A 57671-nucleotide genomic window follows, 5' to 3' on the forward strand; every position below is an offset into this window, starting at 1 on the left:
ATCCGCAAACCAGTCAGGTGCTCGGGATCGACTTCTCCCAACAGGCAGTGCGGGTGGCCGTAGGCCTGGTCGACGAGATCATCGGAACAGCCAGCCAGTCGCACCCGCCGGACCTGTCATGGAGGGACCGTGTCGGCATCGCCTACCGGCTGGTGGAGTCGCTGAGGGGCCGCAGCCTGGGTCCGGGAGCGCTCAGCCGGATCGGAGTCGGAATGATGGGGCCAGTGGTCACGTCCGGTTCCGGAGGCCCGGACACCGACGGGCACGCGGCGATCTCGGCACTGGTGCAAGAACGGTTCGGGGCCAAGGTCCTCCTCGACAGCAGCACACGACTGGCGACCCTGGCCGAGTGGGAGTGGGGCGCCGCCGCCGGGGAGAGTGATGTGCTGTACCTGCAACTCTCGCGCACCGTGGGCGGTGGTCTCGTGGTCGGCGGCGCACTGCACCGCGGAGCGTCAGGCCTCGCGGGGGAATTCGGCCACATCGCCGCCGATCCGCAAGGCATTACCTGCTCGTGCGGAGGCACCGGATGCCTGGAGACAGTGGCCTCTGCCAAAGCCGTACTGCAGTCCTACCGTGCGGCGGGCGGTGCGGCGGAAACCCTGCCGCAGTTGATCACCGCGGCGAAGCAGGGCGACCGGACGGCCAGAGACGTAATGGCGCGGGCCGGGACCGGTGTGGGCAGGGTGCTGTCCACGATAGCCAACGCCGTCGGGCTGAACGTGATCGTCGTCGGCGGTGAACTCGCCGCAGCGGGAACGGCCTTGATGGATCCGATCACACGAGAGCTCAATCGCCATGTCACGACGGGACCACGATCGCAGGTCAGTCTCCGCGCAGCGAAGCTCGGCGACATGAGCACAGCCTTGGGAGCCGTCGCCCTGCCCATGCAAGACCAACGTCCGCTCTCACAGATTCCGGTGCGCCGAGCCGAACGTCCGCTCTCACAGATTCCGGTGCGCCGAGCCGGATGAAGCGCTGAAGCGATGACGCGGTGAAACCCCACGCTGACGGCAACTCTTGGAGATCGATCCGCCGGCCGATGTACATCTGACCCTTACACAGAGGCACGAGCCCCTGCACGCGCCTTCCGGCCGGGGCGCCCGAAGCGTCACGAGAGATCATGTGGCGCCCCAGAGGCCACCGACCCGGCAGTGCCGCGATCCTTCTCGTCAGGTCTGCGGGCGACCCCCGAGACTTCCGGTGACGAAAGACCACGCGCCGCACCCGCACACGGGACGCGCGCCACTCCCCCGCGCAGCGGCAGCACATCCGCTCCTTGCCGACACAGGGACACACCGATTGCCCTGAACGGGGGCCGCCTCTGCGACCCCCGTTGCATCTTCACGGGAACGCCACCGGACGACCGTCCAACATGCACTGAAGTTGAACCGCAGTTGACCTGGCAGTTGAACCAGCTGAGACGGTATCTCTTGGATGTCCAGTACACATCCAGCCAACAACTCGACGGCATGTCTCATCAGAGCCACTCGCCTGAATTCGACTACGTCACCGGACGCTTGAGGGCCTCGAGCTCCGTATCGAGCAACCTCAACACGGCGACCCTCGTGCCGAGCCCGGCGCGGCATCGAGCTAGCCGTAACGGCCACCACCGGGGCCGGCCTTCATGAGAGGCACACCATGAGCCCCGACAGCTCTGAGGACGCATCGCCCCCAGAGCCGCTCTCCGCGTCACATCCGCCTCATCTCCGCTGCCACTGCCAAGGCATCCGATAGCGCTGTGTGAAGTCTTCGGGCTGGAAGAGCGTCAGGAGCCGTCGGAGCTTACTTGAAATAGACGACGATCCGTCCCGAGTTGGAGCTGTCGGCCTCAACTCGCTTGTAAAATCTCTTCATGTGACGCTGCCTGAGGTAGGCGAGCACGTGACTCTTGAGCTGCCCCTTGCCCTTGCCGGGAATTATCTCGACGACTTTCTCTCCCGAGCTGTATGCCTTGAATATGAAGGTGCGGACGCTCTGGTCGATGTCTCTGTTGTTCCGGAAGATGGGATGCAGATCGAGTGACAGCATGCAAGCTCCTCTACGCTGGCCTTTGACAGAAAGACTTGTAGCCGGTAATCGATAATGGCACATCAGGAGATGCGTAGCAGCGCCCGCCGGTTATAATCCAGGACCCGTCCCGTGACCGAATCAAGGTCACATGCCGGGAGCTGGACGCAAGCCGCCGACAGACTCGCGGCACCGGCAGGGAGCATCACGGTAGAACTGGGCAACGGTGCCTTTTCGCCGACCGTGCCGTCCCAGGTACGTGCCCACCTGCCAAAGCACTGAACGACCGCACCGGCGCTTCATCATGGACAGGGCCGACTGATTAACCGGTCTCACCAGCCTCGTCAAGGGCCGGATTTATTCCGGCCCTTGACCGGAATTATTCCGGGCCACCCTGCTTTCCTTCAGGATTGATCCGGGTACATGCTCGACGCGCACTTCGTGACCGGAATACTTCGATGCGGCGTCAGGACAGGACCGAGGCTCCCCGTCAACCACTCGGGACAGATTCGCCCTGTTGCCGCCGCGTGGCCCCGTAGTGCGGGAGCCACTCGCCATTCAGGACGGAGGAAACTCGTGGAACCCCTCTCCACCAGTGCCTTGTACTTACACGTGCGGTGAGAACGCCGACCACACCTACAAGCGATCAACTTCAGCTCCGCCGCAAGCGAACAGAGCGCGATCGACCAATCCTCACAGGCCCCCGCGCACGGCACGAGCCGAAGCGGCTTCAGGATTCTCCTGTCCCGCAACTCTCGCGCGCCCGCCGCCTGGTGGGGACAACAAACGAGGACACCCCACGTGCTCGGGGTGCAGGAGGCTCCGCCATGACAACAACCGAGTCGCTCCCGCGGGACACCGCGTCGACAACGGATCACGGTCGCTGGACAATCATCCGGGCCGCAAGTTCCGCCGGAGACGTACGGGACATCATGATCAAACTAGCCGGGGAATACGGCGTCGAAGCACCTGAGTTCGCAAGCAACGAGCCGAACGCCGCCGCCCCGCAGAGCGGCTTGATAACTGTCAGGTTCAGCGGAAGCGCCATCCGCGTGCGGTGGCGCTGTCTGCCGACTTCGTCTCCCACGACGCTGGACGCCCCCTCCTCCTCGTCCTCAGACGTGGTCTCCGTAGAGATCATGGTGGAGTTGGAGGACGCCACATCGGAGTTGGGCCGGCGGTGGTTCGACGAACTGGTCATCCGCCTCGACGAGGAAGTGAACGCGTTCACCGACAGCGAGGCGCACACCATCAGGGATGCCATGCCGCTGCTTCGGCGCTACTCAGGGCCGGAGCCGGCACTGGCAGGCTGGTCGCTGATCTTCCGGGATCACTACGTGGAGAACGGCGTCGGCTTCTTGCAGGCCATGGAAAGGGCCGGCATCCCGCCCAGCCGCGTACTGGCGATGGCAAAAGGCGACAGGACCAAGAACCGTCAGCGGATGCACGCCTATCTCCGCCGCCGGGGCTACATCAGCGGCGTCCTGGACCAGGCCGCCTACGAGGGAGACCTCGGCCCGGGGGCCAGGGCCGGCGCCCAGGAGATGCTGGCCCGCATCGACGGCTTCATCCGCGCCGAGCACGCCGAAGGCCGCAAGGTCCTCGCCATAGACGAAGGCGGGCTGGTGATCTCGAAGTTCGGCGGCGGACAGGCAGGACCGGCGCAGATCGATGCCGGAATCGAACTCACCGTCAGCGGCGTCAACCGCGTCCAGGCCGCCGGAGTAACCGTCCCGGTGCTGAACGTCGCCCGTTGCGCCCTGAAAGCTTGCAGTGCCTACCCCGCGATCGCGGACTCCTGTGTCCGCCGGCTGCGGACGATCCTTCCGGGCGAGACCTTCCTGGGCCGCGATGTGCTGGTGATCGGCTTCGGCACCATGGGGGCCCGGATCGCCCAGGGGCTCCGCAGCCTGAGCTGCCGGGTCTCCGTCACCGACACAGACACGCTCGCCCTGATCCGCGCCGCCGAACAGGGGTTCACCACCTATCGAAGCGTCAAGAAGGCGTTGCACGCGGGCAATTACTTCCTTCTCGTCGGCGGCTCCGGCCAACCCTCCCTGTCCGAGGGTGACCTCGACCTGCTGCAGGACGGGGCTTTCCTCGCGGCCTTCGCGACGAAGGACTTCGCCGTGCTCACCAACGACCTTTACACGACGGTCCGTTCGGCGGTGCGCGGCCTCGGAACCCGATGCACACTCCGGACGGGTGCGAAAGTGATGCTGCTGGGCGACGGCCGCTCACTCAACCTGTTCGAGACCGAGGGAATCCCGAACGGCGGATTCGATGCCTTCCGCGCAGGGACACTTCTCGCGGCCAAATATCTCTGCCGCGACGTGGACCAACTGCCACCGGGGCTGCAAACGGAGCCGGTGGACAACGTGATCAGGGATTCCGGTCTCCTCGACTCCTTCTACGACCGCTATCTCGTACGAGCCTGAGGAGCGCGCCCGATTCAGCCACTGCAACTCGCCCTCAGCAGCGACCGGTTTGCGCGAATGTCCAGCTGCTCTGGTGGCTGCCGCTTCCTGGAGTACCTTTCTCGGCGCTGAGAGCCTGAGCTTGGGAGTAGCGCGCACGAGCGGCTGAAGAGGGGCTTCCGCGTCAACACACGTGACGGGCCCGGTCCTTGGCGGCCGGGCCCGTCGTACGCCGCGTGGTGCGCCCGCGGCCGGTGGCCTCAGGCCCCGGTGTCTCCGGCGGTGCCGGGCTTGTGCTCGGTGACGGCGGTGGCCGTGCCGTGCTCGTCCAGCACAACACGCGCCATGACCTTCTTCTTCTGCGTGGAGTCCGCCAACTGGGCCTCGGTGCACTTGGTCCGCTGGTTCGGCTCCCCGCAGATCGTGCCCCAGCCAATGATCTTGGTGTTCTCGGCGACGTTGAAGGCCTGCAGGCCATTATTACTGTCCACGAAGTACTTGCCCGCCGCCATGTACTTCACCTGACCCATGTACTTGCCCTTCACATTGCCTCCGCCGGTGTCCGGGCCAGTACCGGGCTTGGTCTCGGTGACGGCGGTGGCCGTGCCGTGCTCGTCCAGCACAACACGCGCCATGACCTTCTTCTCCTGCGTGGAGTCCTCCAGCTGGCGCTCGGTGCACTTGGTCCGCTGGTTCGGCTCCCCGCAGATCGTGCCCCAGCCAATGATCTTGGTGTCCTTGGCAACGTTGAAAGCGTGCCTGCCCTTGTCACCGGAGACCATGAACTTGCCCGGCGCCATGTACGTCACCTGGCCCATGTACTTGCCGCTGCCCTTGCCAGGGGCTGGGGTGGCGCTCCCGGACTCCGACGGCTCGGGCCGCGGGGAGGACGAGCCACCGTTGTCGCCGCCCGAGTCGATATCCTCGGGGCCGCAGGCCCCGAGCAGCATGCCGGCCGCGAGCAGGGAAACACCGGCCAGAAGCGTCTTCCGGGTGCGGTGAGTGGACATTGGGACCTCCGTTGGTGACTGCTAGTTGCTTGCGGTAACGCGTGAAGCGATTTCATCCTTCACGCATCGACGTGCGGAGTGAAGCGATGTCGTCAGACGACGACGTCTCTATCGCGGACCCGTGACAATTCATTCAGCCCTGTGGCATGTCACGTGTTCCTGCGGCGAGGAATCTCAGATCGCCATCTTCCTTCTCGATTTCCGTGCGAGTGTGCGCGCCGCGATGGGTGTTGGTCCCGGACATGAGGAGTTCTGCGGGCTGAGCGGCAGGAGACTTCGTCTCGCCCCTGACTCCGAACTCCCCATCGTCATTTTCGTCGGAGCTCAGCTTGCGACTCATCGACGGCGGGCAACTCTTGAGCCATCGGTCCGTACCTCGGATGGCGACCCTTCCCCGCGCTCCCCCGCCACGCAGTCGATGGCCGCTGGCCTGCGCTGTTCCCTTCCTCTAGGCGAGGTCAAACGTGGTCGGCGTGGCCGCTGCTTCCCTGGCCCCGACTGATCGGCGCCGTCCCATGCGGAGACGCACCAGCATCGATACGGGCGTCGGTCAAACATCCACACAATCAAAACCGAGCGCAAGAGAAGCGGGGCTGGATCAATTTGACCCTGCTCGGATTAATTGATCGTGCGGGAAACTCCGGGATTTCGATGTCCGCGGAGTCCGTACGTGACGCCTCAGCCCGGGACACGGTTCCGCTGGGTCGATTTCCGTGAAAACTGCCACACTGCCGACGCACCTGGCAACCCGAGTGCATGGGCTTTCCCGTCAGATTCTGTAATGGCCGGTGATTTAATCCGGAGGAGGCGCTCTGCGAATACGTCGGACGGCTCATTCCGGATGAAGGCGGATTCGTGGAGACAGTCCGAGTCCGGACGGCCTGGCGGCGGGCAGCGGACGATGCGCGTCCGGAAGCTCCGCGGCCTCCGGGCGGAGACAGTCCTGTCAGGTGAACGCCGCGGCCCCGCTGGGCGCTGCGGCGACGAGGGTGCGGCACAGGATGATGGTCGTCCACACGCCGATGTGGACGCGGGTCCCCTCCGCGAGGGGCACCGGCACATAGGGGGTGATCGGCCACGCCGCTCCGTTGATCGCGACGCCGTTGGAGGAGCCCTGGTCCACGACGGCCCAGCCATCGTCATTTGTCAGGACGAGCGCCGCATGGTCGCGTGAGACGCCCGGATCTCTCGGCGGGCCGGACAGGTCGATCTCCGGCGGCGTGTTGTCGAAACGGTGCCACCGCCCGATACGTACCCGTGGGCTCGTCAGCGCGAAGTAGCGCTCGGGGCAGTAGTCCGGGAAGACAGGGTCTTGTCCGAGGACGCCGCTGGCGGCCTTCATGGCTTCGAAGTACTCCCGGTCGGCGGAGACAGTGACGTACCACGTCCAACTGAGCGATGTGGTTCCAGCAGAGGCAACGCCGGGTTCCATGGGCTGTGGGGGGCGCCGGGCGTAGTCCGGCGGATGGCCGCCGAGTACTGGTGTCACCGCGGTGTACTGCGGTCGGCGTCGAGCGAGAGCGCTGAAGGGACTGGGCATCGGTTGGTCCTTGAAGTCGGTGGTGCGTATGCCGCGGCCCCCGGTTGCGTCATCGGAGGCGTCGCGCGGCAGGTTCAGTTCGGCATGTCGCGGTCCAAGGCGCGGTCTCGGCCGGCCGGCGTCTGCTGGAGCCAGGAGTGGTATCGCAACCTGCCGTGGGGCGGCTGGGGCACGGCGGCGAATCCACTGGCGAAATCCGGCATCAGCGACGGGAGTTATCACGTCCAGTGAGCAGGGCCCGCCGACCATCGCAGTCACGAGGGAAAGTTGTGCCTGCTGCGCGCGGACGATCTCTCGCGGACGCGATGTGCTCCTCCGACGTGTGCGGGCCGGGGCACGAAGTTCCCGCCCGCAGGGAGGCGTAGTTGGACGGTGGCGTCGGCGAGAGGTTCCAATGGCTGCGTATGTTGGCGCCGTCGCACAGGGGGCAGTGCATCAGGGAGCCGCAGGCGCAGGGTGTGCTCTGGGTTCGGGTCCTGCGGCAGCGCGTCGAGTCCTGACAGCGCGGTGGGCGACGGGAGTCGCACCGCGCGCTTCCCCCGCCAGAGAAACGATCGCGGGGTCCGCCAGTGGTAGTGAAGCGCGAGTAGCCGTATGACGAACGTGGCAGTAGCCACGGATACGGCAGTCGAGACCGTCAGCTTCCCGAGGGTGTGCAGGATCGCCACTCCGCCGGCCCCGGCCACCGCGGGCAGGGCGTACAGGTCCTGATCCCAGCGCAGGAACGGGGGGATCTCACGAGTGAGGACGCTGGCGAAGGTCCCTCCGCCGATGGCGGTGGCGACACCCAGCGCACTGGAGGGGAACGGCCCGAACCCGTGGTTCAACGCGGCCATCGTGCCCGTGACGCTGAAAAGAGCCAGGGCGGCGGCGTCGAGCGTCTCGCAGACCATCTTGTGGCGCTGGGCGGCGAGGCTGCAGAAGACGATGGCCGCTGCACCGAGCGGAGCGAGGGAATAGCCGAGGTCGGTGAACGCGATGGGAGTGACGCCGAGCACGATGTCGCGGAAGAGTCCGCCGCCCAGCCCCACGACCTCAGCGAGGACCACTGTCCCGAAGATGTCGAAGTCCTTGCGGACCGCCAGAAGCGCCCCGGACATCGCGAAGGCGAAGATGCCGACCAGGTCCAGCGGGTACTGGATGACGACCGAAAATTGCTGCATGCCGTTCTCCACCTTGAGGAACCGCGGTTGACAACGAATCGACTGGGGTGATGGAGGTCTCGCTGAACGTTTCTACCGAAACGGGTCGAGGTGCCTCCGTGGACCGATGACGCTTGGCCGACGGGTAAGCGTCGGATGATTCCACTTCGCTGCGTTGAATATTTATGAGTGCATACAATCCGGAGAGACTGCAAGAGAACTCGACTCGGATTAATCGATCCGGCGCCGGGAGAAAAACTCCGGAGGCGAGTTCAGTGCTCATTGGGGCCCCGGCGATGACCCGTCCACTGGCAGGGCAGGGAGCTGTCCGGCACCGTCCGGACCCGTCCCGCACTCTGACCGATCGCCCGGCGGGGAGATTTTCGATATCTCGGTAACAATATCCGTGCTTCAGCGCTGTGCATCGGCGCTACCACGAGCCGAGTACGGGCAAGACATGGCGCTGCTGGTTCATTCATGATGACCGGTCCCCCTTCTCCGGACAGGAATCCAGCGGACCCACAGAGCCAATGCACAACCCGTGCGCACTCGACAACAGACCAAGCCTGCATTACTGGCCATGGCCGTAGTGGCGTCAATGCTTCCACCGGACTCGATTCAGCGAAGCATGGCCTAATTTAATCCGCAACCATCTGCAACATGCTCGGACTCAATGTGCGGTTGCGATGCCCCCAACTTGGTCCGGCTCGTCCTGCACATGCCTGACCGCACCAACCCGTTCCTGGAGCATTGACTGACGCAGGAATGCGGTGGCCGGTTCCCCACTCGACGCGGCCAGCTCCGCCCTGCGCATCCTGGGCATCGGAGGGCGACGGTGACGGCGCCGGGGAGGCGCAGACTGGCTTGACTCGCCGCGCCGGGAGCGGAGCGGGTCGCCCGAGGCCGGGGGCCTCTGGCGGCTCCCGGGCGACTGCGCACCCGTTCGGGAACGCTGCGCACCGTGCGCGGCGAGGTGACTCAAGTCAGCCTGCCGATAAGGACATTGCATGTCACTCGATCTGTCCCCCGTTCACGTGCCGCGCCCTCCTCGGGCACTTGGCCGGCAGGTGGGCCGCGCGCAACCCCAGGGCGGCCGCTGTGATCACCATGGTGAGCAGCCGACGCGGGGAGGTCACGACGCGATGGCGCGAGGTGGACCGGACCGTCGGGTGCCGTGGTCCAGCGCCATCGTGTTCGTCAGCTCGGTCACCGCGGCCTTCGAGGCGTGGTAGGCGGCGATGCCCCAGTCTCCGCCGAGGCCGGAGGCGGAGCCGGCGTTGACGATGCTGCCGCCGGCCCGGCGCAGGGTGGGGCAGCGCAGCCCGGGAGGCGAAGAAAGACGCCGTCCACGTTGACCGACATGGCCTGCCGCCAGCCCGCGGTCCCGACCTGTCCGGCGGTTCCCGGGGGAACGACGGCGGCGTTGTTGATGAGGATGTCCAACCGGCCCTGGGCACTGGCCACTTCGTCGACCAGCCGGTGATCGCCTCCTCGTCGGACACGTCGGCGACCCGGCCGAGCAGCGTGGTGCCGCTCGGCGCCTCCGCCAGCACCTTGTCCAGCTCTTCCTTCGTCCGTCCGATCAGCACGACCGTCGCGCCCTCGATGCCGAAGCGGTGTGCGGTGGCAGCGCCGATGCCGGAGCCGCCGCCGGTGACCAGTACGACCTTGCCCGCGAACCGATCCGTGGCCATCTCAAGTCCTCCTCAGCACATGGGTGTTGTGCTGGCTTGATGCAGAGGGACCGGAGAAATTTCGCTCTCGTCGCAGATCTTTTAGGCGAGTTCAGGCAGGCAGGCAGCCGTGACCGATCCGCCGACGAAGTGGCGGAAGCGGCGCACCCGTCCGCCCTCGATGAACATGAGCCAGGACGGTCGCGAGGGGCAGTGCTTCTCGACTTCCGGGTTAAGCACGTCGATGTCCCAGATCACGATGTCCCGGCTCGCGACGAGGTTGGCGAGCCGCTGCCGGACCCGAACTCCATTGAGGTGTCCACTGCCTGGCGTACGGGAGCGAGGCCGTGCGTGCGTGTGCCATCGGTCCAAACGGTCTCGACGTCGGCGGACCATGTCTCGCGCAGGAAGTCACCGAAGTGGCCGCGCTCCGCGGCGGATTGCGCGTCGGCGGCCTCCTGACGCCGCGCCTCGGTGAGCGCAGCGGCGTCGTCGTGCGGCGCGGATGAGGCCGCGAGCAGTTCGCAGCAGAGCTTCGCCCTCGCCGTGCTGAGGCGGCTGCGCACCATGCCCACCGGCACACCGCAGACCGTGGCGATCTCCTCGAAGGTACGCGCTTCGCTGAAGTAGCGGAGGATCGTCACCAGCCGCAGCGGCGGGGACAATCGCTCCACCGCCTGCCACGCCCAGTCCCGGGCCGCATGCCGCTCGAGCGCTTCGTCGAGGTCGTTCTCGCGGGCGACGGCAGGTCGGCTACGGGCACAAGCCTCCGCGTACGCGTCCGCAGCCGCATTCGGCAGCAGTTGCGGACGATCGCCTTCAGCCATGGTCCGGCCGCGCCGGCGTCCCGCAGGTCTCCGATGCGGCTCAGCGCCACGAGTATGGCGTCCTGCACGGCGCCCTCGGCCTCGGCGAATCACTGAGCATGATCAGGGCGACACCCAGCATCCCGGGACGGTGGCGAGCGAGCAGTTGCTCCAGCGCGGATATCTCCCCTGCCTGCGCCGACCGCGCCAGCTCCCGGTCCACCCCGCCCGCGATTTCCGCAGCCAACTCACTACTCATGGCGGCAGTTTGCCACCGGATTTATTCCGGTGGTTTCGCCGCCGGGCGGCTGAGTCGCGGGTCACCAAGACCTCATGGGCGGGCTGCTGATACCTCAGCGCCGCGAGTGCGCCTGTTCAGCCTCGCCCCTCCGAGACCCGGCCCAGAAGGGCGATGCTGATGGAAAGTCAAGGGGCCATACTGCTCGGAACTGCTCGGAACTGGGCCACGATTAAGGGGAATGGGGCGGTGGCCTCTCTGTTCAGTGAGGGAGTTCGACCACATGGCGCGTCGCCCGCCCCGTAATCCTCTTGCCCGGAAATCCCGGTGCCGAGAGTGAATTGCGATGGCATGGCCTCTCGGCATTCCGGAGGGCGGACGGGTTCAGCACGGCGCTTGCGGAGGCGCGTTGGGCGCAGGACGGCCCAGAGGGAACGGTCCCAAGGCAACGAGTACCACGAATACACAGAAGGAGAAGAGCCTTCCATGCCCCCGTCCGCGCCGGTGACTGAGGAAGCCGTGTTCACCGCGGAACAGCGCCTCAGGGTTCACACCGCCGACGGGCTCGACCCCATGCCCCTCTCCAGCTTCGGCGCCCTGGTCACGGCCGCGCAGTGAACCGCTTCCGCGCAGGAACGCGGCGGACTGGGAGCCGAGCACACGCCGCCCTGCACCGCCTCCGTCCGAGCGCGGAGACCGGCGCACCCGGAATCACAACCAAGCGAGGAATGACATGACACTGTTCGAACAGCCCCTCGTCGCCGCAGGCTCGGCGGAACCGGCGCACGGGGAGACAGGCCGGATGCTGCAAATGATCACCGGCTACTGGGTCACTCAAGTGGTGCACACCGCAGCCGAGTTGCACATCGTGGATCATCTGCACGCCGACGGGGCCACCGCCGCGGAGGTCGCCGAGGCAGAGTCGCTGGAGCCTGGGGCGACCTTCCGTTTCCTCCGGGCCTGCGCCTCCCTCGGCCTGGCCGAGGCCGTGGACGGAGAACGGTTCACCGGGACACCGCTACTCGACACCCTCCGTACCGACCGCCCCGACTCGCTGCACCACCTGGCCCTTTGGGGCGGGTCGGCGTCCCACTGGGCGCCGTGGGGGCGGTTGTCCGATGCGGTACGCACCGGCACGCCCCAGGCCGAAGCCACCCTCGGTGCGCCGATATTCGACTGGCTCGCCACCCGGCAGGACGAGGCCGACATCTTCACCAACGCGATGGTCTCGATAACCCACGACATGGCTCGGCAACTGGCCGACGTGATCAAGCTCAAGGACGCCGCGACGGCCGTGGACGTCGGCGGCGCCGGGGGGAACTTCATCCACACCCTCATGCTGCGTCATCCGGAGCTCACCGGAATGGTGCTCGACCTGCCGCACACCGCGGCCGAAGCCGAGGCCTCCGCCGCGCGGCTGGGCGTCGCCGACCGGTTCACTTTCGTCGGCGGCGACTTCTTCGACGCGGTGCCGCCCGCGGATGTACACCTGCTGAAGTTCATCCTTCATGACTGGGATGACGAAGCCGGGGTGCGGATTCTGAGCAACTGCCGGAAGGCGCTCAACCCCGGCGGGCGAGTGCTCGTTTCGGAGGTCGTCGTCGATCAGACGAGCTCCTCCGGGCTGCCTCCCCTGATGGATCTGAACATGATGACGCTCTCGACCGGCCGGGAACGCAGCCTCGCCGAATTCCAGATCCTCTTCCAGCGGGCTGGGCTGACCCTCAGTGCGGTCATGCCCACTGCGTCACTGGTTTCCGTGCTGGAAGTCGTTCCGATCTGACGCTTCCCCAGCGCGAATGATGCCCGCTCCGGATCCCGGAGCGGGCATCATTCGCGCTGGGGAAGGTCCCGCGTCCGCTGGGAACGCGGGGCCGAAACCGTTGCACCCGCCTGCTATCTGCTCATTCCCCCGAGCCAGTCTCTCTCCGGGAACAGATATGCGCGGTCATCAGCGGGTCACCTCCAGATGTAGTACCACTTGCCGCCCTTCTTGACGCACTTCCAATCGTGAACGTGTGGGTTGTCCTTAAAAGACTTGGCGTAGTCCCGGCACTTGGCGAGGGTGTTGGACGGATAGTTTTGGCGCGGAACCACATCTGCCGATGCCGGGCCGGCCGCGAATAGGGAACAGCCCAGGCCACCGGCAATCGCGCTCGCGATTACCGCCGCCTTCATGCGGCTGATCTTGCGCATGTTTCCTCCTGCCATGACTCACGTTCGCATCTCACTCGACGTGAGGATCCTGTTTTCGCTGGATGCGGATGCAGCTCGCCTTGGATCATTGAGACGGGACTCGCTGCTCTTTGCCGGAGTAGAGCACAGTCAAAATAGTCCCGCAATGTTTGAATATTCAACATGGCGGCCTTTGGGACGGTTTCCTTTTTCCCAGAATTGATCCACGCTCGACTATTCGTCTTTGACCTTTGACAATAGTCGCCTTCAGAAAATTCCGGCGCGTCCTCCTTTAATCCCTTCCCCCGGATTGCGGCCGCAAGAAGGGTTGTGCATCTTGGGCGGCAAGCCGCTTGCCGACGGGGGCATGTACATGTCCCGGCTCCCGCCGTGCATCTCAGCATGAAGGGCCAACGCCCTTGGCCTGTACGGGCGTTCGCTACTCCCGGTCCGCGCACCCAAGGGGCGCCAGAGAACGAGAAGTGAAGAAGAAGACAGCAAAGAACACAGCACGCAGAGCCCTGCGAGTTCTCGGTCGCATACCCGTCGCCCGCCCGCCGCCGGTTCCCCTCCACCTCATCAGTGGCGGAAAGCGACCCCTGCCAGTGATCCATCGATCGTCAGCTCTGCCACCGCCGCAGTGCACAGGAGCAAGGGTGAAACTCATACCGAGGCAAACCGGCACGCGTCGCCACGGCCGCAGTGGCGGGTGCCGTGCTCGCGGGCGGGCCCATGGTGGTCAGCGCGCAGGCGGACCAGACCATCAAGGAGCAGAATCCCGACGGCCCTCCCGGCATCAAGGCCAAGAGTGCGTTTCTGGTGGACGGCGCCGGCAAGGGCATGTACGGCAAGGGAGCCGACACCCCGCGTGAGATGGCCAGCACGACGAGGGTGCTGACGGCGTCCGTCGTCGCCGGCTCCGGCGTCGACCTCGACCGCGAGGTCACGGTCCAGAACGCCTACCGCGACTACGTCACCAAGTGGGGCGCCAGTACGGCCGATCTGAAGACCGGCGACAAGCTCACGGTGGGCCAGCTTCTGTACGGGATGCTGCTGCCGTCCGGTTGTGACGCCGCGTACGCGCTGGCCGACACATTCGGGAAGGGCGACACGAGGACCGAGCGGGTCAAGTCGTTCATCGGGATGGTGAACGACAAGGCCAAGCAGCTCGGCATGACCCACACCCAGTACGACTCCTCGACGGCATCGAGAAGCAAAACCAAAACTTCTCGACGCCGCGGGACATGGCCAGGCTCGCCAAGTACGCGCTGGGCAAGCCCTACATCAGCAAGGTCGTGAAGACCGAGACCACCAAGCAGAAGGCGACGAACGGCCGGGTCTACACCTGGTACAACACCAACCAGCTGCTCGGTTCCTACAAGGGCGTCATCGGCATCAAGACCGGCTCGGGCACCGCGGCCGGAGACTGCCTGATCTTCGCCGCCCGCCGGGACAGCCACACCCTCGTGGGCACCATCCTCAACAGCGACAAGCGCTACTCCGACGCGACCAAGATGCTCGACTGGGGCTTCAACGACCGCGCCAACAGGCCAGACCATCGGCCTGCTCCACGAACACCGCCCGCGGACAACCACGTTCGCGGCAGAAGAAACAGCGCGCCTGCACCCCGGTCGAGCAGAGACCCCGCCGCAGGCAGGATCCGGAGATGCTCCGCTGGTGAACGGGCCCGGATGACCACCGGCTCGTCGCCGGCCACGATGTTTCGATCACAACGCCTACGCCCTGGTGGATCCACGGGTCTGGAGGCGTACATCACTACGGCCGTTGATCACCGCGGAGATTCGACCGTCCATGGTTTCTGCACGAAAAGTATCCGAATCCTTTTCGTTCTACGTCGACATCCGCACCGGATTAAATCCGGGCTCCCTTCCGAAGCAGCGGAGGACCCTGGTTGACTACGAGCCGGTAGCACGCCTCAGTCGCGTGCGACCCGAACCCGTGATGTCTCCTCCGCGCGCTACGGCGACAACGTATGGAATCCGATTCTTGGGCAGCGAACGAATCCCTCGGGCGACCCGGCAGGGCTTCCGTGGGACGAGCCCCACTCCGGTCTGCCCGGAAAGACCCGCGAGAGGAACGGCGTTGAGCGACACACAGCACGAGGACGTGAAACGGCGGCGCCGGGCGCAGTCGAGGAGACCCTTGGCCGCAACGTCTCTTAAGCCAGGTGAACGTCCCCGGACCGCGGTGAGAGTGCCTGAGCAACTGCCGTTCTTATTCCGGTGGTTGGCGGCAGTCCGGGACTGGAAGCCTGGCCCGTCCCAGTCCTAGGGCCGACGGGCAGCGGCTCTGACCAGGATCCTCCCTGACGAGAGCCGCTGCGTACGCGCCCGTGAAGAGGCAGGTCACGCATGACTTCAGGTGGTCGCCAGGCAGAAGTCAGCGTGCGTGGTTCAGCGCGGCCCCCTTCCCCTCCTTGACGCACAACCTCCGCTCCACCGAACTCGGTGCGATCCACGGGCCTTTACCTCGCACGATGCGGCGATAAGGCCTGGGGATTGCAGTTGGAGCTACGGGTCAGTGACGTGGGAAAGGGCTAGGGGTGACAGGAAAGGTGGCACAGGGTGAAACCGCTGGAGACCGGCGATCCTCAGACGTTCGGGCAGTACGAGCTGATGGGCAGACTCGGCAGCGGGGGCATGGGAGAGGTGTTCCTCGGCAGGTCGCCGCAGGGCCAGTTGGCCGCGATCAAGGTGGCGCGGGGGGAGTTCGCGAACGACGCGGAGTTCCGGAGGCGGTTCGCGCGGGAGGTGCAGGCCGCGCAGAAAGTGGACGGACGGTTCACCGCCGCGGTACTCGACGCCGATCCGGAGGCGCGGCGCCCGTGGCTCGCCACGGCCTACATACCCGCGACCTCGCTTGCCGACGCCGTCTCCAACGAGGGCGTCCTGCCGGAGAGTTCTCTTCGGGCCCTGCTGGCCGGGATTGCCGAGGCGCTGGACGCCATCCACGGTGCCGGGCTCACCCACCGTGACCTGAAGCCCGCGAACGTCCTTCTCGCTGACGACGGTCCCCGCGTCATCGACTTCGGGATATCCCGCTCGGCGGAGCACTCCCAGATCACCATGACGGGGCAGTTCACCGGCACCCCCGGATTCACGGCGCCCGAGCAGTTCCGCGGCGCCGCGGTGGGCCCGCACACGGACGTGTACGCGCTGGGCGCGACCCTCGTGTTCGCCGCTGTCGGCGCAGGGCCCTTCGGACAAGGCGACACCTTCACCCTGATGTACCGCGCGCTGGAGGAAGAGCCCCAGCTCGACGGCGTACCGGAGGGGCTGCGCGGCACGCTCGAGCGGTGTCTCGCCAAGGACCCGGCCCAGCGTCCCACGATCGCCGCACTGCGCGGGGAGTTCGCCGTTCCGAACACGTTCGGCGAAAGCCGCTGGCTGCCTCGGGACATCTCAACGGTGCTGGTGGTTCCCCAACAGGTGGAGCGCGTGCCCGGCGATGGCACGTTCGGAAGCCTCCCCACGAGCTCCAGGGAGGCACTCGCGTTCCCGCCGCCACCTCCCGGCCCCGCGGCGCCGGGTGCACCCTCCAATGCCTACGGCCCCGCCTACGTTCCCACTCAGCTTTCAGGCGCGCCGTCCACCGCCTTCAAGTCCCAGCCCGCCCATTCCGCGCCTCCGCCAAGCGACCCGGTCGGCGCCGTGCGACGCAAGGGCAAGGGCAAGGGCATGAGCCGTCGTTCCCTGCTGGCCCTTGCCGGACTCGGCGTGGTCGCGGTCGGCGGGGGCGGGACGGCAGCCGTCCTCGGCCTGCGCGGAGGGGACGATCCTGATGATGGGACCGTGCCACCCGGCGAGCCGGCGGAGGGCAGCGGCCCCCTGCCGAAGGTGGTCGCAGGCACCGGGCTCGGCGAAAACCCGAAGCTGGACAAGCAGCGCGGGACTCCGCCCGGTGAACTCGTCGTGCGCACCCTCATCTCGGGCAAGGGGCCGAAGATCCGCAAGTCGCAGCGCGTCAAGTGCCACTACATCCTCCAGGAGTGGAAGACGGCGCTGGTGAAGGTCAGTTCCTTCAGGCGTGGTGGGCCGGTCCTCATCGAGGCCGGCGGCGGCCAGTCGATCAGGGACTGGGACCGCCTCCTCGTCGGCAGGCGGGAGGGAAGCCGCTTGGAGATCTCGCTCCCGCCCGACCGGGCCACCAACAAGGCCCAGGCGGTGGGCAGCATCCCGCCCAAGTCGACGGTGCTGTGCGTCGTCGACATCCTGGACATCAGTGCCGAGGACTGACCGCCCGCCCGGGCCGTGAACTGTGAGCGCCGGTCGTCCGGCCCGAACGGCGGTCGCGGTGCGTGCTGTTCAGGGCCAGGCCGGTGCGTTGGCCTGAGCGGAGCCAGGACAGCCGACGTGGGGGCCGCTGCGTTCACCGGAAGTCCGATGCCAACTCAGCGAGAGAGCGGAATACAGGATGTTTGCTGACTTGGCGGAGTTCCATCAGTGGCTGGCCGAACGCCGGCGGGCCCACACATACGAGGTGACCCGCACGGCGCTCGAAGAGCTGGACGGCTGGCGGACTGACGAGCAGACCGGAGACATCGTCCACCGCAGCGGCAAGTTCTTCGCATTCCGCGGAGTCCGGGTGGACACCAACCGCCGGGCGACCGGCTCCTGGTCCCAACCGATCATCGTGCAGCCCGAGATCGGGATGCTCGGCATCGTCGTCTCCGTCGTGGACGGCGAGGTCCACTGCTTGATGCAGGCCAAGATGGAGCCGGGCAACATCAACCTGCTACAGCTCTCGCCCACCGTGCAGGCGACCCGGAGCAACTACACCCGGGTACACGGCGGCAGCCACGTCCCGTACGTCGAGCACCTCTCCTACCCGCGCCCGGGGCGGACGGTCTTCGACGCCCTGCAGTCGGAGCAGGGCTCGTGGTTCCTGGGCAAGCGCAACCGCAACGTCATCGTGCAGACGGACGAGCCGATCCCGGCGGCGGAGGACTTCTGCTGGCTCAGCCTCAGCCAGATCGCGGAACTACTCACCGAACCGCATCTGATCAACATGGACTCGCGGACCGTCCTGTCCGGCATGCCGTTCCTCGATGCGGACGGAGCCGCGCCGCACCTCGGGGTTCGCCGCCGGTACAGCAGCGGCACCCCCCTGCATGCCGACGGTGAAGTCCTCAGCTGGTTCACCGAGATGAAGACCCGCACCCGTCTGGACCGCGCACTGGTGCCGCTCGGACAGGTGCCGGACTGGCGGCACGAGAACGGCGTCATCGCGCGCGAGGACGGCCGGCACTTCTCCGTCATGGGGATGCATGTCCGCGCGAGCAGCCGCGAGGTCGGCGAATGGTGGCAGCCGATGCTGGCGCCGGCCGGACGCGGGCTGATCGCCTTCCTCGGCCGGCGCATCGGCGGCAGTTTCCACGTGCTCGTCCACGCCCGCACCGAGGCCGGGACCTACGACCTGACCGAGATGGCGCCAACGGTGTGCTGCATCCCGGAAACCTACGACGACGAGCCGGCCACGCGCCGGCCCCGCTACCTCGACGTGGTGCGGGAGGCGCCCGGGCACCGGGTGCTCGTCGACGCCCTGCACTCCGAGGAAGGCGGGCGCTTCTACCACGCGGAGAGCCGCTATCTCGTCATCGACGTCGGCGAGGATTTCGGACTGGACGTGCCTCCCGAATACTGCTGGACGACCCCGGAACAACTCACCCGGTTCGTCCGCTTCAGCAATCACGTGAACATTTCCGCCCGCTGCCTCCTCAGCTGCATGCTCGGCGAGCAGACGCCCACGTTCGACTGACAGCGGGAAGTCGCGACAGTCGATGGCGTTACATGCAGTCCGGCCGGACAGGTATTTATTCCTCGCGCATCGCCATAATTTCCGATGGTTTCGCGATGACCGATGCCTGAGGGAATCGAAGCGACCAGGACGCCCCACGCACGCTTACTCACAGGACCCTTAATTCCATGCCGAGCGGAATTACTCCGGACCGCTCCTCTTGTAATTCCACGTCCTTTTCTGGATGTTTGACGCAGCGAACACGCCTCGTGCTGAATGACACTTTCAGCCGCCCGGAGCCGTGGCTCCTCACGAAACCGCTGCCGTTTCGGTCATCAGCCCGCCGGGAGTGCGGAGCGCATCCTCTCGTCGTCCTGGGCCACCTGACCGATGGCCGCGCGCGCACGTTCTGGGCCCGGCGGAACGAGGACACCTTGGGATCTCGAAGGGAACCACACGTGACAGTCGATGGGCGGGGTACGGACCAGGGCGGCGCCGAGCCGATCGCGGTGGTCGGTATCGGGTGCCGGTTCCCCGGCGACGCCGACACCCCGGACACCTTCTGGGAGCTGCTCCAGAGCGGCCGCAACACCACCGCCGAGGTGCCGGCGGAGCGCTGGGAGCCCTATGAAGATCTGGGCGCGCAGTAGCAGCTCGAACAGTGCGCGCCACTGGTCCGGTGCAGGCCGCCGCGGCCACGCCCGTACCTCCGGCTCCAGCGAGTCGAGCAGTGCGTCCGGATCGTCGCTGAGATGCGGCAATGTCATCAGACTGATCGCGGGAATGCCGGTCGTCTCCGCCGAGTAACGCCGTCCCGGATCACGGTTGTAGAGGAATTCGCCCAGGGGCAGGCCGCTGCGGATCATGGCGTTGTACACGCGCGTGGGCTCGGTCAGCTCGTCCCAGAACTCCGGCCCGGAGAGCGGATATTCACCGAAGGCGGAGCCGTTCCGCAAGCTGGCGCACAGCTCGTTCAGGCTCAGCACGTCCGGGTGCATCCGCAGGATCCGGGACAGCGCCGTGGAGCCGCTGCGGCCGGTGCCGACGACGAAGGTCAAGTTCTTCGTGAGGGTTCGCACAGTCACGCCTTCCTCGTCCTCCGGTCACCGGCCTGCTCGCGTCGGCTTCAACGCCCGACCCTATGTGCGGAGTTCGCCGGAGAAGCCGTAAGTCCGCGGCAACGTCCATTAATCCGCGAGGTGGCGAATTACTCCTGATTCCGTCCGCACCTCGTCCGTCCCAGCCCTTGCCTAACCTTTCACGATCCTGGGCCTGGTCGCGGTCCAGGTCGTGCTGGTCCGCGTATGGCGGCTGGTGACGATGGTGCGACGCGGAACCGTGTTCTCCCACGCCGCCTTCCGGTACGTGCACGTCGTGATCGGCGCGATCGTGGCGGCTGCCCTTTGTGTGGTTCGCGTCACGGCCATCAACGCGCCGGGCCAGCGGGCCGACCCGGGCGTCACCGTCATCGTGGCCGGGATCGGCGTGGCCATCCTGGGGGTCGCGCTCATCGTGCTCGTGCTGCGGACGCTGCCCGCCCAGGCCGTCGCACGCGACGTCGAAGCGTCGCAGATGCAGGCCGAGTTGGACGAGGTGATCTGATGCCGATCACCGTCGACATCGACGTGATGATGGCCAAGCGGAAGATGTCCGTGGGCGAACTCGCGGACCGCGTCGGGATCACCCCCGCCAACCTGGCGGTACTCAAGAACGGCCGCGCCAAGGCGGTGCGCTTCGCAACGCTCGCCGCGCTCTGCGACGTGCTCAAGTGCCAGCCGGGCGACCTGCTGCGCTGGGAGACCGAGGAGCCGTGGGCGGATGACGTGCCCCAGGGCGGGCGCGAAAGGCCTGGCACCACCGGCCCGTAACGAGGACACCTGCTGCCGGCCCCTGCTGCCGGCACAGGAATCCCCGGGATCGGCAAGCTCGGCGCACAACCGTTGACACGTGGGCTGACTTAATTTCTACTGTTTAGCAATCTTCCGGAGGCGCTGATGAGCCGCACGTTGGAGTTGCTGGAGTCCCGCGTCAGCGAGCGGACTCATTGGCATTTCCTGGTTCTCAGGGACGCTGATCACATCGCCGTGGGCGAGTGCTCAGACTCCGGACAGCCCGCGAAGCTGGTGGCCGAGCTGGCCCTGCTCTCTCAAGACTGGCGCGAGCAGGGCCTGTTGACCGAGCACGCGAGCGTCCTCGATGCGCTCGCGCGGCGGGTCGGCGAGCAGGAGCGTCCGGAGGCATTCGTCACGGCGACGCTCATGGGCGGTCTGGAGCAGTTGCTGACCGACCACGCGGCGCAGGCGGCGGGCGTGCCCGTCTGGAAGTGGCTCGGTGGTTCGGCCCCCGACCCGGTGCGCCTCTACGCGAACATCAACCGGGTGCCGGGCGGGCGCGAACCGGCCGACGTGGCGGCAGCGGCGACGCGAGCGGTGACTGCCGGCTTCTCGGCGGTGAAGTGCGCACCGTTCGACGTCGCACTCGAAGATCAGCCGCTGCCCGCCGCCGGGTTGAGCCGGCTCCGGGCGGTCCGCGACGCGGTCGGCGACGACGTCGAACTGAAGGTGGACTGCCACGAGCGGCTCTCCGTTGACGAGATCCACGAGCTTCTGCCTGCGCTCGAAGACCTCGGCATCGGATGGCTCGAGGACGCGGTCGCCATCGAACAGACCGATGACCTCCGGGCGTTGAGGGCTGCCACGACGATCCCGCTGGCGGGCGGCGAGTTCGTCTTCGATCCTGCGGAGGCCCGCATCGCGGTGGCCGAGGGCCTGGTCGACGTGCTGATGCCCGACGTGAAACACGCGGGCGGCATCAAGCGGGTGCTGTCCATGGCACGGAGCGCCCCGGAGCTCGCCATCTCGCCGCACAACCCCTCAGGTCCCGTCGCAACGGCAGCAAGTGCCCAGCTCTTCGCGGTCTGCCCCAACGCCACCGTGCTGGAGAACCAGTTCGGCGAAGCGTCTTGGCGTTCCGAACTCGTCGGGGGCCGCGAACGCATCGCCGACGGCCGGCTGCACCTCGATGACCGTCCGGGCCTCGGCCTGGCCCTCAACTCGAGGCATCCCAGTATCCGAGTCCTGTGGTCCACAACTCTCCAGAGGTAGCGACATGTTCAAGTCCCAGCAATTGTTCCAGCGCGCACTCCCCCGGCGCGGCGCGCTCACCGCAACGGCCCTGCTGACCTGCACCGCGATCGCCTCTTCCGGCTGTCAGTCGGCCGTCGACCAAGAGGGATCGGGGCGCAAGAAGGGAGGCACTTTGACGATCGCTCAAAGTGCCGACATCGCCCCGAACACCTTCCTGTCGCAGAACAACCCGAACTTCACGGTCATCAGGACCGTGTTCAACACCCTGACCGAGTACGACCGCGACACCCTCAAGCCCAAGCCGCAGCTGGCGACCAGTTGGCAGACGTCCGCCGACAACAAGTCCGTCACGGTGCACCTGCGCAAAGGGGTGACCTTCCACTCGGGGCGCGCCTTCACCGCCGATGACGTCGTCTTCACCATCAAGGCGATCAAGCGGGACGATGTTCCGTCGCAGTTCAAGCATGTAGCTCAGGCGATAACCAAGGTGGAGACCGATGGTGATCAGAAGGTCACCCTTCGCATGGACAAACCCGTCTCGAACCTCTTCGACCTGTTCGAGGTCATGCCGATCGTGGACAAGGTCACCTTCGACGACCTCCTGGCCGGGAAGAAGTTCGTCGGGACGGGCCCCTTCAAGGTGGCCGAGTACAACCCGGGCTCCGGGCTGGAGCTGAAGAAGTACGACCGCTACTGGAAGAGCGGACGACCGTTCCTGGACGGGGTCAAGATCAACGTCCAGAGCCAGTCGTCCTCGATGAAGTCCTCCCTCACCTCCGGCCAGAGCCAACTCGCCCTGGACCTCGCGCCGCTCGACACGGCCTCTCTCAAGGGCGACCCCAACTTCAAAGTCATCGCCTCCGATGCCGCTGACGCCGCGTACTACGTCGGCTCCAACGTCAAGATCCCGCCGCTGAACAAGCCGGAGTTCCGCCGGGCCGTCGCCTGGGCCGTCGATCGCGAACGCATCCGCAAGCAGGTGCTCTCCGGCATCGGGCAGACCAGCTCGCTGCCCTGGTCGCCCTCCTCGCCGGCGTTCGACAAGGAGAAGGCCGGCACCTACAAGCGCGACACCAGCAAAGCCGAGAAACTCATCGCCAAGGCAGGCGCCAAGGGCGAGTCGGTGAACATCGTCTTCAACTCCGGACTGCCGACGAACCAGTCCATCGCCGAGATCGTGCAGTTCGACCTCAAGAAGGTCGGCCTGAAGGCGAAGCTCGTACCGCTGCAGGCAGCCGACTTCTACGGAAAGCTCTCCGGTGGCGGCCTGCCCGGCCTATTCGTCAACGTCCACGGTTTCGGCCAGCTGGACCCGGCGACGCTGGTCAAGGGTGCGTTCCCGTTCAACGCCGACAAGAACGCCTCCAACTTCGACTCGGACAAGTACCGCGATCTCGCCGAGAAACTGTGGACGACGCCCGACGGACCCAAGGCCGACGCGGCCTACGACGAGATGAACGACTTCCTGCTGGACCAGCAGTTCGTCAACGACCTGGTGGTCAGCTCACACACGTTCGCGATCTCCACCAAACTCAAGAACCTGAAGTACAACAAGTACGACTACATCGACCTCGACAATGCGTACCTGACGAAGTGAGTACCCCGCGATGCTGAGATACGCCCTGAGGCGACTACCCTCCGCGGTCCTCGTGCTGGCGGTGGCGTCGATGCTGGTCTTCGCGGTCCCCCGCCTCGCGAAGGGCGACGCGGCGATCGTGCTGGCCGGACCCGACGCCAACCCGGCCACGGTCGCCGCGGTACGCCACGACCTCGGCCTGGATCAGTCCGTCGTCATCCAGTACGTGGACTGGATTCGCGGGCTGCTCAGCGGCGATCTGGGAACCTCGTACGTCCGCCGTCAACCGGCGGCCGAGGCCGTGGGTGCCGCACTTGGGCAGACAGTCACGCTGACACTCGGCGCACTCACCGTGGCGATTATCCTCGGTGGCATCGCCGGGATCCTCCTCGGCGTCAGCCGCAACCGGGTGCTGACCAAGGTGGTCGGTGCGCTCGTCTCGCTGGCTTTCGCGCTTCCGCCGTACGTCAGCGGCGTGCTCCTCGTCCTGCTCGTCGCCGTGACGGTCAGAGTGCTGCCCCCGGGCGGCTACATGCCCCTCGCCCAGGATCCCGAGATCGCCGTCCAGTACCTGCTGATGCCAGCGGTGTGCCTCGGCTTGACCGCCACCGCGGTCCTCGCGCGTTTCCTCGCCGCTTCGATCCGGCAGGTTCAGGACGAGGAGTTCATCCGGACCGGCCTGGCGAAGGGTCTGCGGACCCGCCGCCTGGTCTGGGCACACATGATTCCCAACGCACTTCCCCCGGTCTTGACTGTGCTCGGCATCCAGATCGGCCAGCTCCTCGGCGGCGCCATCGTGGTCGAGGCGATCTTCGGCTGGCACGGAATCGGGGACCTGCTTGTGAACTCGGTACTCAACCGCGACTACGTCCTCGTTCAGGACCTGCTGCTCTTCACCGTCGCGGTGTTCGTCGTCGTACAGACCCTGACCGACCTTGCCCATGCCGGTGTAGATCCGCGCGTCCGGCTGGAGGCGTGATGACCGCTACCGCTGTAACCACAACTCCGGCCGCCGCTGTCCCGGTTGGTGCCGAACGCTCCCGCTGGAGCAGGGCGCTGCGCTATTCCGAGACGATCGCCGGAATCACCATCGTCGCGGTGCTCTTCGCTCTCGGCATCCTCGCGCCATGGATAGCGCCGTACGGCGTCGACGCCCAGGGCGGCAGCAACTTCGCCGGGATCAGCCAGGCGCACCTGCTCGGCACCGACGAGTTCGGACGGGACGTCTTCAGCCGGGTCCTGTTCGGCATCCGGCAGGACGTCATCGTCGCCGGTGCGGCCGTGCCCCTCGGCGCCATACTCGGCACCGTCCTCGGCCTCCTGTGCGGGCTCCACCGCGTCGTGGACTCCATCGTCCAGCGGATCTTCGACGTCATGCTTGCCTTCACCGCCCTCGTCCTGGGCGTCGCCGTCTCCGCGACCGCCGTCGGCCCTGGCATGACGGCGATCGTCGTCACCGTGGTCCTCGTCAACGTCCCGATGTTCGGACGGCTGACCCGGTCCGCGGTGCAGGCCCAGCGCGGCCGCGACTACGTGGTGGCCGCCGAGGTCGTCGGCGCGGGACGGGCGCGCGTGCTGCTGCGGCACATCCTTCCCAACGCGCTCGATGCACTGATCGTGCAGGCGGCGCTCAGTCTGTCCATGGCGGTCTTCATAGAGGGCGCGATGAGCTTCGTCGGCATCGGCGTGCGCCCACCAGAGCCCTCACTGGGTGCGCTGCTGCGGACCAGCGCCAACTTCCTCAACCAGAACCAGTGGTACGCGCTGGGCCCCATCATCGTGGTCACCGCACTGGTGTTGGGCTTCAACCTCATCGCCGACGGCCTCAACCGGGGGCTGCTGCGCCGATGAACGCCAACACGAACACGAACAGGCCGTTGCCGGCCGACAGAGGCGGTGGTCCGAGATGGCCGCGCTGAACGGCACCACCAGCATCGTCACCGGCGCGGCCCACGGGATCGGCCATGCGATCGCGTCCCAACTCCAGGAGCTCGGCAGCGAGATCGTCGCCGTCGATATCGACGACGCGATCACCGCCGACGCGTCCTGGCAGGCGGTCGTCGGGGACATCACGGACGCCGCCGTTCAGCAGAGGTGCCTGGACGTGGCCGCGTCCCTGCCCGGTGCACTCAGGGTGCTGGTCAACTGCGCGTTCACCGAAGAGCGTGCCGCCCTGCTCGACAGCACCGACGAAGGCTGGGAACACACCCTGGCCGTCTGTCTGCACGCGCCTGTCGCGCTCAGCCGCCGATTCGCTGCCGCCCTCGGCTCACGTCCCGGCTCCATCGTCAACGTCACCTCCGTCCACGCGTTCGGTGGCGAGCCCACGTTCGGCGCGTATGCCGCGGCCAAGGCGGGACTTGTGGCCTTCACCCGCAACGCGGCGGTCGAGTGGGGACCGCTGGGAATACGCGTCAACGCCGTGGCACCGGGCTTCGTCACAGTCGAACGCAACGCCCCCATCTGGCGCGATCCCACACAGCTGGCAGACATGGAGGCGCGATATCCGCTGCGCCGTGCCGGCCGGCCGGCAGAGGTAGCGCACTGCGTCGCGTTCCTCGCCGGGCCCGACGCCTCGTTCGTCACCGGAACGGTCCTGCCCGTGGACGGTGGACTGCTCGCTCGACTTCCGAAGGACGATCGCTCATGACTGAACCGGTCCTGCAAGTAAGAGACCTCGTCACCCACTTCACCACCGAGCGTGGTGTCGTACGGGCAGTGGGCGGCGTGACGTTCGACGTCCGGGCCGGCGAAACTCTCGCACTCGTCGGCGAGTCCGGCTCGGGCAAGTCCGTGACCGCGATGTCCCTGACGCGCATCGTGCGGCCACCCGGTCGCATCGTCTCCGGCGAAGTCATCTACCAGGGACGCAACTTGCTCGATCTCTCAGACAGCGCCATGCGCCAGGTCCGCGGCGCCGGCATCAGCATGATCTTCCAGGATCCGATGTCGTCCCTCAATCCGGTGATGCGCGTACGCGACCAGCTCGTCGAAGCGATGCTCGCCCACGGCAAGTTCACCGGCGCCCAGGCCCGTTCGCGTGCCCTGGAACTCATGGAACGAGTTGGAATCCCCGATCCCGACGCCAAGCTGGCCGACTACCCCCATGCCTTCTCCGGCGGGATGCGCCAGCGGGTGATGATCGCGATGGCGCTGGCCAACAAGCCGGACGTTATCATCGCCGACGAACCGACCACCGCGCTCGACGTGACCATCCAGGCGCAGATCCTCGAACTGCTGGCCCAGCTCAACCGCGACCTGGGCACCGCGATCGTGCTCATCACCCACAACCTCGGTGTGGTGGCCCGCTCCTGCCAGCGGGTCGCGGTGATGTACGGCGGCCGCATCATCGAACAGGCCCAGGCCGACGAGCTGTTCGCCCAGCCCCGGCACCCCTACACGCGGGCTCTCCTCGCCGCGACACCGCACCTCACCACGTCCCGCCAACTGCCTCTGGTGCCCATCGAGGGACGCCCGCCGGACCTCGTCACCCCGATACTGGGCTGCGCGTACGCGCCGCGCTGCGGTTCAGCGGTGGAGCGGTGCCACGGTGAGCAGCCACCTCTCTTCAGCAAGACGGACAGCCGCCGGGAATGGGCCTGTTGGGTCTCCGGCGAGGACGGCGAACTCCCACGCCTGCACCAGGCGATGCGGGCTGCGGATCATGTCGCAGAGCGCGACGCCGCCGAACCCCTCCTGGACGTAGGCGACTTGGGCAAGACGTTCCCGGTGAAGACGCGTACCGGAGCACTGCGCCGCAGGACCGTCCACGTCAGCGCGGTCGACGGAGTCGACTTCTCGATCGCGCCCGGCGAAACTCTCGGGCTGGTGGGCGAGTCGGGTTGCGGGAAGTCGACACTCGCCAAGACCCTGCTGGGGATACACCCGGCCACCTCGGGAACCATGCGCTTCGACGGCCGGGACGTCGGCGTGCTGCGCGGCCGCGACCTGAAGTGGTATCGCAGCCAGACCCAACTGGTCTTCCAGGATCCGATGTCGTCCCTGAATCCTCGCCTCACCGTCGCGGACGCCATCGGCGAGCCTCTCCTTGTGCATCGGCTCGCCCAGGGTGCCGACGCGAGGAAGCGCGTGGCAGAACTCCTGGACCTCGTGGGCCTGGACCCGGGAGTGGCCTCGCGCTACCCGCACGAGTTCTCCGGCGGCCAGCGGCAGCGCATCGTCATCGCACGCGCTCTCGCTGTGAACCCGCGGCTGCTCGTCTGTGACGAGGCGGTCTCCGCGCTGGACGTATCCCTCCAGGCGCAGATCGTGAACCTGCTCCAGGACCTCCAACGGCGCCTGGGGCTTGCCTACTTGTTCATCGGCCACGACCTCGCGACCGTGCGGCACATCTCGCACCGGATCATGGTGATGTACCTCGGCCAGATCGTCGAATCGGGTCCGTCGGAGGAGATCACGGCGAATCCGCAGCATCCCTACACCGCAAGCCTGCTGTCCGCGGTACCCGAACCAGACCCGGTCCGCGAGCGGTCCCGCGAGCGGATCGTGCTCTCCGGCGACGTCCCGAGTCCGGTCAGCCCGCCTCCTGCCTGCCGGTTCCACACCCGCTGCCCGATCGGGCCCAACGCCAGGCCGGAGCGGACCATCTGCGCGACCGAGCGCCCGCACCTCGCCGAGGTGAGGCCCGGCCAGTACGCCGCGTGCCACTTCCCCGGTGAACTGAGCAGCGAGGGCCTCGACTTGACGCAGACCCCTGTTCTCAGCTCAGGAGAAACGTCATGACGGCACCAACCGCCGGTCAGTTCAGGGGTGTTCCGCCGCACGGCCGGAGCGCTGGAGTTCCCCCTCACGGGCGCGGCCGAAGACACAAGGTTGCGGGAGCGAGTCCGCGCTTGGAAGGGTGCGGTCCCGTGAACCTTGATCTTCTGCGGGGCGACGATGTACTCCGCTGACGCCCACGACCGAAGGTCGTCCGCGCGCCTCGACGGCGGCCCGCTTCCCAAGGTGGCGCGGTCCTTCGGCGCCGGCCCCGAGAGCCTCCGGCGCCGCAACATGGCACTCGTCGCCAGGACCCTTCTGCACCGCGGGGCGCAGGCACGCTCGGAAATCGCCCAGGCCACGTCACTCAGCGCGACGAGCGTCACCAAGATCACCGCACAGATGGCCGGCGCCCGCATGCTGGTGGAACTCTCCGCGGTGGCGGGCGGCGACATAGGGCGTCCCCGCGTCCCCATGGTCCTGGACACCTCCTACCACCGGTTCGCCGGCATCCACATCGGGCTGCGGCGTACGACGGGCGGGCTGCTCGACCTCGCCGGCAACGTCGTCGCAGCACACGCCGTAACCCACCGCGGACGCACACAGACAGCGATCCTCGATGAGGCCCGGGACCTCCGCGACCATTTGACGGCACTGGCCGGTGGGCCCGAACGCATCCTGGGAACCGGTGTGGCCACCGGAGGCCGCGTCGACCCGGACGCAGGCGTCGTCGTGGACCACCCGCTGCTCGGCTGGAGGGACGTCCGGCTCGCCGACGAGCTCGGCAGCGATAATCAACCGGTCTTCGTCGACAGCAGCGTCCGGGCCATGGCGCTGGCCGAAACCTACCTGGGGGTCGCCCGCGACACCAGTTCGTCGCTGTTCCTGTTCATCGGCAACATCGTCGGCGCCGGCCTGATGGACAACGGGCGCCTCCGGCTCGGTCACGACGCCGCGGCGGGGACCATCGACCACCTCCCCCTGGGACGCACCGTTGAGGGCACCCGGTGCCGATGTGGACGCAGCGACTGCCTCGCGGCGCTGGCAAGCGACGTCGCCGTGCTGGAACGCGCGCGGCAGGCCGGCATCGTGCCGCCACACGCATCCTTCGAGTCGCTCGTCGCGAAGTCCCGGTCCGGGAGCGCGGACGCCGCGGCGCTGCTCAGAGAGCGGGCGGAGGACGTCGGCATCGCCGCCGGAATCCTCTTGGACCTCCTGGACCCCGTACTGCTCATCCTCGGCGGCGGTCTCCTCCAGACCCCCGAATATCTCGACGCACTCCGCGTCGCGGCGGCCGACCGGCTGAGCCGCCCCGAGGCGGCGGAACGGATCGTGCCGACCGGCCTGGGCGAAGGGTCCCTCATCCGGGGATCGGGCAGCCTGCCGCTGCACGCCTTCTTCTCCGATCCCGTATCGATGCTGCGTACGTCGGCCGGCGGCTGACGGGTCGACAAGCACGGACGACGAACCGGCTCGCACCCGTGGCGCGGAATCGCCGGACTGGCCCAGGCAGGATCTCAGCCCCGCAGCTGAACCACCCGCTGTCCAACATCACAGGGAGACTTCAGTATCAGGCTGAGGGTGAGCCGGTGATCAGCGAGTTGGGTGGCGATTCGGAATCAGTGTCGGCACGCAGGTCGCGCAGCAGCACTGAAGCCGTAACCGCCATCGCGAACGCCACCACGGCGCCGATGGCGGCGCTGAGATGGAAACCTTGGGTGAAGGCGTCGCGGGCGATCTCCAATAGCCGGCTTTCGAGCCCCTCTGGTTGCGCGGCTGCGGCGTTGACCGCGCCGCCGAGGGACTCGCGGACGGCGGCCGTGGCTTCGGAAGATGCGGCTGCTGGCAGGGACTTGTCCACCTGCGTGCGGTAGACGGCCGTGCCGATGCTGCCGAGTAGCGCGACGCCGACGGCCACAACGGCCGGCTTGTGGAGATCAGTTGCCGGCCGCACGGTCGCGCCGTCGAGGGTGCGACCGTGCTGCCCGGGGTGCGCGAGCCCGAGTGCCTGGCAATGTCCAGCCGCAACGTCCAACTGTGCGGGACACGTTGTCCCGCCCGCCGCGTGCCACGCGCAGTCCCGTGCGGTCCTCGCCGCTGTCAGCAGCGGCGTATTCAGCCCCGGGACCGTTCGCCAAGTCGCCATATCCGAACTACTCGCGGAGGAGGGTGCAGAAGTCGACCATGTGGGCGGGGGGCGTGGACCTACGCGGACGGAACGGCTGGCGCAAGCGGTCCTGGTGACCGTAACGAGGGCGCCGAGCAGCGGACGGCGCCCGACCAGGCCATGCCGAGGTCGGGGGCGACCTCGGAGGACGATGGTGAAGACGGCTCCCGCCCCTGCTCCGGCCTGAGAGGCCGCATGTGCTCGGTCATCGGACTGTCTCCCTTCGCATCCGCCACGCACAGCTCGTACAGAATCGACGGCCGATCGCGATACCCCGGGCAGGTGAAGTAGTCGGGCGCCGCAACGCGAGCGAACGATTGCTCACGAACGTTGAAACTGACCCACATTCGGAGCAGCGGCAAGTCAGGTGTGACCGGAAAAAATCACCCTCGATCCGGATTAACTCCGGATCGAGGGTGTTGCCTTCGCGTTTGCCTCACCGTTCCCGTCGCGGTGTCCGGCGGTGACCTCTCGACGCGAGGCGGCTCATCTTCCGCATGCGCTCCTGGACACCAGGTCGGCCCGGTGATCGGTCATGACCCCAGACCCGGTCCGCCAGGCCGTGGTCCATGCGATGCGGTCCGTACTGGGGCACTCGCTGCTCTCGACCAGAGCCTGAGACATGGCATGACGAGGAGCGAGAGCCCCTGTACGCGACCGGGCCGCCGCTCTCGGGGAGGAGGAAGAGCGACGGCCCGTCAGTGGCCGGGTCAGCCGATCGCGGAGATCTTGCCCGCCTTGGTGTCGAACGTGACGTGGACGGTCTTGGGCTTCTTGTAGTTCAGGATGACGTTCAGGTAGGCCTTGTCCCCCTTGGAGCCCTTCCAGTCCATGCCGCCGATAGCGCCGTGGGCCTCTGTCCTCGGAAGACCCTTTGCCCGCATGATCGGGTCGGCATTGTGCCTCTGCGCCCACGCCTTGGCCGCCTTTTCGCAGCGGGCGGTCAGGTGGGCCTCGCGCACGCGCTCGGCCTTGTGCCAATTCCCGTTCTTCAAGGCGTAGATGTACGAGTTGTAGACGTACGCCACCTTCTTCTGCACCTTCTCGGGGGAAACCTTCGTGACCGTGCGACCCTCGACGCGCTTGGACGAGTCCGAGGCGGTGGTGCGCCCGGTCGCGGTCTCTTGCGTGGCGTTGGTGGCCAGCGCCGTACTGGCGACTCCCAGGGACAGGACACCTGCGGTGACACCCGCGATCACGGAGGTCTTGCGTGCAACTCGCTTGGCCATTGTCTCGTTCACCTTGCTTTCTGTCGTTCTCGTTCGCTGTGCGGACCGGGGTCCGCGTGCGCTTGTCGTCTATTGAGGCCGAAGCCCGCCGTCGCCAACCCCGTGGCACCTTGGCCTCCTGCTGAATGAGATACAGCGGCGGGTTCCGCGAGTTGCAGAGGAGGCAGGGATTAGTTGCCGCCCTCCCGGATAAATCCCTTCGCCACGTGCACAGTGGACGTGGCGGTTACCGGGGTGCGTCGGAGGCGATGCGGAAGCCGGTGTTCCCTGCGGAGGAGTCGGGGGTGTTCGCGGAAGAGGTCGCCCTGGCTCACGGACGCGACGACGCCGTCGAACTCGGGGGCGAGATGTTGATCACGTAGGTGTCCATTTTGTCGATAAGGTCGTTGCGGCTGGTGAATTCGCCGTGTCGCAGGACTCGTCGTGTCAGGGCGGAGAAGAACAGCTCGACCTGGTTGAGCCGGGATGCATGCGGTGGCGTCCAGCGCACGTGCCGGCGTGGGTGATCGGCCGGCCATGCCTTGGTCTTCCGTGCGATGTGAGGCGCCGTTGTCCAGCACGACGTGAATGGGCCGGCCGGGGGCGATGATGCGGTCGAGCGTCCGGTATTTTTCCGCAACATGCGGGCCATTCCCCGGACTAATAATCGAGTCGGCCAGCTCCACCTCCGCACATAAGACCGCTCTGGTTTACTTTGAAGAATATTTGTGCTCGGGGGGCACCGTCTGTGGTCCGGCTCAACACGTCTCTCGACACCCGACTCGGGAAGCGACACTCTCCGAAGTGATCTGCCGCACCCACATTTCGCCGGAGAACGGCCACGAGAGGATGCAATGTTGAGTGACTCGCAGCAGGAGAACGCAAAACGGCGCTTGCGTGCCCGGATCATCGATGCCCTGACCTCGACATCACGTCAACCAGGTGAGCGCTCCCGTACGGCAGTCAAGATCGCGGGTGCCATCGCTGTCCTCGCCCTCGTTGCGGGCGGCGCGCTGGGAGTTGGCGCCTGGCGCAGTTACCACAGCGGCAACGACTCCAAGGACGCGGCAGATTCGTCAAAGACGCATTCGCACTCCCCATCGGCGAGCGCCAGTAAGTCGCCCGCTGAGTCGTCGGACCCGTCCCACGGCCAAGAGCACTCGCAGTCACCCGAGGACGGGGGAGCAGGCGGGAAGACGGCCGATGGGTCGGTGACCTCACTTCTGCCTGATAAATCGGGGGACGAGAACTCGCCGAAGTCTGTCGGAGGGAAGCGGCAGGGGCTGTCACATGTTCTCATGCAGAACGCGGCCACCAGAAAGTGCGCGGGGACCACGTCCGGTAGCCAAAAGAAGTCCGACACCGTTGAGCAGTCGAGTTGCCACCGGTCCGGCGGCGGAGGTCAGGCGTGGAATATGAGCGTGGCCCAGGCCAATAAGGCCCCGAACGGGCACGACCTCATCACCATTCAAAACGCCGGTTCAGACAGGTGCATGGATCTGCCGCACCACGGGGCGGCATCCGAGAAAGCCGCGGTGCAGGGCAGCAAGTGCAACACGAGCACCCATGACAATCAGCTCTGGTGGGTGGACCCGCAGAAGGACGGAAAACAGTTGATTCGCAACTACGCGAGCCATTCGTCCTGCCTCCAGACGCCTGACGTCAAGAAGGCCAAAGAAGCGGGACTGCCGCTCCACGTGGGAAGCTGCGCCGTAGGCCACAAGAACCGCTGGGTTTTCGCCCGCTGAAAGCAATCGTCATCCGCCGTGTGCCATGAGCGGCAGCAAGCCACCACCCCGCCAACAGCGCAGGCCACCGCCCGATGAAGAACACCGACCGCCGTTGCGGCGGTCTCGTCGTCCTGGCATTCGGCGTAGACAACGCGGGAGTAGTCATCGATGACGGTATGGACGAAGCAAGTCCCCACGGCCGGCCGGTAGTTGCCGCCGTAGCGTCCGGTGCCCTCTGTGTCCCTCCCGGATGCCCTCGAGGCACTGGCCGACACGATCCGCCGCGCCATCGTGGGCGTACTGGCGGACTGAACCGGGCCGGGGGCTTTGCAGGCACCGCCGGGGTCCAACGGGCCGGGGCCGCAGGCCGGCTGAACCGGTTCAGCTGCCTGTTGCGCCGGGCCGTCGGCAATGCCCTTACCCCCTACCGTCCGCTCCTGTTCGGCGATCCGCTCATGTCGCCTCCTGCCCCCCGGGCACGCCGCGGAGCACGTCCCTCTCGATGAGCAGTGCCACCGGCGCCGAGGAGCTGAGGAACAGCACCTCCTCGTCGTCCCCCAACCGCTCCAACAGCCCCTGCATCGGCATCACTTCGTGCGGAGGCAGCTTGTCCGCGTCCAGTTCTGGGGAGGTGGAGAAGATCGCGACGGCGGGTACGCCCTCGGGGGTCTCGTCCACGGCAGGCTCCCCCTCGTCGTCCACGCACACGGCGACATCGGCGTCCGCGAGGGCGCGGACGAGGTCCTCTTCAGGACCGTAGCCCGTGGCGGCCAACTGGGCGGCCTTGTCAGCGGGGCCGACCGGCTCGGACCATCCCAGCCTCTCGGGCGAGGGGCGGTATTCGTCGTTCCGCTCCCATTCGACGATCTCCCCGTTCTCGTCGGTGCGCCAGCGTCCGAGCGTGGCCCAAGAGGGCGGCTCCTGGCCGTCCTCGCCGCTCCACTGCTGGTCGACGACGTTGAGCCAGTGGCCGGGCGCCAGCTTCGCCGCCTCGACTATGCCCTCGGGCGGCGGCGGGAAGCCCGGTTCACCGGGGCGTACGAGCCTGGGCGGCTGCTCCTGGGCACCCTCTTCCGTGGTGCGGTCCTCCGCCTGCGAGTCTGGCTCGTCGGGTGACGTGGAATCCTGGTTCTCCGGGGGAGTCGACATCTGTGCTCTCCATTTTCCGCGATGCGCTGTGCTGTGTGCGTTGCCGGTTCTGTTGTCCGGTCTCCACGCTCCGAGTCCGGCCTGTGGTTGGACGGCTCGGAGCTTCCTCACCCGTCGGTCACGGCACGCTCGATCCTCCGCCTCCGGTGCTGCTGCCCGATTGGCCGGACTGGCCGGACTGCGAGGTGCCCTGCGGCCGGTGAACGTAGCCGGGTATCTGGGGCGGCGGTGGTGGAGTCACTACCGGCGATTGCCAATACAACGGGCGCCAGGATGGGTTCGGGTCGCCGGGTCCGGGATACAGCAGGATCTGCCCCGGTGCCTGCAGGTCGGTGGGGTGCGGACGGACCTCGATCAGTCCGGTGAAGACCCAACTGACCCGGGCCGTGTGGTCGGAGTACCGCTGTGGCAGCTGCGAGCCCGGGACTCCGAGGCTGGAAACCAGGAACACCAGCGGTATCTCCACACCGATGCGCTGCTCTGCCGCGGCGTTCATCAGTAGTTCGAAGATTTCGGCATCGTTCGTCGAGACGGCACCGCCCGGCAGATGCATGACCCGCTCGCCCATGCCTCCCGTCTCGAAGGAGATGCCATAGGCGGAACGCCGATTGCCGTTCTGGCCCGTGGCGATCCACGGCGCGGTGTCTTCGCGAAGCCCGCCAGGCCCCGCCCAGAACACCTTCGTCATGTCGATGCCGTTGGGCAGCGGCGTACCGGCCCAATTGAATCCGGCCCCGGTCGGCGTCCGCCACTGCCGACGATACGCATCGCGCCTCACCACCAGGTCGAGCGCCCCGATGACGGCATCATCCGAAGCGTCGCGGCCTGCCGCAGCGGCCATGGCCCTCAGTTGGGTCAGCATGTTCCGCTGCACGGCTGGAGAGACCTGCCGATCGGTGTGGAATGCAGCGCGGAACCTGGCCTCCAGATCGCCCGGCGGCAGGGTGCGCTCGATCTGCTCCGCCCGGACCAGAGCCCAGTACGCCTTCGACGTTTCCGCCGGAGAGAGCTGCTCGTCGGCCCGCCGGCCGGTCAACTTCCGGACAAGGTCCTCGCCATCGCAGTCCAGGTACCCGAAGGCGCTCTTTTGCGCCTTGTCGGGGAACTCCTTGGTCAGGGAGGCCCTCGGGTCGGCGTTCAGAAGCCGCAATGCCTCCTCGAATGCGGCCTCATAGTGGCTCTCCGTCAACTCCGTCACGTTCGGGCCGGCGAGTGCGCGGGCGACGTGTTTCAACACCTCTATCCGGAAGGGGGTGAATCTGGGCAGCGGGGAGTTGTTGAACATCTTCGCGAGCGCGCCGATGCCTCGCAGCTTCTTCTTGTAGGCGTCCTGATCATCCTGCTTGTCCGGGTCGCCCTCGACGAACGGGCCGAACACCTCGCGCAGCGCCAGTACCAGCCGCCTCATCTGCTTCAATACCGCATCTGGGATCTCCCCCGACCCGCTGTGCAGGCCCGCCTCCCGCGCCAGCTTCTTCAGCTTTTCGGGCCGCCCCGACGGCAGGTGGATGACAGCGCGCCCCAGTTGCCCGGCCGCGGTGGAATTCTCCGTGAAAAAACCGTCGTTGGTCGCGGTGACATGGGTGTGGCCAACAACCCCGCGGTCGCTCATGTCGGACGTCGACTGCGCGAGCGAATTCCCCTCCAGGGGGTCGTCGACAAACGGGACCGGCAGACGTTCGGGCCTCAGTGGCCGGTTCGGGTCGCCCGCTGTGGAGGCGTAGCAGACAGCGAGATAGATCCAGAAGTCCTTCGGCAGCTCCCCCACCTCACGCGAAGTGGCGATGATGAAAGCGGCCGTCGCGGCGTCCACCCATACCGCCCGGCCCTCGGGGGTGACGAACATGGCTCCACCAGGCACCCCGTGGGCGCAGATGACGAAGAACGGGAAGGGAAACCTCATCGACGTCTGGGCGAGATGGAATTCCCCCTGATACCCGGTGGGTCTGAGGGTGTACACCACCGTGGTGCAGCGCTGCAGCTTCTGGGCGCGCATGTCCCGTCGGCGCGGCTCGTCGTCGCTTGCCGTGAACATCGTGCCGGTCCGCTCGTTGTAGTGCACGAGCGGCCTGCCGCGGACCTCGGTGAACACGAAGCCGTCCAGCGCCTTGTGGGGGCGCCGTGCGCGCGGCTTCCGGTTCGGGTTCGGGTCGATCGCCAACCAGCCGCCGACCGGCGCGGACTCACCGGTGTCGTTCAGCCCGAGGAGGTGCTCGCGACGGGTCCCGTTGCGTAGCAGGCCCCAGTCACTGGTGGGAATCCACACCTGCCTGCCGGCGTCGCCCCGCTGCCGAGCGGCATCATCGCGCCCCAGTTGAGGGTGGATGTCCAGAGCGTCGGCGACCGCATACGCAAGGTCGATGTTCTCCACCGCCGCATTCGGGATCACCAGCAGCACCGGCGTGTCCTTCGGCAGATCCCGCAATTTCGGGTCGGCAGCCAGCACATCGGCCAGGGTCTGGGGATCCATGATCCGCGCACCGGTGCCCGGGTCCTGAGGAAGATGCGCCAGATCGGGGTGCTCCTCCAGCGGCTCCGACAGCTGATGCCCGTTCAGCATCTGACGGCCGTTGCCGTCCATCTGCCCCTGACCGCCGATCAACAGCCCATGGCGGTGGGCATGCCCCGCCGCGACCGTATACGCGGTGGCCGGCCATGACACCGTCACGCCGGCGGGGATGTCGGACACCTTCTTGGGCCGTCCGTTCTCCATCACATAGCGGGCCATCTGCCACGGCATGACGCGCTGCACACCTTCGACCAGCCAGCTACGCCCCTGCGCACGGTCCTTGGACGCTCCAGTCACTGACGTCTCGTCCGACAGCAGCGGATGCGTCGCCGCGTTGTCTACAGGCCGGTGACCGAGTGCGGCCAGGGCGATGCTGGTCGGCCCCGCGGCAGGCGGGACGAGCGTCGCCGCAGAAGATGCTGCCGGGGGCGCCCACGACACGGACTCGAGCACCGCGAAGGCATGCGTGCTCCCCGGCGGCAGCATCCCGGCACCGGCCGAAGACGAACCAGCCTGTCCCGCCCACTGCACAGCCTGCCCGGAAGACGCGGAGAAGCGGGGAAGCACAGCCGCGCCATGCCGCCCATACGCCGATACCGCACTCCCCTCGAAAGCTGCACCCGGGAAATGCCGCACATCCGGAGCCCGGTCCGGCCCCGCGAGAGACACCCGCGCCTCCATCGCGCGCGCATACACCGACACAGCACTCGGGGGAGCCGAACCCGTCTCGTCCTCGCTGTCGGCGTCGTACCCGTCCTCGAAGCCGGTGAGCGCGGACGCCCCGCCCGTCGGCACGGGACCATGCGACCGTACTTCCGATGCGGGGCCCGGCCGCTCAAGGCCGCGCGTGTCCGCCGCTCCCGAGGAAGCCGCCTGTGCGGAGCCCGAGGGGGCGGTCTTCCCGTATTTCTTTGGGCGCTTCCAGGTGGTCTTCTCCCAGTGACCCGGGGTTGTTGCACCGGGCGCCGGCATGACCCGGATCCTGTGTCCCTTCTCCGGGTTCGTGGACCTCGCATCCAGTCTGGCCCGGCCCGTCCAGAGGTGGGTGTCGATACCGATGTCCTGGGAGAACTGCTCCAGGCCCGGCATCGCCTGGCCACCGCTCCCGGTGACCAGGAAGGCCACCGCCGCTCCTCGCGGCTTCACCCATGGCCAGTCGGAGTTGACCCTCAGCAGCGCCAGAAGCTCCTCTTCGGTCGCGTACACCGTGCCCCCGCGAAGCGGCAGAACGAAGTGGCCGGTCTGCTCGTCCCGTTCGACGTACACCACGTACGCGTCGCTACCCCACCGGGGCCGTTCCCGCGGCCCGAGAGATCCGTCCTTCCCGACGGGCGTAATCCGCTTCGTATTCACCCCATGTGACAGATCCTGACGGACCCAGTTGACGCCACGCGGATCCTTCAGGGTGCCGATGAGGAACCGCTCGTCGAAGGCGCCACGGTTCAGGAGGTTGAAGGCCCCCAGGGCGACGTCGTCCCATATGTCCCAGTGGGCGGCGGCCGCCATCGTCATCAGGCGCATCAAGTCACGCATCAAGCTCTTACGTGTCTTCTCGTCCCACTGAGCCGGTTCGGACCTGTGCAGCACCCGGCGCGCCAGCTTCCCGGCCTCCTCGGCGGACAGCTTGGAGCGCCTATTGCCGGAAGCGACCATGGCCCACAGCGCACGGGCAGCCTGCCCCCGGTCCAACTCAGCGTCGTCCCCCAGCTTGAGGATGTGGCGCACCACGCGCGTGCTGGTGTTCTTGAGCTCGCCGACGGCCATTCCCAGAAGGTCGACGCCGCGGCGGGCGTCCGCGCCCAGCCACGACTCGGGATCCGCCGTAAAGGCAGCGCTCTTGTCGCGCTTCACCCGTTGAAGGGCGTCCTCCAGCACATCCTCGACCGCGTCCGGGTCCAGCTCACGGTCCGAATCGACACCGATCAGCAGGCGTAGCAACTCCATACGGAACGGAGTGAGCCGGGCCAACTCCGGATCGTTGGCCCGCATGCGCTCCACGGCACCCATGCCGGCGAGCAGTCTGTTGTACCTGGCGCGGTCCTTCTCGACATCCTGGCCGAAGACCCGGCGCATCGCACGGCCCAGCCGCTCGGTCGCCCTCAGCACGGTCAGCGGGACCTCACCGTCCCCCTTCTTGTGCAACCCCGCGATCTCCGCCAGCCCGGCCAGTTCCTTCCGCCGCGGCTCCGGATAGGCAGTCTCCTGACCACCGCGCCCATCGGGGGCATGCACCACCGCTCCGGTGGTGAGGGCGTCGTTGGTGCTGGCGACGGCAGGCATCCCCCTCAGATTGGCCCTGTGCTGGTGGAGCGCCGTGGTGTCCAACGGGTCATCCACAAACGGCACAACCGGCTCATGCGGCGCCTGACCCAGCGGTGTGTTCGGGATCGCGGAGCCCGAGGCGCCTTGGCAGACCAGGGTGATGGACTTGGAGCCAGGCGCCGCCTTGCCACGGCCCTCGGGCCAACTCTCCACGTACCGGGCAGCCTGCTTGGCATCAACCTGCTGCACTTGGATACGCCCCTCGATACGGACTGCGAGATCCGCCACTCCGGAAGCGCCGTGTGCGGTGAACAGGCCCACCGGCTGCGAAGAGGGTCCGCGATACAGCACCTGTACGCCATCAGTGGTGAAGGTGATGTGGTCGATCTCCTTGTGCTCCGGGTACCGGCGCAAGTTCTTCTCAGCCCTCCGGTCCTCGTCGAGGGCAGCGGTCGACTCGCGGCCGAAAGGTGACCCGTCGGATCGGACCAGCAGCTTGTCCACCACCTGGCTCGCCCAGAACCACGTGTCTCCGTCCGTGTCCAGCATCCGGAAGTCCTTGGGTGGTTCGCCGGGCAGAAGCCGGGCCCAGTCCCCATACGGCTTGCGCGGGTCGCGGTCGACCGTACCCAGGAAGTGCCTGCCTTTGTCCTCCACCAACGAACCGTCAACGGTCTGCGCCCAGACGTCACGATCCAGACTGTCGGCCAGACGCTGCCCCGGCGAGTAGAACCCCGACGCACCACCTCGCCCCGCCAGCACCACCGGGACCCTCTTGCCCGCCCGGTCATCCAGCTTCTTCAACACCGGGTCGTTCGCGATCTGTTGCCGCAGAACCGAAGCGTCCACCGGCTTGCCCTTAACGAGCGGGGCACCGTACTCGTCGAAGTCAACGGCCAGGATGTACGCATGCTCCCCCCACCGCGCAGAACGACGCTCATGCGTCTTCCGCGGCTTATGGCCAGGCCGGATCTTGTAGTGACGCTCTCGGCCGACCACCACAGGGCCCACGGTCCGGCCCGTCAGATTCCGCCCGACCGACAATGTCTTCGAGCCGGGAACACCGCCCCTCAACTGAGCCTGCAACAACGGCAGTTCTTTCAAGGTCCGCGGCATGGGAAGACCCTCACCAGGAACTTTCAGTTCGTCCTTCTTGCCGTCGGTGTCGTAGCCGTCGTACTCGCTATCGCTGAAACCGATGCCGCTGGCGGAATCGGAATCGGTGACGTCAGAATCACTGGTGTCCGATTCACTGGCATCGGAATCGCTGACGCCAGAATCGCTCCCACCGGAATCGCTGACGTCCGAATCGCTCCCACCGGAATCACTGACGTCCGGATCACTCCCATCAGAACTCGTCCCGGAGTCGGACTCATCACTCGACTCCGCGGACGCATCCGCGCTCGTCAGATGCGGCATGGAAGGAGGCACGGCCGACCTGCTCAACAGGGAAATCGACGACTCACCGACAGGGGCAGCACCGTCGTCCGGCTCGGAGACGTCATCTGACTCGTCCTCGGAGGAGAAGTCCATCTGAGCACCGGACGAGTCGTAATCGGGCTCGGACAGTTCCCCGTCCTCAGGGGCGGGCGGCTCGGACGTCGGACCCACAGACGGGGAAGAAGCCGGTGTGCCGGCCGAGGGAGGCGTCCACGGGGTCTTCTCCCAGTGGCCGGCCGTTCCGAGCACGATGGTGTACGGCGAATCGGAATCGGAGTCGTCGTCGTCACGACGGGAGAACTCGGCTGTGCCCGTCCAGAGGTAGCTGGTGCGACCATTGTGGTGGTGGAGGTCCTGCAGGATCGGCATCGTCTTGCCGCCCTCGCCGGTGACCACGAAGGCAACCGGCCCCTTGTAGGGCGTGGGCATCTGCCACCAGTCGGGGTTGACCTTCAGCAACGCCAAGAGCTCGCCTTCGGTCGCATACACCTCGTCCTCGCCGTCCAGGTGCAGGACGAAGTAGCCCGGCCGCGCGGCCCGTTTGAGATACACGACGTACGCGTTCTCGAAACGATCGCCCTCCCACGGGGCGTCCAGAACCGACCCGTCGCCCTGGACGACTGTCTTCGTATCCACGCCGTTGGGGAGATCCTGATCGGTGAAGTTGAAGCCGTTCAGTTCGCTGCGGGTGCGGATGCGCCGCGACTCACCGAAGGTGCCGCGTTTCCAGAGGTCGAAGGCACCGAGCTCGTCGGCGTTCCGAATGTTCCAGCCGTGGGCGGCGGCCTGCCATATCCGCCGCTCCAGAGCCTTCACATCGCCCTGCTCCACGTCGTCCTGATGCAGCACGTGGCGCGCCAGCACCTCGACCTCATCCGCCGGCAGTTCGGACAGCTCGGCCATCCTGATGCGAGTACGAACCCCCGCCCACAGCACACGGGCCCGATCCGCACGCTCCACCCGAGCACGGTTCTTCATGCCGAGGATGCCGCGCACCAAACCGTCGCCCGCCCTGCTGAGCTCAGCGACAGCCTCCCGCAGCAGGCCGAGACCGCGACGGCCCTCTGCGGTAGGCCACGAGTCGACGGCAGTCGAAATACCCGCGCTCCGACCGCCCTTCACCCACTCACGAGCGGCCCCCACCACCTTCTCGACCACGTCCAGATTCAGCTCGCTGTCCGGATCACCACCGGCCAGCAGGCGCACGAACTCCAAACGGAACGAACCGAGCCCTGCCAGATCCAAGTCGTCGGCCCGCAAGAGCTCCAAGGCACCCATACCAGCGAACAGTTCGTGATATCTGGCACTATCCTGCTCGATATTGTCATCGACGATGTGCAGCGCACGAGCCAGTCGCTGGGTCTGCTTCAGCACAGTCAGCGGCACCTCGCCGCCTCCCGCGTGCAACCCCGCAATCCCCGCCAACTCCGCCAGCTTTTCCCGCCCCGGCTCCGCATCGGTGGTGACCAAACCACCCCAACCGCCATCAGCAGAGTGCACAACCGTGCCGTCGGTCAGGGTGACAAGGGGGCTGCCGATGGCAGGCAAGCCCCATTTGGCCAGGCGCTGGACGAACGACACGGTGTCCAACGGGTCATCCACCCACGGCACCGGCCGATGCGGCACAAGATTCAGCTGACGGTGCGGGTCCGAAGCGCTGGCGCCATAGCAGGCCATGGCGTGCACCTTGAACTCCCGCGGCAGCTCGTTCCGCGCCCACTTCGCCCGCAAAGCAGCCACCTCAGGCAGGCTGGCCACAAACCGGGCAGCCTCCTTGTCGCTGACCCACTCTTCCCTCTCAGCTCCATCGATATCGACGACCAGCAGCACCTTTCCGGGGGCGGAGTGTGCGCTGAATACGTACTCCTCCAGTGGCGAGGAAATCGGCTCGCTGAACAGCTTCTTCAGACCCTCAGTGGTAAGGGCCACGTGTTTGATCACCTTGCGGCCCAGGTAACCCCGCAGCCCCCCCTCGCTGACCCGGGTTTCGATCTTGACCGACTCGCGGCCGAAAGGCTTACCGTCAGGTCCGACCACCAGCCGGGTCCGCACTTGGTGCGCCCGGATCCGCCTGCCATTCAGCAGCCTGATCCAAGGATCCCGGACAGACGGCTGATCGGACTCGGGTATCGGCTCAACCCCAACCCAATCCCCATACGGACTCTTTGGGGCCTCGCCGACAATGCTGCTGACGAAGTGTTCACCGTTGTCTTCCACCAGCGCCCCGTGCCGGGTGTGCGCCCAGACCTTACGATTCAGACCATCGGCGAGGAACTGCGCGGGCGAGCGGAGCCCCGAGCCACCACCCCGCCCCACCAGCACCACCGGCACCCTCTTGCCCGCCAGGGCATCCAGCCTGCTCAACGCCTCGTCGTCAGCAATCCTCTGCCGGAGACTGGAGACATCCGCGGGCCGGCCCTTGACGAGCGGGTCACCGTTCTTATCGAAGTCAACGGGCAGGAAATACGCCACCTCACCCCACGGCGCAGAACGCTCCTTCGCCTTCTGCCGCACGCCACCGCGGTACGTGCGAACCCGTCCCGGCACCAACCGCGCCCCTACGAGCCGGCCCGAGGGATCCCGGCCGACCCACGCCCTCTTACGGTCAGGGCCCAACTCCGCCACGAGCAGCGACTCTTTGAACCGCCTCTTCGACACCACCACACCGTTGCCGGACACCTCGGGGGCCTCATCCCCCTCACGCTCGTCAACGCTGTACTCGCTCTCGGCCTCGGACTCGTCGCCCGCCCCGGCCTCATCGGACGAAGCCCCCAAGCCCGACACAGCCGAACCCGAAACCGCAGCCGACCTCCTCAGCCAGGACGAGTCCGGCTCGCCCTTGACCAGGCCGTCCGGGTCGATGAGGGCGTCGCCTTCGGTTCCGGAGCCCACGCGGCTCTCGACGACACCGCCGTCCGCCGTATCGCCCGAGGAATACCCCGGACGCGGGTCGGCACCGAGGGAGGCATCAGTCTCGCCGGCCCGGCCCCCGCCGGCCCCGCGCCTGGCCGCCGCAGAACGCGAAGGCCCCGGCGTGGATGACGTGGACGCAGAGGGACCCAGCGTCGTCCCGGGAGGCGTCCAACCGCCCCCACCCCCGTGGCCCGGCGCTCCGCCTGTACTGCCCGACTGACCGGAATGGCCCGGCTCCGGGGTTACCTTCCACCCCGCCGTCTTGTCGCGCGCCGGCCTGAGCACGATGGTGTACCGCGAGTCGGAGGCGTCGTCCGAGTCCGAGCGGTCGTCCCAGTCCGAGTCCGAGTCGTCGGCGGCGTTATGGGAGAGCTCGCCTCTGCCCGTCCAGAGGTAGATGTGGCGACCGTTGTGGTTGTAGAGCGACTGCAGGATCGGCATCGTCTTGCCGCCCTCGCCGGTGACCACGAAGACCACCGGCTCCTCGCCCGACTGGGGCGCTTCCCGCCAGTCGGGGTTGACCTTCAGCAACGCCAGAAGCTCGCCTTCGGTCGCGTACACCTCCGCCTCGCCGTCCAGTTGCAGGACGAAGCAGCCGGGCCGCGCAGCCCGTTTGAGATACACGACGTACGCGTTCTCGAAGCCGGCGACCTCCCACGGGGCGTCGTCCTCCGACAGGACCTGGAAAACCGACCCCTTGTCCTGGAAGACGGTCTTCGTATCCACGCCGTTGGGAAGGTCCTGGTTGGTCAAGTTGAGGCCGCTCAGTCTGCCGCCGGTGCGGATGCGGCGCGACTCGCGGAAGGTGCCGCGTTGCAGCAGGTCGAAGGCACCGAGCACGTCGGCATCCCAGATGTCCCAATGTGCGGCGGCGGCCTGACGCATCAGCCGCTTCAGCCCCTCCACATCGCCCCGCTCCGCAGCGGGCCGATGCTGCACGCGAGGTGCCAGCGCCTCGGCCTCGTCCGCGGACAGTTCGGAGAACCTCGCGTCGGCACGGACCATCGCCCACAGCACACGGGCACGATCCGCCCGGCGCACCCGGGCGCCACCCTCCATACCGAGGATGTCGCGCACCAGGCGGTCGCCCGCCTGGGTGAGCTCGTCGACGACCCACCGCAGCTGACGGCCGGCGGGGTCGTCCGCGCCCAGCCGCTGGCCGGGGGGCGCCGTAAGACCGACGCGTCGACCGTCCTTCACCAGCTCACGAGCGGCCCCGAACACCTCCTTCAGCCGGTTCGTGTCCAGATCGCTGTCCGGAGCAGCACCAGCCAGCCAGCGCAAAAGCTCCATGTGGAACGGAGTAAGCCGCGCGAGATCCGGGTCGTCGGCCCGCATGCGTTCCACGGCACCCAGACCGGCAATCACGTCGTGGTACCCGCCGAGATTCTCCACGTCCTCTTCACTCATGCGACGCGCCGCACGAACCAGCCGCAGAGTCCGCTTCAGCACGGTCGGCAGCACCTCACCCTTGCCGTCGTGCAACCCCGCGATCTGCGCCAACCCCGCCAGTTCCTCCCGCCCAGGCTCCGAATAGGCGGTGACCGAACCACCTCCGCTGCCATCAGGCAAGTGCACGATGTCGGCCCCTGTGGTGGTGACAAGGATGCTGCCGATGGCAGGCATCCCGCTCCCGTTGGCCGTGTGCTCCACGAACGACGGGGTGTTCAGCTCGTCATACACCGGCGGCACCCGCTTATGCGGCGTAAGAGCCGGCGGACGGTTCGGGTCCGCACTGCCCGTGGCGCCATAGCAGGCCAGGGCGTGCACCTTGAAGTCATGCGGCAGCTCGTTCCGCGCCCACTTCGCCCGCAGAGCAGCCACCTCCGGCAGGCTGGCCTCATACCGGGCAGCCTCCTTGGCACTGACCCACACGACCCTGTCGGTGCCGTCGATACGGACGACAAGCTGCACCTTTCCGGGCTCGCCGTGTGTGACGAGCAGGTACTCCGCGGGCGCCGACGAGAGTGTCTCGCTGTACAGCTCCTTCTCGCCACCGGTGGTGAAGGTGATGTGTTTGATCACCTTGCGGGCCAGGTGCCCCCGCAACAGCTCCTCGTCGGTTCGGGTTTCGTCCGGGCGCGACACACGGCCGAAGGGCTTACCGCCGTGTGCGACCACCAGCCGGGTCACCACCTGGTCCGCCCGGAACTGCGTCTTGCCGTCCAGCGCCGTGATCACGTTGTTCCCGGCGTGCTGCCGATCCGGCTCGGGTATCGGCTCGATCCCGGCCCAGTCCCCGTACGGGGTGTCCGGGTCGTCGTCGATGGTGCTCACGAAGTGTTCGCCGTTGTCTTCCACCAGCGCCCCGTGCTTGGTGTGCGCCCAGACCTTTCGATCCAGCTCATCGGCGAGGAACTGCGCAGGCGAGCGGAACCCCGAGGCACCACCACGCCCCACCAGCACCACCGGCGCCTTCTTCCCCGGCCCCGCCAGGGCATCCAGCTCCGTCAACACCGGGTCGTTTGAGATCCGTTGTTGCAAGCTCGAGATATCCACCGATTCGCCGTTGACGAGCGGGGCACCGTTCTCATCGAAGTCAACGGGCAGGAAATACGCCACCTCGCCCCACGGCGCAGGACGATCCTCCCCCTGCTGCCACACGCCAGCGCGATACGTGCGAAGCCATCCCGGCACCACTCGGCCGCCTCGCCGGCCTGAGAGGTCCCGCCCGACCGATGCTTCCTCGTCGTCCCAGCCCAATTCGGCCGAGAGCAGCGTCTCTTCGAACCGCTCCTTCGACACGGCCACACCGTTGCCGGACACCTCGGGGGCCTCGTCCCCCTCACGCTCGTCAACGCTGTACACGCTCTCGGCCTCGGACTCGTCGCCCGCCCCGGCCTCATCGGACGAAGCCCCCAGGCCCGACAGAGCCGAACCCGAAACCGCAGCCGACCTGAAGAGAACTTGCCGGTCTTCGGTGAACTCCTCATCCGACTCGGTGTCGGCCCCGTAGCCATCCTCATCCTCGAAGCCGGCGAGCGCGGACGCCTCACCCCTCGGCACAGGACCACGCGACCGTGCGTCCGATGCGGAGCCCGGCCGCTCAAGGCCGCGCGTGTCCCCCGGTGCCGCGGAAGCCGCTGCCTGCGCGGACGTCGAGGGGGCGGTCTGCTCCCAGTGCCCCGGGGACATCGGCAACTCGCCGACCGAGGCAGCGCCATCATCCGACTCAGAGACCTCATCCGACTCATCCCCGGAGGAGAAGTCCACCGGACTACCGGATGAATCGGACCCGGGCTCGAACTGTGCCTCCTCATTAGGGGCGTCATCCGGCTCGTCAGGCGAAGCTTCCACGTGAGGCATGGACGAACCCGAGTCCGCAGTCAGCCTCCCCGCCCACGAAGAGACCGGTCCCCACTCGGCTTGGTCGTCCGGACCGACAGGGGCGTCGTCATCGGTCTCGGGGCTGTAGAGGGGCGCGGTGTCGTCATCGACCGGCCCCCGCTCCAGGCCCCGCGAGTCCGCCTCAGAACGCGACTCCGTGGATGCCGAGTCCGTGGGCGAGGAGGGGCCGAGCGCCGTGGGCACACTCCAGGTGGTCGTCTCCCAGGCACCCGCCGTTCCACTTCCATCGGGCTTTGGCCTCAGTCCGATCCTGTACGCGGGGTCCTGGGCCTGGGCGTCCGCGTAGAGCTCGACTTCGCCCGTCCAGAGGTGAGTGTCGCGACCGGTGTGATCGGAGAATTGCTGCAGGCCCGGTATCGTCCGGCCGCCCTCCCCTGTGACCAGGAAGAGCACCGGCGCCCTCTTTTGAAGGACGCCCCCCTTCCGCAAGTGGGGGTTGGCCTTCAGCAACTCCAGAAGCTCGCCTCCGGTCACGGGCACCCGCTCGTCATCAGGGAGGTGCAGCACGAAGTGGTCGGACGCCTCTCCCCGTTCGAGAACCACGACGTACGGGTCGAGCCTCCATGGCGGTGTACCTGGTGAGGTCGACCCGTCGTCCGCCACGAGGAAGGGCAGTAGCGTATCCACGCCGTGAGGAAGCTGCTCGGCGCCCCAGTTGATGCCCCGAGGTTTCCTTTGGCCACCGATGCTGAGCGACTCGTCGAGGGCGCGGCGTTGCACAAGGTCGAAGGCGCCGAGCGCCGCGACGCTCCGTACGTCCCAGTGAGCGGCGATGGCCTGCCGCATCAGCCGGTTCAGCCCTGCCACATCGCCTTGATCCATGTCGTCCTGATGCAGCACTCGGTCCGCCAGCACCTCTTGCTCGTCCTGGTCCAGCCCGCGGAGCGTCAGATCAGTGCCGACGATCGCCCACAGCGCACGGGCACGCTGCGTACGGCGCACCCGAGCGCCGGCTGATATGCCGAGGATGTCCCGCACCAGGTGGTCGCCCCCCTGGTCGAGCTGTTCGACGGCGTCCTTCAGCAGGTCGGCCATGCCGCCCGTAACCAACGGCGCGGGAGCGGTGGTAGAGGTGGTGAGACCGGCGTCCGGGTCGGCGTCTACCTGCGCGCGAGCGATCCCCAGGACCCTCCGGTACGCGTCCTCACTTGGTTCGCTGTCCGGACCGACACCGGCATGGTGCTGAGCCAGCCGGCGCCACAGTTCCATACGCATCGGGGTGTGCCGGGCCAGGGGATCGTTGACCAGCAAAAGGTCCAACGCACCGATGCCGGCGAGCAGATCGTCGTAGTCGGAGCGACCCCCGACATCTTCGCCGAAGACCAGGACCACCGCACGATCCAACCGCTGCATCCGTCGCAGCACCTTCGGCGGAACCGGGGCATCCGGGTCATCCCCCTCATGCAGGCCCGCCCGCTTGGCCAGCTCCGCCAGTTCCCCCCGCCCCGGCTCCGGGTTGGCGGTGACCAGGCCGCCACGGCCATCGGGCGCGCACCTCACGTTGTTGGTGATGTAGGCGGTAAGGATGCTGCCGGTAGCGGCCGTCCCGATCGCCTTGGCGGTATACCGCACGAACGACGCGGGGCCGCCCAGCGGGTCATCAACCGGCAGCGTCTGCTCCTGCGGCACCGGGCCCAGCGGATGGCGGAAGTCCACGGCGCTCGCACCATGGCAGACCAGGAAGCGCCCCGGGAGGTGCACCTGGTAGCCCGGCGGCAGCTCTCCCCGCGCGATCCTCGCACGCAGAGCGGCCACCTCAGGCAGGTTGCCCACAAACCGGGCAGCTTCCTTCCCCTCAAGCGACAGCTCCTCGATGCGTCCGCTGATACGGACGGCAAGCTGCACCGCTCCGGGTTCGGCGTGTGCGGAGAAGGTGAACCCCGCCGGCTGCAAGGGATGCGTCTCGCTGTGCAGCCGCTGCTTCTCCGCGGCTGTCGTCACGACGGTGTGATGGGTCACCTCATGGTCCCAGTAACCGCGCAACGTCTCCTCGTCATACCGGTCTTCGTGCATGTGGCTGGTCGACTCACGGCCGAACGGCACGTAGTCCTCTCCGACCAGCAACCGGGTCTCCACCTGCCTCGCCCTGAACGAGGTGCCACTCCGCGCCCGGTACCAGGTGTCGCCGGAAGGCAGTTGATCGAAGTCGGGTATCGGCTCGACCCAGGCCCAGTCACCGTGCGGGCGCTTCGGGTCGGTGTCGACGGTGATCAGGAAGTGTTCGCCGTCATCTTCCATCAGCCCCCCGACCCGGGTGTGACCCACGGCCGGACGCCCCAGCTCATTCGCGAGTTCCTGTGCCGGCGAGAGGAACCCCACTGCTCCCCTCGGCATCGCCAGCACCACCGGCACGGGCCCGTCCTCACCCGCCTGAGCCTTCAGGACATCCAGACGTGCCAGCACCGGGTCGCCCTTGATCTGCCGGGCCAGACCGCGGATGTCCACCGGCTCGCCATCGACGACCATGTCGCCATACTCATCGAGATCAACGGCCAGGACGTAAGCAAACTCACCGCCCGGCCCGCGACGTTCCTCCGCCATCCGCCACGTTCCGTTGCGAACCTCATAACGGCGATGCACGCCCGGCACCACCCGGTCCACGGGCTGGTCCACCGGCCGGTCCCTGAGATCCCGCCCGACCGGCACCGTCTCCTGCCCGCCGGCCCCGCCCAGCTCAGCCATGAGCTCTGGCCACTCAGGCAGCACCCTCGGCCACGGATCGCTGTCGGACTCGGAGTCGTCGACGTCGTAGTTGCTCAGCACACCCTGGCTCAGCACCGACTCATCAGAGTCGTACGCGGCATCCGGTTCAAGGGACGAAGTGCCCCAGCCGCTCGGCGCGGCTGACGTGGAGAAATCCGGATCGGCAGCCGACCTGCTCTCCCGGGGAAGTGGCGGCTCACCATTCCGTACTGCGTCATCCGGCTCGCGCTCGGAGGAGAAGCCCCACAGGTCTTCGGGTGACTCACCGGGCTCCTCCCACTCGCTCTCGGCCGCGTACCTGTCCTGCTCGAAGGAGGTACGCGCGGAGGACGGCGTCTGCCGGCTGGCGCGGCTCCGGCGGGCAGGTGCCCGGGTACCGTGGCCGGAGCTGAGCCCGCTTCGGCGCTGGGACTTCAGGCTGTCGCCGTGACCGTCGTCCCGCACCTCCGACTCGGCCCCGAACCCGCCGTCACTGGAGCCGCTGACCTCGCGCTCGCTGAACACGGAGGCACCGGGGTCGGGGCTCCCGATCGACTCGGACTCGACATCGCCCAGGGAATTTCCCGGACGCGGCTCGGCGCCGAGGGGTACCTCGGTCCCGCCGTCCCGGCCCCGGCCGGCGCCGCCGCGCCTGGCCGCCGCAGAGCGGGAAGGCCCCTGCGTGGAGGGTGCGGATGCAGAGGGGCCGGATGTCGTGGTCCGCTCCCAGGTGGTCCGCTTCCAACTGCCCGGGTTTCCAGCGCTCTGGGACCTGAGCACGATGGTGTGCGGCGAGTCCTTCCTCCGGTAGAGCCGAGCTGTGCCCGTCCAGAGATGCGTGTCGCGACCGGTGTCCTGGGAGAACTGCTTCAGCCCCGGCATCATCCCGCCGCTACGCTCTGTGGTCAGAAAGACCACAGGCGCTCCTTCGAGACCATCGCTCTCGTCCCCCCAGTGGGGGTAGGCCTTCAGCAAGGCCAGAAGCTCGCCCTCGGTCACGCGCGCATCGACGCCGCCCGGGAGACGCAGGATGAAGTTGTCCGGCCGCGTGTCCTCGCGGAGGTACACGACGAACGGTTTCCGGCGGCCCCACGGGGGGTCTTCCCGCTTGAGGGGCGACGGCCCGTTGTTCTCGGAGGTGACGACGAAGACGTGCGCCGTATCCACGCCGTGTGGAAGATCCTGGCCGCTGAAGTTGATGCCCTGGCGGTCGTCGTCGCCGCCGATCTGGAGATCGACGTCGAAGACACCGCGTTGCACAAGGTCGAAGGCGCCCAACGCGTCGGCGTCCCGTATGTCCCAACCGGCGGCAAGGGCCTCCCGCATCACGTCCTTCAGCGCCTCCATGTCGCTCTGGCCCGTGTCGGGCGCGTGCAGCACTCGGCGCAGCGCCTGCCGCTCCCCCTCGGACAATTCGGAGAGCCTCTGCTCGACACCGACTATCGCCCACAGCGCACTGGCACGGTGATCACGGGTCACCCTGCCGTCCAGGTCGAGGATGTCCTGGACCAGGTCGTCGCCCTCCTGCTTGAGCAGGTCGATGGCGTCCTGCACCAGCTGAGCCGTACCGTTCGACCCCAGCCGCGGCTCGGGAGCCGTGGAAGTGGTGGTGAGGCCGGCATCCGCGTCGACGGCCACCTGCGCACGGGCGATCCTCAAGACCTTCCGATACGCGTCCTTGCTCGGCTCCCGGCCCGGATCGCCACCACCCAGCCGCCGGGCCAGCAGCTCCCACAGCTCCATACGGAACGGGCTGAGCCGATGCTGGTCCCAGACGTTCGACCACACACGCGACAACGCACCGATGCCGGCGAGCAGTTCGCCGTACGCGGGATCCAATTCGACATCCTCGCCGAAGACCCGCCGCAGCGCACGAACCACCCGCAGCGCCTGCTTCAGCACCGGCCCAGGCCCCGTACTGCCCTCGACCAGCCCCGCAACCCGCGCCAGCTGCGCCAATTTCCCCGGCCCCGGCTCCGGATTGACCGTGACCTCACCGCCGCGGCCATCAGCCGAGTAATTGATAAAGGAGCCTGTGTAGGTGGTTAGGAGGCTGCCGGTGGCGGGCAGCCGGCTCACGTTGGCGACGTGCTGCAGGAACGACACGGTATCCAGCGGGTCATGCACCGGCGGCACCGGCTCGTGCGGTGCCGGATCCAACCGCCGGCTGGGATCCGCGGCCCCGGCGGCACTGCAGACCGGGAGGCGCACCTTGACAGCCCCCGGCGGCAGCTCACCCCGCGCGACCTTCTCCCGCAAAGCAACCACCCCGGGCCGGCTGCCCACCAGCAGGGCGACCTCCTTGGCGTCAAACGACAGTACCTTGACCCGTCCGCCGGTAACGACAGGCAAGTCCACCTCGCCGTAATCGCCGTGTGCGGAGAAGGCATACACCGCCGGCTGCGCGGGCCGCGTCTCGCGCCCGCGCCCCACATACTTCCAGCCACCGGTGGTCATGGTGATGTGGTGGAACACCGTGTGGTCCCGGTAGCAGCGCAGCCCCTCCTCGGCCACCCGGTGTTCGTGCATCTCCACGACCGACTCATCGCCGAAGGACTCTCCGTCAGGTGCGACCAGGGGCCGGATGTCCACCTGATCCCACCGGACCTTCGTGCCGTCCCTCGCCGTCAACAAGCGGCCTCCGGCAGGCCGTTTGTGGGGCATCGGGAGAAACCGGGTCCAATCCCCGTACGGGCGGTCCGGCTCACGGTCGACGGTGCCCAGGAAGAACTGATTGCCGTCTTCCACCAGCCGCCCGTCCCGGCTGTGCGCCCAGACCTCACGATTCAGCCCATCGGCGAAGCGCTGCCCCAGCGGGTAGAACCCGGAGGCCCCGGACTTCACCGCCAGCACCACCGGCACCCTCCGGCGCTCCCCCGTCCAAGGATCCGTGCCCGCCCGATCGTCCAACGCCTCGAGCACCCAATCGCTGTCGATCTGCTCTATCAGATCCTCAACATCCACCAGGCTGCCGTCAACGTGCAGACCACCGTCGTCATCGACATCAACGGGCAGCACATACGCCAACTCACCCCACCCCGCAGCGCGCTCCTCCGCCACCCGCCGCACGCCATGACGCTCCTCAAATTGCCGATGCAGCCCCGGCACCACCCGGCCAATCGACCCGTACGTGAGATTCCGACCGACCGGCACCACATCCGAACCGCCGACCCCGTCATCCACCTCAGCCGTCAACAGCGGCTTCAGCGACACAGGAACCACGTAGCCCATACCGGACATCTCCGAGTCGTCTTCCGCCTCGGAGGGAGTGCCGTAACCGCTGTAGTCGCTCTCACTGAACTCGGAATCGTCGGCGTCGTCATCCTCCGGGAACTCGTCCTCGCTCACGTCCGGCATGGAGACATCCGCTGCGGCAGCCGACCTGCGCCTCCCCAGAGCTGACGGCGCACTGGCCTGGAGGGCCTCCTCGTCGGCGTTGCCGGACTGGCCGGTGAGCGAAGCAGACGCCCCCGCTTCGTCCTCGAAGGAGAAGGATTGCGGGTCTTCGGGAAACTCCTCATCCGACTCGGTGCCGGTCCCGTAGCCATCCTCATCTTCGGAGGAGGAGTCCACCGGACTACCGGATGAATCGGATCCGTGCGGCTCGGACTGTTCCCCCTCATCAGGGACGTCAGCCGACTCGTCTTCGGAGGGGAAGTCCACCAAGAAAAGAGAACCGGATGAATCGGACCCGGGCTCGGACTGTTCCCCCTCATCAGGGGCGTCATCTGAATCGTCATCGGAGGAGGAAGACTCGGACGTCGAACTCACTGACGAGGAAGCATCCGATGTGTCAGGTGTCTCGGGGGTCTTCTCCCAGTGACCGGAACTCACTGACGAGGAAGCATCCGATGTGTCGGACGACCTTGGGATCACGATGATGTACGGCAAGCGGTCGCCCGAGTCGGAATCGGAGTCGGAGTCGGAATCGGAGTCGGAGTCGGAGTCGGAGTCGGAGGGAGGTTTGGGCGAGAAGACCTCTACTCTGCCGGTCCAGAGGTAGTTGGTGCGACGGTTGTGGTGGTGGAGGTCCTGCAGGATCGGCATCGTCTTGCCGCCCTCCCCGGTGACCACGAAGACCAACCCCTCCTGGTCAGGCTCGGGCTCTTCCCACCAGTCGGGGTTGACCTTCAGCAACGCCAGAAGCTCCCCTTCGGTCGCGTACACCTCCTCCTCGCCGTCCAGGTGCAGGACGAAGTAGCCCGGCCGCGCGGCCCGATTGAGAAACACGACGTAACGCTTCTCGTCGACGTGAGTCCACGGGGGGTTCTTGATGCCCCAAGCGACCACCCCCGATTGCACGACGTTGGGAAGATCCTCGTCGGTCCAGTTGAGGCCGCTCGCTCTGCCCTCGGCACGGATGCGGCGCGAGTCGCGGAAAGCACCGCGTTGCAGGAGATCGAAGGCACCGAGCGCCTCGGCGTTCCGAATGTTCCAACCGTGGGCGGCGGCCTGCCGCATCAGCCGCTTCAGCCCCTCCGTATCGGCCTGCTCCCCATCGGACTGGTGCAGTACGCGGCGCGCCAGCGCTTCGGCCTCGTCCGCGGACAGTTCGGAGAACCTCGCGTCGGCACGGACCAGCGCCCACAGCACACGGGCACGATCCGCACGGTGCAACCGGCCCTCCTCCTTGCCGAGGATGTCGCGCACCAGACCGTCGCCCGCCCGGGTGAGCTCGTCAACGGCCCGCCGCAGCCCGCGGCCGGCGGGGTCCTCTGCGCCCAGCCGCTGACCGGGGGCCGTCGCATGACCGACGCGTCGACCGTCCTCCACCAGCTCACCAGCGGCCTCGAACAACTCCCTGACCCGGTTCCAGGCCAGATCGCCGCCCGGAGCAGCACCAGCCAGCCAGCGCAAAAGCTCCATATGGAACGGAGTAAGCCGCGCAAGATCCCGGTCGTCGGCCCGCATGCGCTCCACGGCGCCCAGACCGGCAATCACTGCGCGGTACCCGCCGAGAACCTTCACGGCATCCTCGCTGAAGAGCCGCGCCGCACGAACCAGCCGCAAGGTCCGCTTCAGCACAGTCGACAGCAACTCACCCTTGCCGTCGTGCAACCCCGCGACCTGCGCCAGCTCCGCCAGCTTCTGGGGCCCCGGTTCCGATTCGGCGGTGACCTGACCACCCCCGCTGCCATCAGGCAAGTGCATAACCGTACCGTCAGCGCTGGCGGCAAGGATGCTGCCGGTGGCGGGGAAGCCCCTCTTGGCCAGACGCTGCACGAACGACGAGGTGTCCAACTCGTCAAACACCCACGGCACCCGCTGGTGCGGCACGAGAGCCGGCAGATGGTGGTCCAGGTCCGTGGCACTCCTGGCGCCATAGCAGGTCACGGTGTGCACCTTGAAGTCACGCGGCAGCTCATTGCGCGCCCACTTCGCCCGCAGGGCAACGGCCTCGGGCAGGCTGGCCTCATAACGGGCAGCCTCCTTGGCACTAACCCACACCTCCCTGTCGGTCCCCTCGATACGGACGACAAGCAGCACCTTTCCGGGCTGGGCGTGCCTGACGAGTAGGTACTCCCCGGGCGCGGGCGCCGAGGAGAGCGTCTTTCTGTACACCCTGGCAGCGGCTCCTGCGATCATCCTGCCGCCCAGGTACCCCAGAAACAGCGCCCCGTTGTCCCCGGATTCCACCGCGAACGAGACCCGGCCGAAGGGCTTACCGACGGGTCCGACCACCAGCCGGGTCACCACCTGGTCCGCCCGGAACCGCGTCTTGCCGTCCAGCGCCGTGATCAAGGTATTCCCGGCGTACTGCCGGTCGGACACGGGTATCGGCTCGATCCCGGCCCAGCCCGCATACGAGCTGTCCAGGTCTTTTGCCAGGGCGCTCACGACGTACTCACCGCCGTCTTTCACCAGCGCCCCGCGCAGGGTGTGCGCCCAGACCATACGATCCAGCCCATCGGCGAGGAACCGCGCAGGCGAGCGGAACCCATACGCACCATTCCGCCCCACCAGCACCACCGGTGCCTTCCCCGGCGCCGCCAAGGCATCCAGCTCCGTCAACAACGGGTCGTCGGCGATCCGGTGCCGCAAGCTCGAAATATCCGCCGGACTGCCGTCGACGAGCGGGGCACCGTCCTCATCGAAGTCAACAGCCAGGACATACGCCACCTCACCCCACGGCACGGAAAAATCCGCATCCGAGACCCACCAGCCACGGGGATGCCGCGTGCGAAGCCACGGCAGCAACCGGCCCCCTCGCCGACCCGAAAGGTCCCGCCCGACCGACACTTCCACACGACCCGGGCCCAACTCGGCCGAGAGCAGCGTCTCCTCGAACCGCTCCTTCGACACCGCCACGCCATTACCGGACGCGGCGGGGGCACCATCGACCTGGTCCTCTCCATCGCTGTACTCGCTCTCACCGGACTCGGACTCCTCACCGATCCCGGGGGCGCCGCCCAGTTCAGCGCCGGCGGCAACCTCGCCACGCTGGTCGACCTGCTCGAGCTCGCCGGCCCGGCTGGTCTCGACTTCCGACGCATCGCCGGAGGCCGCCCCCGCAGGACGCGTGTCGAGGCCGAAGAAGGTCTCGACGGGCTTGGCGGGCTCCGGTGCGGCGGCGGGCTGTGTCGTGTGCGCGGTGGTGGGGCGTGGGCCACCGTTCCGGGTGGAGCCGCTCTGGGTGGGCCGGGCCGGGGTGGGACTGTTCCAGGTGTAACTGTTCGGGTCCGCGCTGTTCTGCGTGGGCGGGGTGGGCTGGCTCAGGGCAGAGCTGCCTTGAGGGGAAGTAGTGCCGGTGCCGGCCCAGCGGCCGTGGTACCGACCGCTCTCCGGCAGATACAGGAGGAACTCCTCCGGTCCGCCGTCTGGTCCGGCCTGCCACTGCCCACCTTCGGGGAGCAGCACGTTCACTCGCAGGCCGAGCACTGCGGCAGCGGCTGCGAGGGTGAGCCAGTCGGTACCGTCCGAATCTCCGCCGTTCCGTATCTCCTCGATGAGGGCGGCACGTTGGTCGTCGGTCTCCGCCTGGATGCGTGCATCGCCGCCGGGGATGGTGAGCTGGTGGAGCCGGTGCCAGTACAACCACCGGGACTCCTGCCGCTCCCGGTCATCGTCGAGCCGGTCGGCGACCAGACCTCGCAGCTCCTGCACGCCGGCCGGCCAGCTGTGCCCTGCCAGCGTCGCGGTCTGGGCTGCCGCAACGGCGATGAAGGCCTGCAGTACGGAGTCGCTGCCGGCCGGCACGGGGCGCGGCTCCAGCCCCCGGCCTCGCAACTGGTCGTCCTGCTGTTCGCTGATGCGGAGCGAGTCGGCCGGTTCGTCGTCGAGGTCGTCGACATCGTCGGCGACCCGGTGCACGCCGCCGGCTGAGGGCTCCCGTACATCGAACGACTCACGCTGCGGGGCGTGTTCACCCTCGCCGGAGGTCTCCCCCGCTCCCCAGTCCTCCGATACGCCGTTGGAGCCGCTGTCGCCGTCCTCCCAGTCCTCCTCCCAGTCGCCCTCGTACCCCGCGTCGTGCTCGTCCTCGAAGGACGACTGCGCGTCTTCGTACTCGTCCTCGGGGAGCGGCTGTTCGTCGTCCGCCGGGGCGTGCAGCCTGCGCGGGATCAGCGCCTTGAACGTGTCGCCGTCCAGCAGCAGATGGACGGCCGGGCGGCCCAGCTCGGGCTGCGGGTCCTGGACGTCCAGTCCGTCGGGGTAGTAGACCAGCTCGCCCTGGCCGGGGATCATGACGCGTACGTCGACCCCGTGCCGGCGGGCGAAGAGCTGCGGCATGAAGTCGGAGGCGGCGTTGTTGTACCCCGCATCCGGCACACCCGCGACCTGCTCATTCCCGCGGCGGGTGAGTTGCAGGGCCAGCAGTGCCGCCCGCTGTCCGGGGGTCAGCCGCACGTTCGGGTGCAGCCTGCCGTCCTGCTTGAACTCGGACCGGTGCCGGTCCTCGAGCGTCACCTGTGCCGTGGCCAGTTCCTTCTCGGTGAAGACATCGCCCACCTCGGGGCCGACCCAGTTGTCCGCCAGCTTCGGGCGCCGGCGCAGCTCGTCGACCAGCGCCTTGCGCACCCCACGGGCGCGCCACTGCGCCTCACCGTGCCCGTAGGGACTCCCGGCGTCGTAACGGCCCAGTTCGTGCAGGGCCTTCAGCCCCGCGTCCAGGG

The 57671-nt window shown here is 67.3% G+C and carries 29 protein-coding genes and 4 pseudogenes (1 of these 33 running past the window's edge); 18 read left to right on the forward strand and 15 right to left on the reverse strand.

The window, feature by feature from the left end:
• Nucleotides 1-974, forward strand: a 974-nt coding sequence (locus I004_RS36390) for an ROK family protein (RefSeq protein ID WP_486580457.1), incomplete at its 5' end; no start/stop codon positions are given.
• Nucleotides 975-1785: 811 nt separating this feature from the next.
• Here the strand turns inward: I004_RS36390 and I004_RS0127340 are convergent.
• A complete protein-coding gene (locus I004_RS0127340; RefSeq protein ID WP_028438105.1) occupies nucleotides 1786-2031 on the reverse strand; it encodes a Smr/MutS family protein in 246 nt (81 codons plus the stop codon).
• 806 nt (nucleotides 2032-2837) lie between these two features.
• Between I004_RS0127340 and I004_RS36395 the strand changes: the two genes are divergently transcribed.
• Nucleotides 2838-4448: a hypothetical protein gene (locus tag I004_RS36395; protein WP_051345500.1), complete on the forward strand. Its 1611-nt coding sequence runs from the start codon at nucleotides 2838-2840 to the stop codon at nucleotides 4446-4448.
• A 239-nt stretch (nucleotides 4449-4687) separates the two neighbouring features.
• On the opposite strand, the gene I004_RS0127350 is transcribed toward I004_RS36395, so the two are convergent.
• The 9 genes and pseudogenes from I004_RS0127350 to I004_RS39980 all read right to left on the reverse strand — a co-directional run bounded on the left by I004_RS0127350 (nucleotide 4688) and on the right by I004_RS39980 (nucleotide 10857).
• Nucleotides 4688-5437, reverse strand: coding sequence for a hypothetical protein (locus I004_RS0127350; protein ID WP_028438106.1), 750 nt, complete (start codon nucleotides 5435-5437; stop codon nucleotides 4688-4690).
• Between the two features lie 946 nt (nucleotides 5438-6383).
• Nucleotides 6384-6977, reverse strand: a complete 594-nt coding sequence (locus I004_RS38585; RefSeq protein ID WP_486580460.1) for an FHA domain-containing protein — start codon at nucleotides 6975-6977, stop codon at nucleotides 6384-6386.
• Nucleotides 6978-7231: 254 nt separating this feature from the next.
• Entirely contained in the window at nucleotides 7232-8140 is a 909-nt protein-coding gene (locus I004_RS36405) for a trimeric intracellular cation channel family protein (RefSeq protein ID WP_078511860.1), read from the reverse strand.
• 1111 nt (nucleotides 8141-9251) lie between these two features.
• The gene (locus I004_RS39965) at nucleotides 9252-9494 is read right to left on the reverse strand and encodes an SDR family NAD(P)-dependent oxidoreductase (protein ID WP_199779474.1); all 243 of its coding nucleotides are present in this window, start codon (nucleotides 9492-9494) and stop codon (nucleotides 9252-9254) included.
• Between the two features lie 17 nt (nucleotides 9495-9511).
• Nucleotides 9512-9813, reverse strand: a pseudogene (locus I004_RS40540) (SDR family NAD(P)-dependent oxidoreductase); the annotation flags it as partial.
• An 81-nt stretch (nucleotides 9814-9894) separates the two neighbouring features.
• Nucleotides 9895-10032 (reverse strand): hypothetical protein, encoded by a 138-nt coding sequence (locus I004_RS39675; protein WP_158677118.1) that lies wholly within the window; start codon nucleotides 10030-10032, stop codon nucleotides 9895-9897.
• Between the two features lie 14 nt (nucleotides 10033-10046).
• Complete coding sequence (locus I004_RS37750) at nucleotides 10047-10619, reverse strand: sigma-70 family RNA polymerase sigma factor (protein ID WP_051345502.1); 573 nt, start codon at nucleotides 10617-10619, stop codon at nucleotides 10047-10049.
• A pseudogene (locus I004_RS40545) lies at nucleotides 10619-10687 on the reverse strand (hypothetical protein); the annotation flags it as partial. The pseudogene I004_RS40545 and the gene I004_RS37750, both read right to left, overlap by 1 nt.
• Entirely contained in the window at nucleotides 10660-10857 is a 198-nt protein-coding gene (locus I004_RS39980) for a hypothetical protein (RefSeq protein ID WP_051345503.1), read from the reverse strand. The pseudogene I004_RS40545 and the gene I004_RS39980, both read right to left, overlap by 28 nt.
• A 465-nt stretch (nucleotides 10858-11322) precedes the next feature.
• Here I004_RS39980 and I004_RS40550 point away from each other — a divergent pair, with 465 nt between their 5' ends.
• A complete protein-coding gene (locus I004_RS40550; RefSeq protein WP_486580463.1) occupies nucleotides 11323-11454 on the forward strand; it encodes a hypothetical protein in 132 nt (43 codons plus the stop codon).
• 115 nt (nucleotides 11455-11569) lie between these two features.
• Nucleotides 11570-12619, forward strand: coding sequence for a methyltransferase (locus I004_RS0127380; RefSeq protein ID WP_037978077.1), 1050 nt, complete (start codon nucleotides 11570-11572; stop codon nucleotides 12617-12619).
• Nucleotides 12620-12795: 176 nt separating this feature from the next.
• On the opposite strand, the gene I004_RS0127385 is transcribed toward I004_RS0127380, so the two are convergent.
• On the reverse strand, nucleotides 12796-13032 hold the full coding sequence (locus tag I004_RS0127385) for a hypothetical protein (protein ID WP_028438108.1): 237 nt from the start codon (nucleotides 13030-13032) through the stop codon (nucleotides 12796-12798).
• Nucleotides 13033-13743: 711 nt separating this feature from the next.
• Between I004_RS0127385 and I004_RS36415 the strand changes: the two are divergent.
• From I004_RS36415 to I004_RS36450, 13 genes and pseudogenes are all read left to right on the forward strand, one after another.
• Nucleotides 13744-14555, forward strand: a pseudogene (locus tag I004_RS36415) (D-alanyl-D-alanine carboxypeptidase family protein); the annotation flags it as partial.
• A 1041-nt stretch (nucleotides 14556-15596) separates the two neighbouring features.
• Nucleotides 15597-17267 carry a protein kinase domain-containing protein gene (locus I004_RS36420; protein WP_051345504.1) on the forward strand — a complete coding sequence of 557 codons (1671 nt, stop codon included), beginning with the start codon at nucleotides 15597-15599 and terminating at the stop codon, nucleotides 17265-17267.
• 190 nt (nucleotides 17268-17457) lie between these two features.
• On the forward strand, nucleotides 17458-18789 hold the full coding sequence (locus I004_RS0127400) for an NDP-hexose 2,3-dehydratase family protein (protein WP_486580466.1): 1332 nt from the start codon (nucleotides 17458-17460) through the stop codon (nucleotides 18787-18789).
• Nucleotides 18790-18956: 167 nt separating this feature from the next.
• The gene (locus I004_RS40555) at nucleotides 18957-19418 is read left to right on the forward strand and encodes a beta-ketoacyl synthase N-terminal-like domain-containing protein (RefSeq protein WP_078511862.1); all 462 of its coding nucleotides are present in this window, start codon (nucleotides 18957-18959) and stop codon (nucleotides 19416-19418) included.
• Between the two features lie 610 nt (nucleotides 19419-20028).
• A pseudogene (locus I004_RS36430) lies at nucleotides 20029-20370 on the forward strand (DUF2975 domain-containing protein); the annotation flags it as partial.
• Complete coding sequence (locus tag I004_RS0127415) at nucleotides 20370-20636, forward strand: helix-turn-helix domain-containing protein (RefSeq protein ID WP_028438110.1); 267 nt, start codon at nucleotides 20370-20372, stop codon at nucleotides 20634-20636. The pseudogene I004_RS36430 and the gene I004_RS0127415, both read left to right, overlap by 1 nt.
• 126 nt (nucleotides 20637-20762) lie before the next feature.
• On the forward strand, nucleotides 20763-21872 hold the full coding sequence (locus I004_RS37765; protein WP_051345506.1) for a mandelate racemase/muconate lactonizing enzyme family protein: 1110 nt from the start codon (nucleotides 20763-20765) through the stop codon (nucleotides 21870-21872).
• Nucleotides 21873-21876: 4 nt separating this feature from the next.
• Nucleotides 21877-23451 carry an ABC transporter substrate-binding protein gene (locus I004_RS0127425; RefSeq protein ID WP_028438111.1) on the forward strand — a complete coding sequence of 525 codons (1575 nt, stop codon included), beginning with the start codon at nucleotides 21877-21879 and terminating at the stop codon, nucleotides 23449-23451.
• Nucleotides 23452-23461: 10 nt separating this feature from the next.
• Complete coding sequence (locus I004_RS0127430) at nucleotides 23462-24409, forward strand: ABC transporter permease (RefSeq protein WP_028438112.1); 948 nt, start codon at nucleotides 23462-23464, stop codon at nucleotides 24407-24409.
• Nucleotides 24409-25281, forward strand: a complete 873-nt coding sequence (locus I004_RS0127435; RefSeq protein WP_028438113.1) for an ABC transporter permease — start codon at nucleotides 24409-24411, stop codon at nucleotides 25279-25281. The genes I004_RS0127430 and I004_RS0127435 overlap by 1 nt, the downstream gene beginning before the upstream one ends.
• A 55-nt stretch (nucleotides 25282-25336) precedes the next feature.
• Nucleotides 25337-26080 (forward strand): SDR family oxidoreductase, encoded by a 744-nt coding sequence (locus I004_RS36440; RefSeq protein ID WP_037978088.1) that lies wholly within the window; start codon nucleotides 25337-25339, stop codon nucleotides 26078-26080.
• Nucleotides 26077-28173 carry an ABC transporter ATP-binding protein gene (locus tag I004_RS36445; protein ID WP_037978090.1) on the forward strand — a complete coding sequence of 699 codons (2097 nt, stop codon included), beginning with the start codon at nucleotides 26077-26079 and terminating at the stop codon, nucleotides 28171-28173. Before I004_RS36440 ends, I004_RS36445 begins: the two co-directional genes overlap by 4 nt.
• A 156-nt stretch (nucleotides 28174-28329) precedes the next feature.
• Complete coding sequence (locus tag I004_RS36450; protein ID WP_051345507.1) at nucleotides 28330-29592, forward strand: ROK family protein; 1263 nt, start codon at nucleotides 28330-28332, stop codon at nucleotides 29590-29592.
• Between the two features lie 127 nt (nucleotides 29593-29719).
• Here I004_RS36450 and I004_RS0127455 read toward each other — a convergent pair whose 3' ends face one another.
• Both I004_RS0127455 and I004_RS0127460 read right to left on the reverse strand, forming a co-directional pair.
• Nucleotides 29720-30103, reverse strand: a complete 384-nt coding sequence (locus I004_RS0127455) for an MFS transporter (RefSeq protein WP_158677120.1) — start codon at nucleotides 30101-30103, stop codon at nucleotides 29720-29722.
• A gap of 923 nt (nucleotides 30104-31026) precedes the next feature.
• On the reverse strand, nucleotides 31027-31545 hold the full coding sequence (locus tag I004_RS0127460; protein ID WP_028438115.1) for a hypothetical protein: 519 nt from the start codon (nucleotides 31543-31545) through the stop codon (nucleotides 31027-31029).
• Between the two features lie 836 nt (nucleotides 31546-32381).
• On the opposite strand from I004_RS0127460, the gene I004_RS38605 reads away from it, so the two are divergent.
• On the forward strand, nucleotides 32382-33272 hold the full coding sequence (locus I004_RS38605; protein WP_158677121.1) for an RICIN domain-containing protein: 891 nt from the start codon (nucleotides 32382-32384) through the stop codon (nucleotides 33270-33272).
• Nucleotides 33273-33707: 435 nt separating this feature from the next.
• Here the strand turns inward: I004_RS38605 and I004_RS36455 are convergent, their stop codons facing one another.
• A complete protein-coding gene (locus I004_RS36455; protein WP_051345508.1) occupies nucleotides 33708-34403 on the reverse strand; it encodes a type VII secretion system-associated protein in 696 nt (231 codons plus the stop codon).
• A gap of 118 nt (nucleotides 34404-34521) precedes the next feature.
• Nucleotides 34522-57671, reverse strand: partial view of a lonely Cys domain-containing protein gene (locus I004_RS36460; protein WP_051345509.1) — the 3' portion only. 7555 nt of this gene lie beyond the right edge of the window; the window shows 23150 of its 30705 coding nt (coding positions 7556-30705); the start codon falls outside the window, past its right edge — the gene reads right to left on this strand; it ends in the stop codon at nucleotides 34522-34524.

Source organism: Streptomyces sp. TAA486 (assembly GCF_000426165.1).

Excerpts from the sequence above, each read along its gene's own strand:
- I004_RS0127340 (WP_028438105.1), bottom strand. The coding sequence starts at position 2,031 with ATGCTGTCACTCGATCTGCATCCCATCTTCCGGAACAACAGAGACATC.
- I004_RS36395 (WP_051345500.1), top strand. The coding sequence starts at position 2,838 with ATGACAACAACCGAGTCGCTCCCGCGGGACACCGCGTCGACAACGGAT.
- I004_RS0127350 (WP_028438106.1), bottom strand. The coding sequence starts at position 5,437 with ATGTCCACTCACCGCACCCGGAAGACGCTTCTGGCCGGTGTTTCCCTG.
- I004_RS38585 (WP_486580460.1), bottom strand. The coding sequence starts at position 6,977 with ATGCCCAGTCCCTTCAGCGCTCTCGCTCGACGCCGACCGCAGTACACC.
- I004_RS36405 (WP_078511860.1), bottom strand. The coding sequence starts at position 8,140 with ATGCAGCAATTTTCGGTCGTCATCCAGTACCCGCTGGACCTGGTCGGC.
- I004_RS37750 (WP_051345502.1), bottom strand. The coding sequence starts at position 10,619 with ATGGCTGAAGGCGATCGTCCGCAACTGCTGCCGAATGCGGCTGCGGAC.
- I004_RS39980 (WP_051345503.1), bottom strand. The coding sequence starts at position 10,857 with ATGAGTAGTGAGTTGGCTGCGGAAATCGCGGGCGGGGTGGACCGGGAG.
- I004_RS40550 (WP_486580463.1), top strand. The coding sequence starts at position 11,323 with ATGCCCCCGTCCGCGCCGGTGACTGAGGAAGCCGTGTTCACCGCGGAA.
- I004_RS0127380 (WP_037978077.1), top strand. The coding sequence starts at position 11,570 with ATGACACTGTTCGAACAGCCCCTCGTCGCCGCAGGCTCGGCGGAACCG.
- I004_RS0127385 (WP_028438108.1), bottom strand. The coding sequence starts at position 13,032 with ATGCGCAAGATCAGCCGCATGAAGGCGGCGGTAATCGCGAGCGCGATT.
- I004_RS40555 (WP_078511862.1), top strand. The coding sequence starts at position 18,957 with ATGCCGAGCGGAATTACTCCGGACCGCTCCTCTTGTAATTCCACGTCC.
- I004_RS0127415 (WP_028438110.1), top strand. The coding sequence starts at position 20,370 with ATGCCGATCACCGTCGACATCGACGTGATGATGGCCAAGCGGAAGATG.
- I004_RS37765 (WP_051345506.1), top strand. The coding sequence starts at position 20,763 with ATGAGCCGCACGTTGGAGTTGCTGGAGTCCCGCGTCAGCGAGCGGACT.
- I004_RS0127425 (WP_028438111.1), top strand. The coding sequence starts at position 21,877 with ATGTTCAAGTCCCAGCAATTGTTCCAGCGCGCACTCCCCCGGCGCGGC.
- I004_RS0127430 (WP_028438112.1), top strand. The coding sequence starts at position 23,462 with ATGCTGAGATACGCCCTGAGGCGACTACCCTCCGCGGTCCTCGTGCTG.
- I004_RS0127435 (WP_028438113.1), top strand. The coding sequence starts at position 24,409 with ATGACCGCTACCGCTGTAACCACAACTCCGGCCGCCGCTGTCCCGGTT.
- I004_RS36440 (WP_037978088.1), top strand. The coding sequence starts at position 25,337 with ATGGCCGCGCTGAACGGCACCACCAGCATCGTCACCGGCGCGGCCCAC.
- I004_RS36445 (WP_037978090.1), top strand. The coding sequence starts at position 26,077 with ATGACTGAACCGGTCCTGCAAGTAAGAGACCTCGTCACCCACTTCACC.
- I004_RS36450 (WP_051345507.1), top strand. The coding sequence starts at position 28,330 with ATGTACTCCGCTGACGCCCACGACCGAAGGTCGTCCGCGCGCCTCGAC.
- I004_RS0127460 (WP_028438115.1), bottom strand. The coding sequence starts at position 31,545 with ATGGCCAAGCGAGTTGCACGCAAGACCTCCGTGATCGCGGGTGTCACC.
- I004_RS36455 (WP_051345508.1), bottom strand. The coding sequence starts at position 34,403 with ATGTCGACTCCCCCGGAGAACCAGGATTCCACGTCACCCGACGAGCCA.